Source organism: Nonomuraea sp. WAC 01424, from assembly GCF_003947315.1.
Classification (GTDB): Bacteria; Actinomycetota; Actinomycetes; order Streptosporangiales; family Streptosporangiaceae; genus Nonomuraea; species Nonomuraea spiralis.
This window is the reverse complement of record NZ_QHHZ01000021.1, coordinates 1-57,671: the sequence shown is the minus strand read 5'-3', so window position 1 is coordinate 57,671 and position 57,671 is coordinate 1. Positions and strand designations below refer to the sequence as shown.

The window sequence follows — 57,671 nt, the reverse complement described above, 5'->3', positions numbered from 1 at the left end:
GGGGCCACGCCGGGCTCGGCGGACGGCACGGCCTCGATCAGCGCCTGCGTGTACGGGTGCCGGGCGGCCCTGACGACGTCGCGGGCGGGCCCGACCTCGACGAGCTTGCCCAGGTACATGACGCCGATCCGGTCGGACATGTAGTCCACGACGGACAGGTCGTGGCTGATGAACACGTACGACAGGCCCAGCTCGCGCTGGAGGTCCCGCATCAGGTTGAGCACCTGAGCCTGGATCGAGACGTCGAGCGCGCTGACCGGCTCGTCGCAGACGATCAGCCGCGGCTCCAGGGCCAGCGACCTGGCCAGCCCGATGCGCTGGAGCTGGCCGCCGGAGAACTCGTGCGGGTACCGGTCGAGCACCCGTCGCGGCAGTCCCACCTGGTCCAGCAGGGTGCCGATGCGGGAGCGGCGGGCGGCCCGGTCGCCGGCCTGCTGGATCTCCAGGGGTTCGGCCAGGATGGAGTCGACGCGCATGCGCGGGTTCATCGCCGCGTAGCTGTCCTGGAACATGAGCTGGACCCGCCGGTGCATGCGGCGGCGGGCACGCCGGTCGAGGGTGGCGATGTCGGCGCCGTCCACCACGATCTGCCCGGCGGTCGGCTCCTCCAGTCCGACGATCAGCCGGCCCACCGTCGACTTGCCGCAGCCCGACTCGCCCACGAGCCCGAAGGTCTCGCCGGGGAGCACGTCGAAGCCGACCCCGGCGACGGCGCTCACCTGCGGGGCCTTGCGGCCCAGGGAGCCCGCGCCGTCGTAGTTCTTGACCAGGTCGCGCACGGACAGGATCGGCGTGGCCCCCGCCTGCGGCCCGGACCGGTCCGCGGCCGGCGCGGCGGCCTCGGCCCGCGCCCGGGGCTGGAGCACCGGGTGCAGGCAGGCGTGCTGGTGCTCGCCGGCCGACAGGGTGACGTCGGTCGTACGGCACTCCTCGGTGGCGAAGCGGCAGCGGGGGGCGAACCGGCATCCGATCATCGGCCGGGACAGGTCCGGCGGCAGGCCGGGGATGCTGTAGAGCGCGCCGCCGCCGTGGTCGGCCGCGCCGGGCAGCGACTCCATCAGGGCCTCGGTGTAGCGGTGGCGCGGCTGCCGGAACAGTTCGGCGGTGGTCGTGGCCTCCACGACGCGGCCGGCGTACATGACGGCGACCCGGTCGGCGCGGCTGGCGATCACGCCCAGGTCGTGGGTGACCAGGATGACCGCCATCCGGAACTCCTCGCGCAGGTCGTCGATGAGTTCGAGGATCTGGCGCTGGGTGGTGACGTCGAGCGCGGTGGTCGGCTCGTCGGCGATGAGCAGCCGGGGCGAGCAGACCAGGGCCATGGCGATGACGACCCGCTGGCGCATGCCGCCGGAGAGCTGGTGCGGGTAGGAGTCGGCGATCTTGTCGGGACGCGGCATCCCCACCCGCCGCAGGATCTCGATCGCCCGCTCGCGCGCCTCCGCCTTGCCGACGCCCTGGTGGACCCGGAGCGGCTCGGCGACCTGGGCGCCGATGCGCATCGTGGGGTTGAGCGAGGTGAGCGGGTCCTGGAACACCATGCCCATCTCGACGCCGCGGATCCTGCGCATCTCGGCGGGCGGCAGGGACAGCAGGTCGCGGTCCTCGAACAGGATCTCGCCGCCGACGACGGAGCCGCCGGACGGCAGCAGGCCCATGATCGACAGGGCGGTCATGGTTTTGCCGCTGCCCGACTCGCCCACGATGCCGAGCGTCTCGCCCTGCCGTACCTCCAGGTTGACGTGGTCGAGGGCGTGCACGACGCCATGGCGCAGCGGGATGTCGGTGCTGACGTCGCGCAGGCGCAGCAAAGGGCTCATGTTCCGTTCCTCCTAGCGCCGCCGGAGGCGGACCTCGAAGACGTCCCTCAGCCCGTCGCCGATGAAGTTGAAGGCGAGGACGATGAGGATGATGGCGATCCCGGGCGGGTACAGCAGCCACCAGTAGCCGCTGTAGGTGTTGGCGAGGCCGTCGGAGAGCATCCCGCCCCAGTTCGCCGCGGGTGGCGGCACGCCGAGGCCGAGGAAGGACAGGTACGCGACGTACAGGATGGCGTCGGCGACCTGGAACGTGGCGTTGACGATCACGGTCCCGATGGCGTTCGGGATGATGTGCCGCCGTACGGCCCTGCCGCCGGTGCCGCCCATGGAGCGCATGGCGTGGACGTACTCGCGCGAGCGCAGGGTCAGGGCCTCGCCGCGGACCAGCCGGGCCGGGCCCAGCCAGGCGAACGCGCCGATGATGAGGATGAGCATCGGCACGGTCGGCGTGACGATGGTCGCCATCAGCATGAACAGGAACAGCGACGGGATCGACATCATCGCGTCGACGACGCGCATCATGGCCGCGTCCACCCAGCCGCTGGTGAAGCCGGCGATGGCGCCCCAGATCGTGCCCACGATCGTGGCGAGCACGCCGGCGGCCAGTCCGACCACGATGGACGTCTGCCCGCCGAGCAGCAGGCGGCCGAGCTGGTCGTAGCCGACGCCGTCGGTGCCCAGCGGGTGCCCGGGGCTGCCGGGGGCCAGGTAGACCGAGGCGAGGTCGGTGTGCACCTGGTCGGTCCGGTAGAACAGCGGGCCGAGGAAGCACAGGCCGCCCAGCACCACGAAGATGACCAGGCCGACCAGGGCGAGGCGGTTCTCGGCGAAGACCGTCAGCGCCTGACGCCACTGGCCGCGTACGGGTGCCTCGTCGGCGGGGACCGGCTGGCGGGCCGCCTCGGCGTTGGCGGCGGTCATGAGCGGGCCGCCGTCCTGAGCCGTACGCGGGGGTCCACGGCGGCGTACAGCAGGTCGGCGAGCAGGGCGCCGAGCACGGTCGCGACCGCGATGATCAGAGTGACGCCGAACAGGATCGGGAAGTCCCGCTTCAGCGCCGCCTGCCAGAACAGCTGGCCCATGCCGGGGTAGTTGAACAGGGCCTCGACGACCAGGGCGCCGCTGAACAGCGCGGGCAGGTACATCCCGAGCAGGGTGATGACCGGGAACAGGCCGTTGCGCAGCGTGTGCCGGGCGACGACGCGCGCCTCCGACAGCCCCTTGCTGCGGGCGGTGCGCACGTAGTTCTCGTTGAGGTTGTCGACCATCGAGGAGCGTACGTACCGCGAGTAGACGGCGACGGTCACGATGGCGAGCGTGATGGTGGGCAGGACGAGCCCGGCCGGGTCGGCGAGCACCTCGCCCAGGGTGAACCCCTGCGAGGCCTCGGGCGGCAGGACCGGCCAGACCTGCGAGAAGAGAATGATCATCATGAGACCCATGAAGAAGATCGGCGTGGCGTAGGCCAGCAGCGACAGGGTGGTGATCGTGTAGTCGGGCCACCTGTTGCGCCGCATCGCCTGGACGACGCCGAGCGGGATGGCGACGACGACGGCCAGCATCGTCGAGAACAACGACAACACCATGGTCTTGGGCAGCCGCTGGCCGATGGCCTCGGCGACCGACTGGTTGAGCTGGAAGGAGTAGCCGAGGTCGCCGCGCAGGAGGCGGCCGATGTACATGGCGTACTGCTGGATCCAGGGCCGGTCGTAGCCCATCTCGTGGTCGAACGCCGCGAGCTGCGCCAGCGTCGCGTCCTTGCCGAGGGTGGCCCGCGCCGCGCCGCCCGGCAGGAGATGCAGGATGACGAAGGTGATCATCGTGACCAGCACGACGATGATCAGGGCCTGGCCCAAGCGGGTGATCAGATACCGGGCCACGCGGGGCCCCTCCTTGTTCCGGGGATTCCGGCGGCCCCCGCACGGGCCGCCGGAGTCGGGGACGGTCTCAGCTCTTCCAGGACCAGTCCTGGAAGAACATGTTGTTCATCGGGTCCTGCGTCACGCCTTGGAGCCCGGAGTTGTACGCCGAGATCTGGTAGACGGGGTTCGGCATCCACAACACCGGCAGGTCCTGGGCCAGACGGTCGTTGTACGCCTTCAGCGTCGCCTCGTCGTCGGAGAACTGGGTGGCCTCGATGAGCTTGTCGGACTCGGCGTCGCTGTAGCTGCCCAGGTTGACCGGGGCGCCGGTGGCGAACAGCCGCTCGCCGCTGGGGAAGGCCGGGTAGTACCAGCTGCCCTGGGAGCCGAAGTACGACATGTCCCACGAGCACTCGGAGTCGGATGACTTGCACGCCGGGGTGACCGCGACCGAGTCCGGCACCTCCTTGATGGTGAGCTGGATGCCCAGCTTGGCCATCTGCGACTTGATCTCGGCGAACATCTTGGTCGTCGCGGAGAAACCGGTCTGGCTGGTGACGGTGAAGGCCAGCTTCGCGCCGGACTCGATGCCCTCACCGCACTGGTCGGCGCCGGTGCCCGGCTTCTGGCAGGTCGTCTCGCCGTCGGGGGTCACCTGCCAGCCGTGGCTCTCCAGGAGCTGCTTGGCCTTGGCCGGGTCGAAGGAGTACGCGCAGCCTTCGCTGGATCCGTTCGTGCCGGGCTTGGCCGGGACGGGACCGCAGGTCGGGGCGGCCATGCCGGACCAGATGGCCTTGCTGATGGTCGGCTGGTCGATGAGCGACTGCAGGGCCTGGCGCAGGTAGAGCTGCTTGAACAGGGGGCCCGAGGCGGGGTTGTTGAAGTTCAGCTGGAGGTAGGTGATGGACCAGCCGTACCAGGGGGCGATCTGGTAGCCCTTCGACTCCAGGTACTTCTGCTGCGACAGGTTGGCCGGCGGCACGTAGCCGTAGTCGATCTGGCCCGCGCGCAGCACGTTGAACTCGGCGTCGTCGCTGGTGAAGGGGCGCAGCGTGACCGACTTGAGCTTCGGCTTGTCGGAGCCGGAGTAGTTCGGGCGGGCCGTGAGGACGACCTCGCCGTTCGGCACGTACTTCTCCAGCTTCCACGGGCCGCTGTTGACCTGCCACAGCTCGTTGGTCGCGTACGTCTTGGGGTCCTTCGACGCGGCGGTGAGGAAGTCGAAGACCTTCTTGGCGCCCTCGGGCGTGGTGTCGAGGTCGCTCACCTTGCCCGTGGCCGAGTCCTTGTCCCAGACGTGCTGGGGCAGCGGCACGATGCGGTTGAGCTGGTTGCCGACGAACCACCCGGTGTTGTACGTCTTCGTGGTCGTCAGGGTGAAGGTCTTGTCGTCCTTCACCTTGAACTCGGCGATGTTGTCCGGGAAGCCGCCTTCGCGGTAGGACGCCCACTTGTCCTTGTTCGCGGTGACGAGGTTCCACCAGAACTGGATGTCACGGGTGGTGACGGGCTTGCCGTCGGACCACGTGTTGTCCTTCAGGGTGATCGTCAGCGTCTTGCCGCCGTCGCTCACCTCGGGCGGTCCGGCCATCGAGCGCTCGGGGTCGATGTTGTACTTCGCCGTGCCGTCCAGCAGGTACTCGTACACGTGGCGGTACTGGGCGGAGCCGAAGATGACGTTCTCGCCCTGGGTGAAGCCGGGTGCCGAGATCGGCAGGATCCAGTTCGGGGTCCTGAGGGCGACGGTCACGCCGTCCTTGCTCTGGCCCCCGCTCTGGGCGCCTTTCTGCGCGCCTCCGGCGGACCCGCTGCACGCGGTCAGCGCGAGCCCGAGGGCCAGCACGCCCGCCAGGGCGCCGGTGCCGCGGAGCCCGCGCCGGTGGAATCTGCTCCCCATGGGATCTCCTCGGTTGACGTCGCACGGCGCCCTGCGCTTACCGGGGGGCCTGGTGCGTTCAATGCGGAGAATGTATAGATGGTCCTGCACGAAGTCAACGGAAATAATTCGCTTTGTTCGCTTACTTCTTTCGGTTTAGAGTCGAAGTCGCCGGTGCCTCATGATGGGGCTCTGTTGCGACGACGGGCCTGCCGGGGAACCGGCCTGAAGGAGGAGCGGCATGCCGGAGCCATCGAGTCCCGCCAACCTGCGTGAGCAGGCACTCAGCCTCTTGGCGAGTGGCGCGGCGACCTCGCGCGCCGACCTGGTCGAGACCCTTCAGGTCGCACCCTCGACCGTCTCCAGCGTGGTCCGGCGGCTGCTGGAGGAGGGCACCATCCTGGAGGAGGGCGTGGGCCGCTCCACCGGCGGGCGGCGCCCGCGCATCCTGCGCCTGCGCGACGTCCAGGGCGCGTTCGCGGTGTCGGAGCTGGGTGCCCAGCACGCGCGCGTCGGCCTGTGCACGCCCGACGGCCGGCTGCTGGCCGTACGGGAGATCGCCACCGACATAGCGGACGGGCCCAGCCAGGTCTTCGACGCCATCGGGCAGGCGTACGAGCAGCTCAGCATGACCAAGGCCCCAGGTCAGCCGCTGCTCGGCATCGGCGTCGCGCTGCCCGGCCCGGTCGAGTACCCGCACGGCCGGCTGATCGGCCCGGCCCGGATGCCCGGCTGGAGCGGCTTCGACGCCCAGACCCACCTCAGAGGACGTTTCGGCGTGCCCGCGGTCGTCGACAACGACGCCAAGGCGGCAGCCCTCGGCGAGTACGTCACCCGCGGCCGCGACACCAGCGACATGATCTACGTCAAGGCCGGCACCGGCATCGGCGGCTGCCTGGTCAGCGGCGGCCAGATCTACCGCGGCGGCCGCGGGCTCAGCGGCGACGTCACCCACGTGCGCGTGGCCGACAGCGGCGAGCGCGAGTGCTCCTGCGGCAGCCGCGGCTGCCTGGAGACCGCGGCCAGCGGCGCCGCGCTGGTCCGCCAGCTCAAGGACCGCGGCCTGCGGGTGAGCACCCCGCGCGACGTCATCGCCGCCACCGTCGACGCCGAGCCGTCCGTCGTGACCCTGGTCCGCCACGCCGGCGGCCTGCTCGGGGTCGCCCTGTCCGGCCTGGTCAACTTCCTCAACCCCGACGCCGTCGTCATCGGCGGCGCGCTGTCCAGCCTCGACGTCTACGTGGCCGCCGCCCGGAGCATGCTCTACAAGCGCTGCCTGCCGTCCATGACCCAGTCACTGTCCATCGAGGCCAGCGCCGCCGGCCCGGACGCGGCCCTGATCGGCCTCGGACATCTCGTGCGCGCCTCGGCCGACGTCCGCCCTTCCTAGGCAAGGAGTCCCCCGCCCGTGTCCCGTCCCCTCCGCGTCGCCGTCGGCGGCGTGCACATCGAGTCCAGCACCTTCTCCCCGCACCTGAGCACCGCCGCCGACTTCGAGGTCACCCGCGGTGAGGCCCTGCTGGCGCGGTACGACTGGCTCACCGAGCCGTGGGCGGCCGACGTCGAGTGGATCCCGCTCGTCCACGCCCGCGCCCTGCCCGGCGGGGCCGTGGCCAGGGAGACGTACGACGCCTGGGCCGCGGAGATCGCCGCCGGGCTGGCCACGGCGGGCCCGGTGGACGGCATCCTGCTCGACATCCACGGCGCGATGAGCGTGGTCGGGCTGGATGACGCCGAGGGCGACCTGGTCACCGTCGTCCGCTCGGTGACCGGCGGGGCGCCGTACGTCTCCGCGGCGATGGACCTGCACGGCAACGTCTCCCACCGTTTCTTCGACGGCTGCGACCTGCTCACGTGTTACCGCACCGCGCCGCACGTCGACGTCTGGGAGACCCGCGAGCGCGCGGCCCGCAACCTGGTCGAGGCCCTGCGCCGAGGCCAGCGCCCGCACAAGGCCCTCGTGCACGTGCCGATCCTGCTGCCCGGCGAGATGACCAGCACCCGCGTCGAGCCCGCCAAGAGCCTCTACGCGCGCGTGCCCGAGATCGAGGCCAGGGACGGCGTCATCGACGCGGCCATCTGGATCGGCTTCGCCTGGGCCGACGAGCCCCGCTGCCGGGGCGCGGTCAGCGCCACCGGCACCGACGCCGCCGCCACGGCCGAGGCCGCCCGCGAACTGGGCGAACGCTTCTGGGCGGCCCGCGACTCCTTCACCTTCGTCGCGCCCACCGGCTCGATGGACGAATGCCTCGACGAGGCGCTGACCGCGGTCAAGGACCCGGCCCGGCGCCCGTTCTTCATCAGCGACTCGGGCGACAACCCGGGCGCGGGCGGCGCCGACGACGTCACCTTCGCCCTCGAACGTATGCTGGCCCGCCCCGAGATCGCCGGCGGCTCGGTCCGCGCGGTGTACGCCTCGCTCGTCGATCCCGAGGCCGTGGCCCAGGTCGCCGGCCTGGCGCCCGGTTCGCCGGTCAGCCTGCGCGTCGGCGGCCGGATCGACGCCCGCGAGCCGGGGCCGCTGCCGATCGAGGGTGTGCTGGAGGCGGTCGCCGACGATCCCGACGGCGGCCGGTGCGTCAGCGTGCGGGTGGGCGGTCTGAGCGTGTTCGTCACCTCCCGCCGTATGCAGTACCGCGAGCTGGCCTCCTACGCCCGGCTGGGCGTCACCGTGGACGCGGTCGACCTGGTGACCGTCAAGATCGGCTATCTTGAGCCCGAGCTGTTCGACGCGGCGGGCGACTGGCTGCTCGCGCTGACGCCGGGCGGGGTCGACCAGGACCTGCAACGCCTGCCGTACGAGCGGCTGGCCCGGCCGGTCTTCCCCCTCGACCGCGACTTCGAGGCCGACCTGACCGTGGTCACCTCGCCGTAGGCGCGGCCGTCCCGTACGCCTGCGGCGGGCTTGGAAGAGCACTCCCAGTCGGCTCCAAGCCAGGAACAAGAGGGCTGACTCATCATTTCCGCCTGTGAGCGGATATTTCAGGAAGAGGCTGATGAGGGTCGCCGCGGGTGCGGCGGTCGTCGCGGCGGTCATGCTGCCGGCGTTGCCGGCAGCCGCCGACGACTCCCCCGACGAGCGGCCCGACGTCCCGGTCGGCACCTGGCTGGCGGCACGTACGCAGCCCGCGGTGCAGCTGACCAGCTTCACCTACACGGCGACGGTGTCCGTACCGTCCAACACGATCAACGAGGTGGCCTACAACCAGATCGTCCAGGAGGCCGTCACCGCCGTGCAGTCCGGCAAGATCTCCTCGGACGAGCGCAGCATCGGCAAGTGGGTCTTCCAGCAGATCGCGGCCAACGTGGACACCTACGTGTCCTCGACCACCCCGATGCGTACGGTCGAGGCCGAGGTCGGCGGCATGTGCACCGGCTGGTGGGTCACCCCCGACGGGTACATGGTCACCGGGGCGCACTGCGTCCAGATCGGCGAGACCGAGCTGAGCCAGCTCTTCGCGCAGCAGGCGCTGGCCAAGTTCAACAAGAAGGACGCCAAGGAGATCATCAGCGGCCTGGGCGACCTCAGGAACGACGAGGAGATCGTCAAGCTCGCCCAGCAGATCTACGTCACGTTCAACTCGACCCACATGCAGCTCAGCAATCTCAAGCAGAGCCTGTCGGTCATGCAGAGCCTGCCGGGCGGCGGCGTGGACAAGACGGCGAAGGCGGTCCCGGCCGAGCTGGTGTCGGTGGGCGAGAGCTACCCGGGCAAGGACTTCGCGCTGCTCAAGGTCAACGGCCAGCAGAACCTGCCGACCGTGCCGCTCGGCGACGACGCCGACGTGCGGACCGGTGACACGCTCTACATCAGCGGCTTCCCCGGCCTGGTCACCAACACGCCGTTCTTCAGCCTGGAGTCGAAGCTGGAGCCGGCGCTGACCGAGGGGCCGTACAACGCCAAGCGCACCACGCAGACGGGCGTGCCGTACATCCAGACGCAGGCGCCGTCGTACCACGGCAACTCGGGCGGACCGGTGTTCAGCAAGGACGGCAAGGTCATCGGCATGCTGATCGCGGGCACGGTGAGCGAGGGCGGCGAGGCCTCGGAGAGCGAGAGCTTCGTGCTGCCGGTGGGCATCATCAAGGAGAAGCTCGGCGAGAAGAACGTCAAGCCCGCCCAGGCCGTCACGACGACCCGGTACAACGAGGCGCTCAACGACTACTTCCGGCGTTACTACTCCGCCGCGCTGCCGAAGTTCCGTGAGGTCCAGGCGCTGTTCCCGAACCACCCGTACGTCGCCAAGTACATCAGCGAGTCCCAGCAGGCGATCTCCGCGGGCAAGGACGAGACGCCCAAGCCGATCCTGATGTGGGTGCTGATCGGCGGTGGCGTGCTGCTCCTCCTCGTGCTCGCCGCGGTGCTGGTCAAGGTCCTGCGCGGGCGGCGGACCCGGCCCCCGGCGATCATCTCGCCCCAGCCCGGGTACGGCGCGGTGCAGCCGCCCCCGTGGCAGCAGCTCCCCGCGGGTCAGGCCCAGCTCTCGCCGCCGGTCCAGCCGATGCAGCCGGCCCATGGCGCGTACGGGCACAGCGGCTCCGACGGCTACGGCTCCGACGGGTCCGGGCCCGGCGGGTACGGGGCGGGCGGTTACGCCGCGGGCCCGTACGGATCGGCGCCGGAGGCGCAGTTCCAGCAGCCCCCGCACCCGCAGCAGGGCGGCGACCAGACCCGGGCCGTGCGCTACGGCCAGTTCGCCCCGCCCTCGGACCCCAGATCCGGACAGGTCGCGGACCTGGAACGGCAGATAGCCGACCTCCAGCGCCGGCTCGGCGACCAGCCCCCGAACTCCTGACCGGGCCCGCGTGAGCCCAGGTCCCGCCAGACACGACAGGATGCGCGGCCCCGGAACCCCGACGGCGGGTTCCGGGGCCACGCCATGTACCCGGCCGGTCCGGGCCGCGGCGCCCGTCGCGGCCTACGATGACCTCGTGGACGTGCTGAGCAGCCGCGTGCTCCTGCGGCCGAGCGACCCCGTACGCAGCCGCCGCTTCTACGCCGACACGCTCGGCCTGGCGGTCTACCGCGAGTTCGGCCCGGAGGACGATCCGGGCGTGGTGTACTTCCTCGGCCAGGGTTTCCTCGAGGTCGCCGGGCGCTCCGACGCCCCCGCGACCGGCGGCACGCTGTCGATCTGGTTGCAGGTGCGCGACGTCGGGCGCGAGGAGGAACGCCTGCGGCAGGCGGGCGTCACGGTGTTGCGGGAGCCGCGGCTCGAACCGTGGGGCCTGATCGAGATGTGGATCGCCGATCCCGACGGCCACCGCATCGTCCTGGTCGAGGTGCCGTCCGGCCATCCGCTGCGCCGCGATCCGCGGTGAGGGCCCCGCGTTTGTGTCCGGCGCGAAGCGTGTGCTAATGTTGGCCACGTTGCAGTTGTGGTACCCATAAAAGACTTTGTGCGCACCTGAAAGGGCTGGATCTTCAGGTGCGTTTTTGTTTTCCGGTCATCTCCGGGATGGGCTCATCGCGGCGACACGGGAATCCGCGCGGTGCGGATTCCGTCTCTGCACATCTGAAGGAGATCCGATATGGCAACCGGTACCGTGAAGTGGTTCAACTCCGAAAAGGGCTTCGGCTTCATCGCCCAGGACGGCGGCGGCGCCGACGTCTTCGCCCACTACTCCAACATCGTCTCCAACGGTGGCTACCGTGAGCTGACCGAGGGCCAGAAGGTGGCCTTCGACGTCGTCCAGGGCCAGAAGGGCCCGCAGGCGGAGAACATCGTCCCCGCCTGACGCCACGCAGCCCGCATCTGGGCCCGCACCTCTCCGGGGTGCGGGCCCAGACTGCTTTCCGGGCCCTTTGGTCGGGTATGGACCGATCAGCCCCGCACGGTTATGTTGCGAGGGCGTCAAGCACTTTGTCAGACGGACGCCGAGGAGCACCAAAGACATCGTCTGAGAGGACCCTCGCATGTGCGGCATCGCCGGATGGGTCGACTTCGACCGCGACCTGACCACCGAACGGGCCACCGCCCTCGCCATGACCGAGACCATGAGCTGCCGGGGCCCCGACGACCAGGGCCTCCACCTCGACCGGCACGCCGCGCTCGGCAACCGCAGGCTCGCCGTCATCGACGTCGAGGGCGGTCACATGCCGATGGAGGCCGAGGGCCTGGCCGTCATCACCTACAGCGGCGAGGTCTACAACTTCGGGGAGCTGCGCGCCGAGCTCGCCGCCAAGGGCCACCGCTTCCGTACGAGGGGCGACACCGAGGTCGTGCTGCGCGGCTACCTGGAATGGGGAGAGGGCCTCGCCGACCGGATCAACGGCATGTACGCCTTCGCGATCTGGGACGAGCGCGAGCAGGAGCTGCTGCTCATCCGCGACCGTATGGGCATCAAGCCCCTCTTCTACTACCCACTGCCCAACGGCGTGCTGTTCGGCTCCGAGCCCAAGGCGATCCTGGCCAACCCGCTGGCCCCGCCCGTGGTCGGCCTCGACGGCCTGCGCCGGCTCCTCAGCCTGGGCAGCCTGCGGCAACGCTCGATCTACAAGGGCCTGTTCGAGCTGCCGCCCGGCCACCTGCTGCGGGTGAGCCGGCACGGCACGCGGCTGCGCCGCTACTGGGCGCTGGAGGGCCGCGAGCACACCGACGACCTCGACATGACCGTGGGCACGGTACGCGAGCTGCTCGACGACATCGTCGGCCGGCAACTGGTCTCCGACGTACCGATCTGTACCCTGTTGTCCGGCGGCCTCGACTCCAGCATCGTCACCGCGCTGGCCAGGACGCACGGCCCGATCCGCTCCTTCGCCGTCGACTACGCCGGTTACGCCGAGAACTTCCAGGCCGACGAGACCCGCGGCGACCCGGACCGGCCGTTCGTCCGGATGCTGGCCGACCACGTCGGCTCCGAGCACACCGACATCGTCCTCGGGCCGGAGGAGCTGGCCGACCCGAAGCTGCGGGCCGCCGTCGTCCGCGCGTGGGACGCGCCGGGCTTCGTCGGCGACCTGAACACCTCCCTCTACATGCTGTTCCGCGCCATCCGCGAGCATTCGACCGTGGCGCTGTCGGGCGAGTCCGCCGACGAGGTGTTCGGCGGGTACGCCTGGTTCCACCTGCCGGAGATGGTCAACGCCGGCACCTTCCCGTGGCTGGCCATGGTGATGCGCGAGCAGCAGCCGACCGACATCCTGGACAAATCGCTGGTCCGGCGGCTCGACCTGGACGACTTCACCGCCGACGGCTACCGTACGGCGCTGGCCGAGGTGCCCCACGTGGACGGCCAGGACGCCCGCGAACGGCGCATGCGCGAGATCTGTCACCTGCACCTCACCCGCTTCCTGCCCTACCTGCTCGACCGCAAGGACCGGATGAGCATGGCCGTCGGCCTGGAGGTACGCGTGCCGTTCTGCGACCACCGGCTGGTCGAGTACGTGTTCAACACCCCATGGTCGATGAAGACGTTCGACGGCAGGGAGAAGAGCCTGCTGCGCGCGGCCGGGGCCGACCTGCTGCCCGAGCCGATCGTGCGGCGGGTCAAGGCGCCGTACCCGGTGACCCAGGACGTCGGCTACGAGAAGGCACTACGCGCGGCGCTGCGCGAGGTGGCCGCCGACCGCAACGCCCCGGTCCTGCCGCTGCTCGACCCCGAGGCCGTCCGCGCCGCGACCTCGGGGTCGTCCGACAAGATGACGACCACGATGACCAGGTACGGCCTGGAGCTGGCACTGGATCTGAACGTCTGGCTGACCTCCTACGGCGTGCGCCTGGAGGTGTAGCGGGCAGACTGGGCGGATGACGTCCAGTGATCATCTGCCGGCCACGCCGTTCGAGGAACAGTTGTGGGCGGCCCGCGAGGACGGGCACGACGCCCTGTGCCTGGGCCTGCTCCGCGACGCCGACCTGGCGTTGCCGATCACCGCCGCCGCGGCGGCCGGAACCGAGCCGCCCGCCTGGGCGACGGCCGCCGACTCCGCCCGTACGTGGGTGGTGGCGTTCACCTCGGTCGAGGCGATGCGGTTGGCGACCGGTGGCGCCGCCACCCATTGCCGGATCGTCTCGCCCGCCGAGCTGGCGGCCGGGTGGCCGGACCCGCGTTGGGGGCTGGCGATCAACCCGGGGCTGGGTGCCTCGTTCCTGCTGGAGCCGGGGACGGTGGCCAGGCTGGCGGTGCCCACGCTCGTCCAGGATTTGCTGCTCGTGCCCGGGTCGGGGGTGCCGGTGGTGCAGAAGCTGCTGTCGCCGTCCGACGTCGGCGACCTCCTGGCGACGGCCGAGCCGCGCGTCTCGGGCTACTGCCACCACGCCCTCGACGTCTCGCACATCGCCACGCCCGCCGTGCTCGCCGACGCGCTGGGACAGCCCGGCATGCTGACCGAGAGCGGCGCGCTGAACATCCTGCGCTGGCATCCCGTCGGCCTCGACCTCTACCGCACCCCGTACGGCGGGCGCGATGAGGACGGCCGGGACGCGGTGGCGGGCTGGGTGGTCGAGGAGCCGCCGTTCGTCGGCATGGGCCTGGTGCCCAACGTCGACCAGGTCATCCGCGAGTACAAGGTGTACGGGGTCGGCCTGCCGCACGGCGCGGAGATCTGGGAGCTCACCGCCGACGGCACCGAGCACCGGCGCGCGCTCTACCACGGCGACCTGCGGCGATGGCTGCTGATCGGCCGGAGGGCGGCGGCATGACCTGGCACTTCTACCGCGCCCGCTGGCAGGGCGCCGACTACGTGGCCAGCCCCGAGCCGCACGCCCTGGAGCTGTGGGTACGCCTGCGCCTCACCGAGCCGGCCGACGGCTTCGAGGAGGTCGAGCCCGGCTGCCACGTGCGCACGGTGCCGGTGACCGAGGTCGAGTCCCTCCAGTTCGTGACCACGGAGTGCACGTGGCGGGGGGAGTCGTTCCAGGTGCACGACGAGCGCGACGCCCTTCTCCTGCTCGAATACCTGGGCGGTTCCGCGCCCGCGGCGCTCGCGCTGGGGCTGGAACGCGTCGAGCGGGGTGTGTACCGGGCGTGGGTCCCGCGGGCGGAGGTGGCCGACCTACGCGAGCAAGTTGTGCCAATAAATCCGACACATAGCCATTTTTGATGATTGGCTCTTGTCTCCTGTTGTTCATGTGACAGAAACTGACCTGATAGGTGCACGTGACGTAAGAGACATGCGGCGTGGGTGGCGGGGGTGTCATGGATTCTCCTGACGTGGCGGGGATGCGGGCGTATGCCGATGAGCTGCGGGACATGTTCCGCCACATCGAGGACGCGGGTGTGGAGTTGCACGCGCTGGCCAAGGCCGTCCAGGTCACCGAGACCTCGCGGGACGGCCTGGTGTCGGTGACGGTCGGCTCGCGCGGCGAGCTGATCCGGCTCGACATCGACCCGCGCATCTACCGGCGCCCCGACGCCCGCCACCTGGCCGACAGCATCGCCGAGACCGCCCAGCGGGCCACCGAGCGCGCGCAGGAGCGCGTCGCCGAGATCTTCGAGCCGATCATCCCGCGCGAGGACTTCCAGGCGCACCTGGACGGCGACCTCGAAACCATCATGGCCCGGCTCGCCGAGCGCATGGGAGGCAGCCGATGAAGCCCTGGGACGGCACCCAGATCATCAAGCCCGTCGTGGACTCGGGCATCTCCCAGTGGACCACCATGGCCGAGGACTGGGAGGGGCAGTCGGAGCGGCTGGTCGCCGCGGTCCTGGCGGCGCTGGCCGCCGCTCCCTGGGGCGGCGGCGCCGAGGGCGAGGCGTTCAGGACCAGCCACTTCCAGGGAGACGGCCCGAACCGCATGCTCAACCAGTGCGTCGACCTCTCCAGGCAGATCACCGACGCGTGCGGCAGGCTGCGCGCGAGCATCGACAACACCCTGGGCACGGACGCCGACATCGAGAGCGATCTCAAGGCGCGGGAGGCCAAAGCGCGGGAGGCCAGGGCGTGACGCACAGCGGCACCGGGCCTCAGGGGCCCACCGCACGGGGATCGTCGGTGCAACCGCCGGCGGAGCCCGCGGCCCGCATCGACCGGGACGTCCAGCCGGTCTGGGAGACCGAGGTGCTGCCCGACTGGGTGTCCCACTGGCTGCTCCCGATGTTGTCGGCCGGGCAGAAATGGCCTGGCTCGAGCGAGAGCGGGATGTCCACGCTGGCCCTGGCGTACGGGGACCTCGCCGTCGGGGTGGTCGGCACCGCGCCGCGCGCCGGCGGGGCCGTACGCGCGGTGGCGACCGGCTGGTCCTCCCCCGCCAGCGCCGACTTCGTCTCCCGCGCCAAGTTCCTGTACGGCCACGAGGCCGGCATGGCGGGCGTGGCCGGGAACTCGGAGTCGTTCAAGAGCCAGGCGCACAACTTCGCGGTCGAGACCCAGTACTCCAAGCTCTCCGTCAACGTGGCCTTCTGGGTCACGGTCGTCGCCATCGCCATCGCGCTCTTCGTCGCCTTCTTCACCGCCGGGTCCTCCACGGCGCTCATCGGCCCGTACGCGGCCGCGGCCCGCGCGGCGATCAGCCGGATCCTGGTCAGGCTCGCCATGGTCGGCGCCCGGCAGCTCGGGGTCAGCCGGCTGGCCAGGGTGACCACGCTCAGCGGCGCCACCGGACGCGGCCTCATCACCAGGCTGCTCGGCTCGTCGATCGGCCGCGAGCTGATCGAGGAGATCGGCGAAGAGTTCTTCATCGACGCCGCCGCCCAGTACCAGCAGATCCAGATGGGCACCAGGAAGGACTGGGACTGGAAGAAGTCCCGGGCGGCGGTCATCGGCGCCGGCAGCGGCGCGCTCGCCGGCACCGTGCTGGCCGGGCCCATGTCCAACATCACCCGGCACATGCCGGGCTTCCCCGGCCGCGCGATGACCACCGGCCTGACCAACACGATCGCCTCCCCGTTCGGCAGCGTCATCGCCAACCGCGCGGTGTACGGGCAGTGGGAGAACCCGTTCACGGTCGACTCCATCATGGGCGGCTTCATGGGCGGTGCCGGGCGTACCGGGTCGATCAGCCCGTTCAACCCCGAGGTGTACACGACGCTGGCCAACCCGGTCACCGCCCTGGCCTCGGCGTACGACACCGCGGCCCGTACCGACGCCGCCCGCGCGGGAGGCGGTGACCCCGGCGCCGGCGGCCCGGCCCCTTCGGGCGGTCCCGTCCCCGGCGGTACGGTGCACGCCGGCGCGCCGGCCCCCAACCAGAACGACGACGTCAGGCGCGGCGCCCCCTCCTCGTCCGCCACCGACCCGGACACGACCCCGCGCCGCGGCTCCACCTCGCGCGACAACCGGCAGGACGACACCAGCCGCGAGCCCCGGGCCGACAACACGGACGACACCGCGGACGACACCGACACCACGCCGCAGACCCCCGACCAGCAGTCGAGGGGGAACCGCACCCCGCAGAACGCCCCCGACCCGGCCCAGGACGACTCCCAGGCCCCCGACCCGGCCCAGAACGACTCCCAGCAGGACGACTCCCAGCAGGACACGGGGGACACGCAGCCGTCCGGCAACCGCACCGCGGCCCCCGATGCCCAGACCACCGCGGACGACTCCAACCGGCCCGCCACCCCGGACACGACGGACGACACCGCCGGCCCCGACACCTCCCAGTCCCAGGACAACCAGCAGAACCCCCAGCAGGACGACCAGCAGGACACGCAACAAACCCCCCAGCAGGACACACAGCAGGACACGCAACAGAACCCGCAGCAGAACGCGCAGCAGGACACGCAGCAGGACAACCGTCCCGCGCCGGCCGCGGCGCAGCAGGCGGACGGTCCCGCCACCCAGTCGGCCGCCGCCCCCGACGACGCGCCGCCCACGCCCGTCCCCGTGATCGTGCGGGCGCGTACCGCGCTGATGGACTCGCTCACCGTCGACTTCCCCGGCGCGGTCGTCGGCCCGAACGGCGACCTCCTCATCCCCACCGCCGACGGCGGCGTACGAGTGATCCGCGCCGCCACCATGAGGCGCGTACGCTCCGCCCTGGACGCCCGCGCCGAGCAGGTCACCGACGCCGACGAACTGCAGGCCGAGGCCACCGCGCTGGTGATGCTGGCCGCGCAGATGGAGGAGACCCGGCAGCCCGCCACGAGCAGGCCGGGCACGGTCACGTCGAGGCCGGTCCCGGGCACCAGGTACGTCGCCGACGCCCGTCCGGGCACCCAGTTGCAGCCCGAGGAGGTCCGCACCGGGGCCGACGCGGTGCGCCCGCACCACTTCCAGGGCCAGGGCGTCATCTCGATCACCTGGTCGGCCGACGGCACCACGCTCATCGTCCGCACCCAGAACAACGGCACCCACTACTTCCGCCCGGTCGTCGGCAACATGACCGAAGGTCTCATGGGCGAGACCGAGCTTTCGAGGAACAACAGCGAGCGCCGCCCCCACGTCGTGCACTTCGCGCCCGGCATGGACCCGAGCCAGGTGTCCCGGGTCTGGCTGCACGAGATCACCGACACCCTGCAGAAGACGCAGGAGACCGGTACGGGCAGGCGGCGCGGCTTCCTGCGCCGCAGGCAGACGACCAGCGAGCCCACCCAGGACATGTGCGCGCAGGCCCAGCTCAACGAGCTGGCGTTCATGGCCGAGCAGTGGCGTCAGGCGAGGACGCCGCAGGAGCAGCGCCTCCTCGCGCTCGACATCGACGGCGTGTCCCGCCAGCTCGCCGAGCGCGGCCACACCCCGCCGCTGCCGCCCTGGGCCCCGGCGCAGGCGTCCCGGCCGACCCAGGCGGCGCCGTTGCCGAACGCGCTCCCGACGCAGGAGGAGCTGCCGGGCGTCATCGACGCGCTCAAGCGGGCCGAGCAGACGCTCAAGGATCAGGTCGCGGCGAAGCGCAAGACCGCCGAGGAAGCCGGCGAAGCGGCGGCCAAGTCCCGGATCGAGGCGCGCAAGGCGGACCGCCAGCTCGACCAGGGCCACGAGGAGCGGGCCCGCAAGGCGCGGCAGGAGACCCGCAACCACCGCGCCACCCAGCAACGGCACACCAGGATCGCCGACGCGTACGAGGCCGCGCTGCAGGAGGCGACGCGGGCGCGGCAGGAGTACGAGCAGTTGCTCATGGCGAGGAGGCAGATCGGCCGCCCCCAGGCGCGCGGCGAGGTCAGCATCGAATTCACCGTCGCCCGGCTGGCCGCCCAGGCCACGCAGCACCACGCCGCCTACCTCCAGGCGCTGGCCGAGGCGCTGCCGCAGGAGATCAGCCTGGCCGGGGCCCAGCCGACGGGCCGGCTGGCCCACCTGTCCGCCCTCACCACCGCCGTCAACACCATGCTGAAGAACAACGGCGTCCAGCAGTCGTTCACCGCCAACGAGCTGGAGCAGGCCATCCGGGCCGACTTCCACAAGGCCGTCTCCCCCGACGGCCTCGTCCTCCAGGTGGGGCAGCACGGCAAGGCGGCCGAGGTACGGATCAAGCTGTCGCTCGCCGACCTGGTCGAGGTGATCGATCCGGCCATCAAGGGGTCGGAGATGATGGTGGGCCTGTTCTTCCAGGCCGCCCGTACCGCCTCGGCCGGCCAGGCGGGCAGCCTCGGCCTGTCGATGGGCTTCGACACCACCGTCCTGGCGAAGTTGTTGCCGGAGGACAACGCGCTCAGGACGGTCGGCGAGCTGTTCGGCGTCGGCCTCGGCATCGGCCTCGGGCGCAACTGGTCGACGGGCGGCGGGGCCGGCATGTACGCCCAGGGCGGCTCGGTCTCCGACAACCGGAGCGAGTCGCTGCTGTTCGACGCCGCCGCCACCTGGACGGTCGACATCCGTACCGGCCAGGACAAGAACTGGCGCGGCACCACCGTCGTCGACACCGGAGCGCAGGGCGACCCGGCCGGCCAGCGGTTGTGGTTCTCACACTCCGTCACCGACCAGCCGGCGCGCAAGCTGGCCAAGATCCCCGCGCGTATGCGGGGCGCCGAGATGCCGAACGTCATCGTCCAGAGCATGAGCAACCTGGAGGACGCGCTCGACCAACTCGCCACGGCGCTCGGCGGCGACTACGCCGAGGTCGGCACCGCGCCCCGGGACGCGCTGCGCTCGTACGTCACGCAGGAACTGCCCCACCGCCTGCGGACCGCCGTGAACGGCGGTCTGGAGCGTGTCTTCACCAGGGACGGCAAGCCGCACGCCCGGGTGCGCGCCGAGAGCCGGGTCGACCTGGTGGCCTCCACGCCGGTGGGCGGCGCGACCTCCGAGGAGTGGGAGGAGGAGGTGCTCGTCGACTTCGTCGGAACGCCGGGGGGCGCCTCGACGGGCGGCTCACTGGAGGGCAATGCCTCTGCCGGGTTCAAGCATCCCGCGCTCGACGGCGTGGACCTCGGCGAATACGCACCCTCGATCGGCCCCAAGGTGAGGGGGGCGAGGCCGTCGTCACGGTCGTACTCGGCCACCGCCAACAAGCAGGCGATCCATCCGAGCGTGCACCGCAAGACCAGCCCCAAGCAGAGCTACCGGCTCATGGTGGTGACGACCTTCACGGTCGAGGTGATCGGCAAGCCCCCCGTCACCCTGAAGCCCGTGCTCAGCGAGGTGTTCGCGGACATGCGGGAGTCGGCCGCCTACCGGTTCGGGCTGCCCGTGGACAGCGAGGCGCTGGTCTACAAGAACGGCCAGCCGGTCACCGACGCCCAAGGCAACCACGTCCTGCGCGGCGACCCGAGCACCGACCCGCCTCCCGGCCGCAAGCCGGAGCTGCCCGAATGGCTCGGCGACGGGCCGGGGCAGATGCGCGGCGCGGGCCCGGCGCTGGTGCAGGAGATCGAGGGGCTGGACAAGATCCGGCAGGACGTGCTGAAGGAGCTCGCCGAGCGCGGGATCATCCCGAAGACCGTGAACGGCGTGCCGCAGTACTCCTCCAACGCCCTCACCCGCGCCAGCCAGATCCTCAACGAGCAGGAGGTCATGGAGCAACTGTCCGAGCACCGGATCCGCTCCGCCTACGACACCCTGGCCCAGGACGGCATCGTGCTCGACCTGACGTTGCAGGGCCTCAACTCCGCCCCCGAGCACTACATGCTGCGCCTGTCGCTGAAGCAGGACTTCAACCAGTGGAGCTACGTCGGCCACACCGACGCGCAGACGGTGGTCAACCTCGACATCGGCTCCGACACCTCCGCCCGCGCCATCGGCACGTCCAGGACGTACAGCGGCGGCGCGTCGGTCAGCGAGAGCGACGGCCCGAACAAGGGCCAGGACGGCCTCAGCCACGAGGCCGGCGTGAACGGCGGCGGCAACCGGACCCGTTCGGTGGGCTCCAGCGCGGGCGGCACGGTCAACGTCGTGACGCTGCAGGAGAGCAACGGCCCGGTCGCGATCTTCTCGCTGTCCCACAACATGACCGTCGACCTGCTGCACAACGGCACGACGACGGAGATCTCCAGCCACAGGGGCTCGGCCCAGCTCGTGTTCGCCGCCGACCTGCTCCCCTCGACGAAGCCGACGCCGCCCGCGCGGCTCGGCCGGATGTCCCCGAAGCTCCGGGCCAAGGCTCGGCTGCTGCACATGGACGTGGGCCAGGCACTGGACGCGGCCCGCCGGGTGTTGCCGCGCGGCATGACCGCCGACTCGGTGGCCTTCCAGCACCTCATGTCGTTCCTGAGCGTGCGCAACCTGGTCGCCCATCCCAAGCTGCTGAACAGGCCGCTGACCACGGACGTCGCGGTCCGGCCCGAGCACGGTACGACACGCTCGTCGTTGTCGGTGTCCGGCGAGGTCGGCGAGACCGAGGTGCTGGGGGTCGTCGACCAGGTCACGGGCGAGATCCTGTTCGGGCTCGGCAGCGCCGGGATCTCGTGGGGCGGCTCGTCCGGACTGTCGACCGGCGCGTCGGTGAGCGGCTCCGACCTCGACGGCGGCGGCACGTCCAGCGACGGCGTCTCGGTCACACCGTTCTCCCGGTCCGGCGGCACGTCCGAGTCCAGCTCGATCCTCGACATCTGGGGCAGCGAAGAGCTGACGATCGAGTTCGGCCGCCAGTACATCCTGCGCAGCACTGTCGATCTCACTCTCACCGGATCCGAGAGCTCCGAGAACGGGTTGCCGACCGGCGAGCGGATCCCGGTCACCGGTCCCTCGACGACGTCCACGACCGGCACCGCGCTGTTCACGATCTCCGAGTTCGACGCGCTGTTGATGTACGCGGAAGGCGACCTCGACCTGCCCTCCCACCTGGTCGCGGACGCGGTCGAACGGTTCCTCAACGGCAGCCTGACCCTCGACAGGAGCCTCGCGGTCCCGCTGCTCCAGCGCTACGTCCTGGACATGGCCCAGTCGGGGACCACCAACGAGTACACCGACCGCCACACCCCGCAGGCCCTGCTGCCCAAGATCAAGGAGGTGACCGGGCTCTACACCCCCGCCGCCGGGAGCCCGCAGGAACAGCTCGACCTGGCCCTGGGCCACGCCGCCGACCAGCTCGAACGCTCCAGGGACGTGGTGCTCGCGCCCCCGTACGACCGGACGGTCGGCGCCAGCTCGTCCGAGTCGCTGAACCTGACGGACGAGAACGGCAACCCGGTCGACATCATCGACGCGGTCAGGAGCGCGGTGCAGGACGCCGTGCCGGGCGCGCTGGACGGGAGCCCGACCCTCGGCGAAGAGCTGAACGTCGACTTCTCCAGCGACGCCGCGCTGATCCACGTCGTCGACATGTGGTCCAGCCGCGGCTTCGAGCGGAGCTACCACGTCCAGCAGGGCCCGGAGATGACGCAGGCCGAGGAGGTGACGGTCAGGGTACGCCTCGAACCCGTCGGCGATTCGCGCCGGGCCAGGTTCCTCAGCAGGACCTCGCAGTCCGGGGTCATCGGCCAGCACTACCGGTACACCGATCTGTCGCATTCGGAGTCGTACAGCGGGTCCTACTCCGTGGGCCTCGACCAGAGCGCGAACGACCAGGGCGACGGCCAGGGCAGCGGCCTGTCCACCGACCGTGGACGCGGCTACTCCGGCTCCACCAACCACCAGGGCACCCGGCTCCAGCGGATCGGCCTGTTCCTCGGGCTGACCCGGGTGGAGCAGCAGATGAAGCTGGTCATCGAGGTCGAGCGCAGGCCGGTACGCGCGGGCAAGGTCCCGGACGACGGCAAGGTGATGGCCGGTGTCAGGGCGGCGGCCAACGCGCTCCGGGGCAGGCCGCGCACCGCGCCGCCGGTCACCTACGACGCCACGCTGGTGCGGCGCATCCCGACCGGCATGACCAGGCCCGCGGCCGAGGACCCGGGGCCGGTCGTCATGGCCGCCGACCCCCGGCAGGCCGAGCTGCTGCCCGGCTACTACACGCAGGCGTTGTGGGAGGACCCGAACAGGCCCAGCCTGAGCGAGGTCATCACCAACCAGCTCACCAAGATGCTGGGCGCCGCGGCGGTCCAGGAACGCCGTCCCGAGCTGGTCAGGCGGCTCTCGGTGTCGGGCCTGCTCACCGCCTTCGAGCGGATGACGGGCCCCTTGGGCGAGCCGGTCGTCAGGGTGTCCAGGCAGAAGTTCAAGGACCAGGGCGTGACGGTCACGGTGCACGCCCGCACGTCCGACCTGACCATCGTGGCCGGCCCGTACGAGGGTGAGAAGGGCCAGGTGGACCGTAAGGCCGACGCCCAGAACGTGACGGTCTCCCGCGGGCGGACGACCCCGGTGGGCTGGGGCGGCAACATGTCGGACGGGGTGTCCGGGCTCAACGGCGGCGTCCGGGGCGGGGAGCAGACGTCCGACAGCGTCAGCGACCACCACGGCGCCCGCCGCGAACGCAGCATGTTCGAGAAGGGCAAGCTGTACACGGTCCGCCTCCGGGTGGACTACGACGTCGACTACCAGTACGTCGCCCGGCTGCGCGACGGCAACGAGCATCCGGTCGGCGACCCCGTCCACATGCCGAACGCGTCGAGCGGCGAGGTGGACGTGGTCATGTTCGGCGAGGAGATCGAGGAACTGCGCGCCCGCATGGAGTCGAACGTGCGCCTCGCGCCGCCGAGTCCCGGTGGGCCGGCGCCTGCGACGTACACGTTCGTGCCCGACTCCTCGCATCAGGGGCCGATCCAGACCCTCCAGGAGGCCCGTCTGGCCGCCCGCGAGCGCGGTGAGGTGACCCAGGTGGCGGTGTGGGAGCCGGACGGCGTCCACCGCTTCCGCGTGATGCCCGACGGCACGCTGTACAGCGAGACGCCCGACGGCGGCTTCGCCGACGCGTTCGCGAGCCTGGCCCCCGAACTCCTGGACGCGGCCCAGGACGTCGGCCTCGACCTGCGCGACCTGTTCATGAACTCCGGCACGCCCGGCACCTTCACCGACCAGGTCCAGGCCGCGCTGAAGGCCCTCGACGCCCTTCCCGCGCCCGCCGCACCGGCCTGGCCGGCCCCCGCGACCGATACCGGCGGGCAGTCGGCTCCGGTGGGCGGGAGCGTGGCCCAGGGGGTGACGCCGGCCGCCGGGATGCCGTCGCCCGCGATCGAGAACACGCCGTTCAGCAGGTCGGCCCGTCCCGAGGGCGTGCCCGACCTGACCATGGACGAGCTGCACGAGCAGCCCGTCTCCGCCGTCGATCTCGGCGGCACCGCCGCCCACGTCGGCTGGACCGGCGAGAACGAGCTGACCCTCCAGTTGCCGGGCGTGCCCGACCAGCACGTACGCGTGCTGATCGAGGACCCGGGCCAGGGCCTGAACGCGCTCACCGAGCCGCGCGCGGGCACCCCCGAGGACCCGCACCTGCTGCGGATCTCGGGTCGCGTGCACCCCGACCTGGTCTCGTCGATCCTGGTCCACGACCTCTCGCACGTCGCCCAGACAGCGACCGCGACGGCGGCCGGCATGCCGCAGGGCGTGATCAGGACGTCCCCGAACGGCGAGCACACCGAGGGCACCGACCTCTGCCTGCTCCCCCGCCTGGACGAGCACACCCACCTGTCCGGCAAGTGGCACGCCGCCACGGACCCGGCCACGCGGGAGCACCTGGCGGCGGCGATCGACGCCCTCGCCGAGGACATCCGGCAGCGCGGCCACACCCCGCCGCCCCCACCCTGGGGCACCGGCCCCCGGGCACCGGCCGCGCAGGAGCCGCAGAGCCGGATCGCCCGCCTGCTCAACGGCGGCTCGGCCACCGGCCTGGACACCTCGCCCCACGGCCTCGGCAAGCTGGCCGGGATCGCCGGCGTCTCCGCCGTGACCCCGGCGGCCGGCGCCGCGACGAACCCGGCGGCCTCGCCCGTCGGTCCGGCCGACACGTTCACGGTGACGACCCCCGAGGGTTCCTTCACGCTGACCCTGGCCGAGGCCGCCCCCGGCGCCACCGAGGTGACCGCCGAACCGGCCGCCCCGGGCAACCTGACGCTGCGGGTGCCCGCGGCCGACGGCCCGCGCGCCATGACCGCCGTCGCCGAGCACGTGGCGGCCCACGCCGCCGCCCTTCCCGGCCGCCCGGGAGCGGCCCAGTCCTCCGACACCGGTCAGAACCGGCCCGCGCCGGCCGAGGCGGCGGCGCTGGCGCGGCTGCGCGGCCTGGCGCTGGCGGTCGACGACGCCGGCCCCTTGAGGTCGCGGGCCGAACGGGCGGCGCTGCAGGCGGAGGCCCGCCGCCTGGGCCTGACCGGCGACCAGCAGGGCGCGCCCTCCAAGCTGGTGGAGCTGGCCCGCACGGGCGACCTCACCCCCGAACAGGTGACGGCCATCCGCGGCCACGCCACGCTCCCCGAGATGGCCGCCGCCGGAGCCATCGGGCGGGCCGCCGCCCTCATGGGCGCCCGCGTCCACCCGCACGGCCCCGGTCTCCTGGACATCGTGCTGCCCGGCCGCGCGCCCATCGCCGTCGAGGTACGGCGGCCCGGCTCCGGTCCGGGCGACCCGGCCGTGCTGACCTACGAGGTGGACCCCGCCCGTACGGTCGGCGCGAACGAGCGGGCCGCCGCCGCGACGGCCGCCGCCGCCGTGGCCCGCGCGCTGGGCCTGTCGCCCGCCGACGGCCAGGAGCTGGCCGAGCTGCAGGAGGCGGTGCGCCAGGCCCGTACGGCCACCGACAGGCAGCGCCCCGGCCGGCTGGGCGTGCTGTACGACCTGGTCACCGAGGCCCGTCCGGAGGTGTTGCGGATGCTGCCCGACCAGGTGGCCGCCCAGCTCGCCACGCTGGCCGAGGGCCGACGCCCCCGCGACCTGCCGGCGACGCTCGACCGCCTGCGCACGTTGGCGAACGCGACCGGCTGGGACCTTCCCGAAGCCGAGTGCGTGTGCCCGCCCGACAGCCCGTGCACGTGCGGCCTGCGCCGGGACGGGGCCGAGCCGGTGACGCCGCCGACCGGCCCTGAGGCGGTGGCGGTGTGACGTGCCCGGCCGTACGGTCGGGCATCATGGGACTCCCGAGGAGAGGACGGCAATGGCTTTCGCGGTGGCCCGTACGAGGGACGAGGCCCATCTCTACTTCGACCTGCATCCCTGCGACTGCGGGTCGGCCGACACGACCTGGCGCAACGGGCTGGTCGACGTCGAGGGTGAGCTGGTCAACCGCTATTTCGGCGAGTGCGAGGAGTGCGGCACGCCGCGGGAGTTCCTGTTCGGGCTGCCTGAGCGTCCCGTGCCGCCCGACGGGTTCCCGACGTTCGGCGGCGCGGAGCCGTCGGAGCTGCTCGACGCGGGCGAGTGGTTGTGGGTGGCCGACCTGACCGCGGGCGACGTGCCGGTGCACGACCGGGCCGAGGCCCTGCGCGCGCTCAGGATCGCCGCGGCGGCGGTGGAGGAGGTCGTCAAGTTCGTGCCCGCGGGCGCGGACGCGGTGCCCGGCGACGGGTTCTGGTCCGAACGCGGGCAGGGGATGCACTCCGCCGAGGCGGGCAGGTTCCAGCTCGACCGGCTGCTGGTCGTCCGTGACACCTACCAGCGACTGGCGGCCGACTATGCCTGAACACGGTCTGGGCCGCTCGCTCGTCGAGGCGTACGTCTACATCGACCTGGTGGCGTACGACGGCATGCCGGGCGCCTCCGGCGGCGCCACGGTCGCGCAGGACGACGAGGGCCTGCGGGTGCGCCTCGGCGACGTGGAGGTCCTGGTCCCCTACGAGGACGAGAGCGCGGCCAGGGAGACCGGCGTGACGTTCGGCACCGGCCTGTCCGAGCTGCTCGACCCCGGCCAATGGGTGCTGATCGCCACCACGTACGCCAGCCGCGCCCTGGAGGAGGGACTGTTCTACGCGGTGGGCCCGGCCGACCCCGCGCGCTTCGACAGTGTCGCGACCGGCTGGCGCTTCGCCGCCGCCGCGCTGGCCGAGGCGCTGAAGTTCTTCCCGCCGGGAGCCGCCGAGCTGCCGCCGGACGTGTTCTGGAGCGGCCTCGGCAGGGCGGTGCGCGAGGACGAGCCCGAGCGTCTGACCAGGGCGAAACTGGAGAACGACCTGGCCTTCTACCGCCAAAGCCTGGACGACTTCCAGCGTCTGCACGCCAGACCCTGACGGCCAGAGTGCGCCTTCCGGAGGGTAAGGCTCTCATTACTGATTGGCTACTCTACTTTTAGTAGCGCAATAACTACTTTCGGTAATGTCCTCCTGCTCTCCTTCAGGGAAGAGGCGCGCCATGCCCGAGTACGCCGCGGCCCTGCGGCTTCCGACAGGTCCCACCGGCCTGGGAACCTCCGCGCTCCACCTGCCGGTCCCCGGGCCGCCCCCGGGGCCGCCGCCCGCGCCCCGGCAGCTCCTCGCCCCCATCCCCTACGCCGAGCGCGAGTGGGGCGACGGTTCCTACCCGCCCCTCTACTGCCCCGAGACGGTCCGCGACGATCCGGCGCTCGGCGCCGTGGTCGACCGGCGGCTCGTGGCGTGGGCCGAGAAGGTGGGCCTGCACGCCGGGCGGATGGACGAGTTCGCCGCCACCGGGTTCGGCCGGCTGGCGATGCTCTCCCACCCCGACAGCGACGACCCCGACCTGCTGCTGGTCGCCGCGCAGATGAACACCGCCTGGTGGGCGGCCGACGACTACTACGCCGACGAGACCGACCTCGGCGCGACCCCCACCGAGCTGCCGCCGCGCCTCGCGCTCGTCATGTCGGCGATGGACCCGCCCCCGCCCGCCGGCGTCTACACCGAGCGGCTCGAAGAGGCGATCGAGGCCGATCCCGTGCTCGTCTCCCTGCGCTCGGCCACCGACCACCTGTCCCGCCACGCCACCCCGTCCCAGGTCATGCGGGCCTGCAACACCACCTTCCAGATGTACGTGAGCTGGACCGCCTACGCCGCCTGGCGCTACCTGGAGACGCCGCCGCCCGTCTGGCGTTACCTCGCGGCCCGGCAACACGACAGCTTCTACACCTCCATGACCCTCATCGACGTCGTCGCGGCGTACGAGCTGACCGCCAACCTGTTCTACGAGCGGCGTTTCCACACCGCGCTCATGCAGGCCGGCACCGCCAGCGTCATCGTCAACGACATCCACTCCGCCGAGAAGGAGGCGGCCGACGAGCTGCCCGACTCCAACGTGGTCCTGCTCATCGCGGACGAGGAGAAGTGCTCCATCCGCGAGGCCACCGAGCGCGCCGTCGTGTTGCACAACGACTTCGTCAAAGGCTTCGAGACCAGCCAGCGCGAGCTCGCCGCAGTCCCGTCCGCGGAGCTGCAGCGATTCCTGCGCGGGGCCCAGGGCTGGATGGCCGGCTGCCTCGAATGGCACGGCACCAGCAGCCGCTACCACTCATGACGACCGGCCGCCCCCGGCCGGAAAGGAGCTCTACCGCGTGACCGTCAACACCCAGTCCCCCGTCCTCACCAGCCACTACCAGCACTCCGTCGCCAGCTACTGGAACACCGAGAAGAACCCGGTCAACCTGCGGCTCGGCGACGTCGACGGCCTGTATCACCACCACTACGGCATCGGCGAGGTGAACTGGACGGTACTCGACGGCCCCGAGGAGACCCGCGAGGAACGCGTCGTCAAGGAGCTCCACCGCCTGGAGACCGCCCAGGCCGACCTGCTGATCAGCCACCTCGGCCCGCTCGAACCCCACCAGCGGGCCCTCGACGCCGGCTCGGGCCGCGGCGGCACCAGCCTCCTGGTCAACATGCGCCACGGCTGCGAGGTCGACGGCGTGTCCATCTCCGAGTCGCAGGTCGCCTTCGCCAACGAGCAGGCCAAGAAGCGCGGCGTCGACGACAAGGTGCGCTTCCACTTCCGCAACATGCTGGAGACCGGCTTCGAGACCGGATCGTTCCAGGCGAGCTGGAACAACGAGAGCACCATGTACGTCGAGCTGTCCCTGCTGTTCGCCGAGCACTCCCGGCTCCTGCGCCGCGGCGGCCGGTACGTGTGCGTCACGGGCTGCTACAACGACGCCTACGGCCTGCCGTCCCGGGCGGTCAGCCAGATCAACGCCCACTACATCTGCGACATCCACCCCCGCAGCACGTACTTCGAGCAGATGGCGGCCAACCGTCTCGTCCCGGTCAGCGTCGTCGATCTCACGCCGGCCACGATCCCCTACTGGGAGCTGCGGGCGCGTACCCACCTCGCCACGGGCATCGAGCAGTCCTTCCTCGACGCGTACAAGAACGGCAGCTTCCAGTACCTGCTCATCGCGGCCGACCGCGTCTGATTCACTTCGCCGTCGCGGCGGCCAGTTCCCACGGGTCGTGGGCCGAGAAGACGCTCACCTGGTCGCCGTGGTCGCGTACCAGCTCCCGTAGCCGGGCCTGGGTGCCGAGCCGCAGGTCGTGATGGACCTCCGAGCGGGTCTGCACGACGTCCATCAGCGGGTGGGGATGCGGGTCCGGCTGGAGCTCCCGGTGGTAGTAGTAGGCGTCGCCGCAGTGCAGGAGCCAGTGTTCTCCTTCCCTGACGGCGACGCCGGTGTGTCCGGCGGTGTGCCCGCCGAGCGGCACCAGCCTGATGTCCTCGGGCAGGCCGTCGAGCTCGATCGAGGTGAAGCCGAACCAGTCGTCGTTCGGCTGCTGCGGCGTGTAGGTGACCCAGTCGGGGCCGTGCGCCCAGTGGGCCGGGCGGTAGCGGGAGCTCGGCGGCCCGGCCAGCGCTGCCTCAAGCTCGGCGGCCAGCAGATGCACCCGCGCGCCGGGGAAGTCCGGCAGGCCGCCGCTGTGGTCGACGTCGAGGTGGGTGACGATGACGTGCCGCACGTCCGCCGGCCGGTATCCCAGCCGGGCGATCTGGCGCACCGCCGTCTCCTCCTCGGCGAGCGCGGGTTCGACGAATCGCACCCAGTCGGCGTCGAGCGTGCCGGCCGGGTCGCGTACGTCGCCGAGCCCGAGCCCGGTCTCGATCAGCACCAGGCCGTCGGCCGGGGTCTCCACCAGCAGGCAGTGGTTCACCGCGGGGGCGGCCGACGGGCCGTCGTAGGTGGCTTCGATCGTCCGTACGGAACCGCAGTTCAGGTGGTGAATTCTCATGACCACGATGGTGCGACTTGAACTGCGGTTCAAGTCAACTCTCAGCCGCCCGCCATCAGGTCGCCGAAGGCGCGGGCGGCCGGGCCCGAGGTGAACAGCCGGTCGAACCGCGCCCTGGCCAGCCGCCGGCGGAACGGCCCGGCCAGCGTCTCGTCACCGGCCTCGTGGGTCATCTCGGTCATCCAGCGGGAGAACTCCTGGTGGTTCCACACCCGTTCGAGGCAGGTGGCGGAGTAGGCGGCCAGCGGCTCCTCGTCCCCGTCGCGTACGGCGGCCCGCAGCGCGTGGGCCAGCACGTCGGCGTCGGCGACCGCCAGGTTCATGCCCTTGCCGCCCATGGGGGTGATGATGTGGGCGGCGTCGCCGACGAGGAAGAGCCGGCCGTAGTGCATGGGATCGACGACGTGGCTGCGCATCTCGACGAACACCTTCTCGCCGATCGGGCCGCCGGGCAGGTCGCCGTCGGCCAGGCGCAGCCGCAACTGGGTCCAGATCCGCTCGTCGGGCCAGTCGGCGGCGGTGTCGGCGGGGGCGCACTGGAGGTAGAAGCGGCTGGCCCGGGGGCCGCGCGGGAAGTGGGCGGCGAACCCGTGGGTGGTGATCGCCATGAGCGGGTAGCGCGGCGGCGGGGCGTCGGCGAGGATCGTCAGCCAGCCGATGCCGTGGTCGTAGGAGTAGGTGGTCAGGGCGTGCTCGGGCACGCTGACGCGGCTGACGCCGTGGTGGCCGTCGCAGCCGGCGACGTAGGAGCAGGCGATCTCGTGGGTGATCCCGTCGGCGTCGCGGTAGGTGACCGTCGGCGACGGCCCCCCGACGCCGCGCGGGGTCACCTCGGCCGCCTCGAACCGCAGGTCGCCGCCGGTTTCCAGGTAGTGCGCGAGCAGCCTGCCGACGAGCACCTGCTGCGGCACGAGACGGCCGAGCCTGCCCTCGGTGAGCGTGGGGACGTCGAGGAATCGCTGCTCGCCGTCGACGCGGAACTCGACCTTGGTCTCCTGTGGCATGCCCGCCAGGACGACGTCGGCCAGGCCCCACGACTCGAAGACGCCGGCGCCGCGGTGGTCGAGGATCCCGGCGCGCTGGCGCTGCTCGACGTACGGGCGGCTCTGCCGTTCCAGCACCACGCATCCGACGCCGGCCTGCCGGAGCAGGTTGGCCAGGGTGAGGCCGGCCGGACCGGCTCCGATGACGACGACCTCGGTGCTCTCTCGCCTGCTGGTCTCCACGGACATGGCGGCCCTTTCGGCTCGGTGACGCGCGGTGGTACCCGGCCAGGATGATCACGATGATAACCCGAGCCCCCACCGCCGGGCGGGTGGGCGTGAGAGCCTCGGCGTCATGGAAATCTGGATCAACCCCGACTGCTCCAAGTGCCGCTCGGCCCTGTCGATCCTCGACGCCGAGGCGGCCGACTACACGGTCCGCCGCTACCTGGACGACCCACCGTCGGCGGACGAGCTGCGGGCCGTCCTCGCCCGGCTCGGGCTGGAGCCGTGGGACATCACGCGTACGGGCGAGCCGATCGCGGCCGAGCTGGGCCTCGGCTCCTGGCCGCGCGACCCGCAGGCCCGCGAGCGCTGGATCGACGCGCTGGCCGCGCACCCGATCCTGATCCAGCGGCCGATCATCACCGCCGACGACGGTCACGCCGTGATCGGGCGCACCGAGCAGGCCGTACGGGACACGCTGCCCGGGTGAGCGCGGCCCGCCTGTCGTTCACCTTCCCGACTCCTGCCGCTCCGCGGGTGCTCACCGGGGCGATCTATCGTCCGGGGGCCCCAGCAGGCGTATGAGGAGCAGGCGATGTTCAGGCGCAGACCCGTCACCGCACTCACCACGGCCGTCCTCGTCTTCGCGGCCATGACGTTCCCCGAGGTGGCCGCGCAGGCCGCCACCTCCACGTTCCAGCCCGTCGCCGACACGTACGTGGACGGCAGCGTGACCGGCACCAACTACGGCACCTCAGGGCAGCTCGGCGTGGACAACTCCCCGGCCAAGCGCATGTTCCTGAGGTTCACCGTGTCCGGGGTCTCCGGGCCGGTCGGCTCGGCCAGGCTCCGCGTCCACACCGACGACGTGAGCGGCGCCGAGAGCGACAACGGCGGCCTGTTCCGCGCCGTGAGCAGCACCACGTGGTCCGAGACCGGCACGACCTGGAACAACCAGCCCGCGATCGACGGCGCCACCCTGGGCTCGCTCGGCGCCGTCTCGGCCGGCGCCTGGTACGAGATCGACGTGACCTCGTACGTCACCGGCAACGGCACGTACAGCATCGCGGTCACCTCGGCCAGCGCCGACGGCGCGGACTACGACGCCCGCGAGAGCGGGACGGCCACCGCGCCGCAGCTCGTCGTGACCTCCGGCAGCACGCCGCCGCCCACCGGCGACGTGCTGGTCGGCGCGGGCGACATCGCCGACTCGGGGGCCGGCGACACCGCCACCGCCGCGCTGCTGGACGGCATCCCCGGCACGGTCTTCACGCTCGGCGACAATGTCTACGACAACGGCACCGCGGCCGAGTTCTCCACCTACTACGGGCCGACCTGGGGCCGCCACAAGGCCCGGACCCGTCCGGTGCCCGGCAACCACGACTACAACACCTCGGGCGCGAGCGGCTACTACGGCTACTTCGGCTCGTCGGCGGGCGACCCGAGCAAGGGCTACTACTCCTACGACCTCGAATCGAGCTGGCACGTGATCGTGCTCAACTCCAACTGCTCGGCCGTGAGCTGCTCCTCGACCTCGGCCCAGGTCACCTGGCTGAAGGCCGACCTGGCCGCCGGCGGCAGGCCGTGCACGGTCGCCATGTGGCACCACCCGCGTTACACCTCCGGCGCCAACCACGCCCCGAACAGCTCGGTCGCGCCGTTCGTCCAGGCCCTGTACGACGCCGGCGCCGACCTGATCCTGACCGGCCACAACCACCAGTACGAGCGTTTCGCCCCGATCAACCCGGTCAACCAGCTCGACACGGCCAGGGGCATCCGGCACTTCGTGGTCGGCACCGGCGGCGCGAGCCACTACGGCTTCGGCACGATCCTGGCCAACAGCGAGGTGCGCAACAGCGACACCTACGGCGTGCTCAAGCTGACGCTGAGCGCGAGCAGCTACACCTGGCAGTTCGTGCCCGAAGCGGGCAGGACGTTCGCCGACAGCGGCACCACGAACTGCCACTGACATGTACCTGGCCTCTCTCGACAGGGGAAGGGTCGCCGGGGGCCGGGTCGGCGCGACGGTGCTCGCGCTCGGCTCGGTCAGCCTGATCACCGACGTGTCGTCCGAGATGGTGACCGCGATCCTGCCGCTGTACCTCGTCGCCGGGCTGCAGTTCAGCCCGGCGGCGTACGGCGTGATCGACGGCGTCTACACCGGCGCGACCGTGCTGCTGCGGCTGGCCGGCGGTTACGTCGCCGACCGGGTCGCCCGGCTCAAGGCCGTGGCCGGGCTGGGTTACCTGATCTCGGCGCTGGCCAAGCTCGGGCTGCTCGCGGCCGGGGCGTCCGGGCCGCTGATCGGGCTGGCGATCACGGTGGACCGGGCGGGCAAGGGCCTGCGTCGGGCTGCGGGCCACCGGGATCGCGCTGGTGCAGAGCGGGCAGGCGGTGGCGTACCTGGGGTCGTCGGTGCTGTTCGGGCTCGCCTGGCAGCAGTGGGGCACCGGTACGGCGTGCCTGGCCGCGGCGGCGGCGGCCCTGCTCGCCCTGCCCCTGATCTGAAGGGCATTGAGATGAGGACGCTCGGACTGCGCGGACGGCTGCTCGTCACGGCGCGCGCGGCGGTGTTGCTCGCGGCGTCCGCGACCGGGTACGCGCTGCTCGGCGAGGACCCGCCCGCGCCCGTCAGGTCGGCCCCGGTCGCCGGCCCCGCGCTGATGGTGCTCACCAACGGCCGCCTGTCCACGGTGTCGGCCGCCGATCCGGGAGGGCCGCGCCAGGTGACGGACACGGCCTGCGACCGGGTGTACGCGGCGGCCGGGACAGTGGCGTGCCTGCGACCGGTCGGCGCGCTCAGCGCCACCGGCCTGGTCGTCATGGACGACCGCCTGCGCACCCGCAGGACGGTCCCGCTCACCGGCTTCCCCAACCGGCTGCGGGTGTCGGCGGGCGGCCGCATGGTCGCCTGGACGATGTTCGTCGACGGCCACTCCTACGCGACGACCGGCTTCTCGACCAGGGCCGGGATGCTCGACACGCGGACGGGCGAGGTCGTGGACACGCTGGAGGACTTCGCGGTCGTCCGGGACGGGCGGCCGTACCGGGGGGCGGACGTGAACTTCTGGGGGATCACCTTCGCCGCCGACGAACGCCGTTTCTACGCCACCATGTCCACCGGCGGTCACCGGTACCTGGTCGAGGGCGACGCCGGGGCGCGGACCGTACGGACCGTGCGCGACAACGTGGAGTGCCCCTCGCTGTCCCCGGACGGCACCAGGATCGCCTACAAGTCGGCGGTGGACGGCGACCCGGCCAAGGGCTGGCGGCTGTCGGTGCTCGACCTGGCCTCCGGCCGCGTCACGCCGCTGGCCGAGCGGCGCAGCGTGGACGACCAGGCCGTCTGGCTCGACGAGCTTACGGTCGCGTACGCGCTGCAGACGCCCGACGGCACCAACGACACCTGGTCGGTCCCGGCGGACGGCGGCGGCGCGCCACGCCTGCTGGTCCCGGGCGCGAACTCCCCCGCGCCGTTTCCGGGGATCCCTCAGGCCGTCCGGAGCGCCGCGGCTCTTGAACTGGAGTGAACTCCAGGTCCTAGAGTCGCTGAATGACCATGCGCTACCGCATACTCGGCGGCACCGGCATCGAGGTGAGCGTCCACTGCCTCGGCGCGATGATGTTCGGTTACGTCGGCAACCCCGACCACGACGACTGCGCACGCATCATCCACGCGGCCCTCGACCAGGGCGTCAACTTCGTGGACACGGCGGACATGTACTCCGCCGGCGAGTCCGAGGAGATCGTCGGCAAGGCGTTGAAGGGGCGCCGCGACGACGTCGTACTGGCCACGAAGGTGCACTTCAAGATGGGTGAGGGGCCGAACAGGAGCGGCAACTCACGACTGTGGATCATGAAGGAGGTCGAGCAGAGCCTGCGGCGGCTCGGCACCGACTGGATCGACCTCTATCAGATCCACCGCCCCGACCACACGACCGACATCGAGGAGACGTTGTCGGCGCTGACCGACCTCGTGCGCCAGGGCAAGATCCGGGCGTTCGGCTGCTCGTCGTTCCCGACGGCGGAGATCGCGCAGGCTCAGCACGTCTCCGAGCGGCGGGCGCTGCACCGCTTCAGGACCGAGCAGCCGCCGTACTCGCTGCTCGCCCGCGGTGTCGAGAAGGACCTGCTGCCCCTGTGCCGTCAGTACGGCATGGGCGTCCTGACCTGGGGCCCGCTCGCCTCGGGCTTCCTGACCGGCCGCTACCGCAAGGGCGGCGCCATCGACCTGACCACCGGCCGGGCCGCGATCACGCCCCACCGCTTCGACCCGTCGATCCCGGAGAACGCCGCCAAGCTCGACGTCGTCGAGAAGCTGGTCGAGCTCGCCGGCGATCTCGGCTGCACCCTCCCCCAGCTCGCCGTGGCCTTCGTCGCGGCGCACCCGGCGGTCACCTCGGTGATCACCGGGCCGCGCACGATGGAACAGCTCGACGACCTGCTCAAGGGCGCCTCACTCACGCTCGACGACACCGCGCTCGACCGGATCGACGAGATCGTGCCGCCGGGGACCGACCTGTACCAGCCGAACGTGTGGCAGCCGCAGGCACTGGTCGATCCGGCCCTGCGCCGCCGTCCGCTCGCCGAGCGCGCCGCGGCCGGCTAGGTCCACAGGCTGTGGACGACGGCGGCCACGCGCCGGCCCTGGTCGCGGCCGGCGTGGGCCGTCGGTGACCGTACGGAGGGGTCGAGCGGGTTGGGGCCCATGGCCGCGACGGCTCCTTCGTCCGGGCTGACGATCTCGACCGCGGAGCCCTGCCCGCGCAGCTGGGCCACCTCCTGTTCGAGCGACGGCCAGGGGGAGGCCGGCGCGCCCGGCGGTTGCGGCGACACCACCAGGACCCGCTCGAAGCCCGCGGCCAGGTCCGCGTTGTCGCTGGAACGCACGCCGCCATCGACGTAGCGGCGGCCCTCGATGGTGACCGGCGGCCAGATCCCGGGCACGGCGCAACTGGCGGCGACCGCGTCCACGATGTCCACGCCGGACGCGCCGTCGAACAGGCGCGGCTCGCCGGTCTCCGCGTCCACCGCGATCAGCACGAGGGGGCGTACCGGCCAGCCGGTCTCCGGCAGGCGCGAGGCCACGGCCGCCCGCCGCTCCGCGTCGGCGACCGTGGGGGCCTTCAGCGCCCAGGCGCCGATGCGGCGGCGCAGCTCGGCATGCTCTCGAGCGCCCTCCAGGATCTCCTGGAGGGCGCCCGCGAAGGAGGCCACGTCGAACACCGCGGGGATCTCCCTGGCCTGCAACGCGGGATCGACCTGCCGCTGGAACAGCTCCTCGGTGGTCAGGCCGCTGCGCGCCTGGGCGCCGACCGCCGATCCGGCCGAGGTGCCCACGATCAGGTCGGCGTCCCGTACGTCGACGCCCTCGTCGGCCAGCCCGGCCAGCACGCCGGTCGCCCAGGCGATGCCGGCCACGCCGCCGCCGCCGATCACCAGGGCCCGCCCGCGGTCAGAAGCTTCAATTCTGTCCATGAGGCTCATTTTCTCCCCATCAGCAACAAAACGTGCATCCCGGCCGGCGTGCGCCGCCCTCAGCCGGCGAGGAAGTCGGCCGCGTGGTCGCGCGCCCACGAGCGGAACGTGCGCGCGGGCCGTCCCAGCAACTCCTCGACGGTGCCGGTCACCCGTTCCGGGGTGTGCGTGAACGACTCCCACGCCCTGAGCCTGGCCTCGACGAACGCCGGGTTTCCCCAGGCCGCCGTCAACTGCTTGCGGGCGATCTCCGGCGGCAGGTCCTCCCAGCGCACCTCGCGGCCGATCGCCTCGCCGATCGTCCGCGCCAGCTCCTCCTGGGGGATCGACTCGGGGCCGGTGATCACGTATTTGGCGCCGTCGTGGCCGGGGGTGGTCAGCACGTGGGCGGCCACGTCCGCGATGTCCCGCTCGTGGATCACCGACCGGGCGCCCTTGCCGTACGGCAGGCGTACCACTCCGGTCCGGATCTGCGGGGCCCAGGCCAGGGTGTTGGTCGCGAAGTCGATGGCCCGGACGAACGTCCACGACGTCCCGGACTTCCTGATCAGCCGTTCGATCTCCTGGTGGTAGATCGTGGCCGGCTCGTCGTCTGCCAGGTCGGTCACGTCCGCCGACAGGTACGCCACCCGTTCGGCCCGCTCGGCCACCGTCGTCACCACGCGGGGATCGACGGGGATGCCGGGCCACATCAGGTACACCCGGTCCACACCACGCAAAGCCTGCTCGACGGTGTCGAAAGAGGCCAGGTCCCCGCGTACGGGCTCGACTCCTTCCGGGAGCACCGCCCTGGCCGGGTCGCGGACCAGCGCCCGTACCTCGTGTCCCGCCTCCGCCAGGGAAGAAATGACATGCCTGCCCACGTTGCCGGTCGCGCCGGTCACCAGAATTCCACTCATGGTGGGAGCTTAGACCTCAATCGCAGTGTAGGTCTATTCATTGAACCTTCGCCTTCGGGTGATTGTCCCTTCGATCCGGGTAGCGGGGGTCACGGTGATCGCGCTTCAAGGGATGCGAAGGGCCCGGCTCCCAGCCGGGCCCTTCCGCTGTTCCAGCGGCTCCAGCTGATCCCTGACCGCTGTTCGACCGGCCTCACATCCGATTCACAAGCGGTCCTCAGACAAACCTCATGCACGCCCGGCATCGTCACGGGTATGCCTCTGACCAGTCCGACCGCCGCCCCGGCCGTCACGTCCCGACCCGCGCGCGGCTCGTACGCCGTCCTCGTCGTGGACGAGCCCCCGCTCGGCGAGCACCTCTCCCGTGCGGCGGGCCGCTGGGACGTGCGCTGCCTGCGCGGCGGCGAGGCGGTCAAGGCGGTACGGGGGTTCCGTCCCGACGCGATCGTCCTGGACGCCGCGCGCGGCGGCCGGCTCCTGCCCCGGCTGCGGGCCGCGCTGCCCGGCGTGCCGATCCTCTTCCTGACCGCGCTGGACTCCCTGCGCGACCGGCCGGCCGGGCTGCGCGCGGGCGCCGACGACTACGTGACCAGGCCGTTCAGCGTGGACGAGGTCGTGATCAGGCTGCGCGGCCTGCTGCGCGACGCGGGTGCCGCGCTCGCCGTCGGCGACCTCACCCTGGACCAGGAGACCCACGAGGTACGGCGGGCCGGCCAGGAGATCAGGCTGACCCCGACCGAGTTCGAGCTGCTGCGGGTCCTCATGCGCCATCCCGGGCGGGCGCTCAGCAAGGCGCAGATCCTCGACCGCGTGTGGGCCTACGACTTCGCCGGCCAGGGCAACATCGTCGAGCTGTACATCTCCTACCTGCGCCGGAAGATCGACGCGGACCGCCGTCCGATGATCCACACCCTGCGCGGCGTCGGCTACGTGCTCAGACCGGCCGCGTGACGCCCGGCCCGCTAGATCTCATCTAGCGGGCCGTCTAGCGCCTCCTGGGTGAGCGCCCGCAACGGGCGGCTGCGAGGGAGGCGGACGATGACCAGCAGCGACGACACCGTCGGTGGACACTCCGTGCCGCTCCGCCTCGCGGTGATCATCGGAAGCACCCGCGTCGGGCGGGTGGGCGAGAAGGTGGCGAGCTGGTTCGCCGGCCGGGCGCGCGCCCGGCCCGATCTCGCGGTCGACGTCCTCGACCTGGCCGACTACGCCTTCCCCGGCTGCTACCCCGAGCAGAGCACCCCCGCGATGCGCAGCTTCACGGCGGCGATCGGCGAGGCCGACGCCTTCGCCGTCGTCACCCCCGAGTACAACCGCAGCTTCCCGGCCTCCCTCAAGCAGGCGATCGACTACGCCTACGACGAGTGGCAGGCCAAACCGGTCGGCTTCGTGGCCTACGGCTCGGGGTCCTCCGGCCTCTACGCGGTCGAGCAACTCCGCACGGTCTTCTCCGCCCTGCACGTCGTGACGATGCGCGACTGCGTCGGCCTCGACCTGCTCGGCGCGGACGTCGGCGGCGGCGAGCCGTACGACACCGACGACCGCGTACGCGCGGTCGCGGCGCTGCTCGACCAGCTCACCTGGTGGGGCCGGGCGTTGCGCGACGCCCGGCGTGCCCAGCCCTACTGCTCATGAGAGGAACACCCATGCCCGACCTGGCGATTCAGACCTCCGGCCTGGTCAAGGTCTTCGGCGACAACCGCGCCGTGGACGGCCTCGACCTGGAGGTGCCCGCCGGCACCGTCTACGGCGTGCTCGGCCCCAACGGCGCCGGCAAGACCACCGCCGTGCGCATGCTGGCCACCCTGCTCAGACCTGACGGCGGCGAGGCCACCGTCTTCGGGCACGACGTGGTGCGCGAGGCCGACGCCGTGCGCGGCCGCGTCAGCCTGACCGGCCAGTACGCCTCCGTGGACGAGGAGATGACCGGCGCCGAGAACCTGATCCTGCTCGGCCGCCTCCTCGGCCACCGCAAGCCGGCCGCAAGAGAGCGGGCGGCGCAGCTCCTGGAGGCGTTCGGGCTGAGCGAGGCCGCGGGGCGGCAGGTCAAGACGTACTCGGGGGGCATGCGGCGGCGCATCGACATCGCCGCCAGCATCCTCAACACCCCTGACCTGCTCTTCCTCGACGAGCCGACGACCGGCCTCGACCCGCGCAGCCGCAACCAGGTCTGGGACATCGTGCGCATCGTCGTCGCCCACGGCACCACCGTGCTGCTCACCACCCAATACCTGGAGGAGGCCGACCGCCTGGCCGGCCGCATCGCGGTCATCGACCACGGCAAGGTCATCGCCGAGGGCACACCGGGCGAGCTGAAGTCGTCGGTCGGCTCGGGCTCGGTCCACGTACGGCTGCGCGACCCCGGCACCCGCCCCGAGGCCGAACGGCTGCTGGCCGCGACCCTCGACGCGCCCGTCTACCTGGACGCCGACCCGGTGTCGCTCACCGCCCGCATCACCGGCCACGGCCGCGAGGCCGCCGCCGCCGAGCAGGCCTCGCGCGCGCTCGCCCGCCTGGCCGAGGCCGGGATCGTCGTCGACGACTTCTCCCTCGGCCAGCCCAGCCTGGACGAGGTCTTCCTCGCCCTCACCGACCACCCCGCCACCGAGCCCGCGACCGACCAGGAGGCCGCAGCATGAGCACCACGACCGAGACCGCGACGACCTACTCCCCCGCCGCCGACGTGCTCGGCACCGTCCTGGCCCCCGGGGCGAAGCCGCCTCGTCCGAGCGCGTGGTCGGCGTCGGTCACGTTCGGCTGGCGGGCCATCCTGAAGATCAAGCACGTGCCCGAGCAGCTCTTCGACGTGACCGCGTTCCCGCTCATGATGACGTTGATGTTCACGTACCTGTTCGGTGGCGCGCTGGCCGGCTCCCCGACCGACTACCTGCAGTTCCTGCTTCCCGGCATCATGGTCAGCAGCGTCGTGATGATCACCATGTACACCGGGGTCGAGGTCAACAAGGACATCGAGAAGGGCGTCTTCGACCGGTTCCGCACCCTGCCGATCTGGCGTCCCTCGACCATGGTGGGCTACCTGCTCGGCGACATCCTCCGCTACACCCTGGCCTCGACGGTCATCCTCGCCGTGGGCCTGGTCCTGGGCTTCCGCCCGCAGGGCGGGGTCACGGGCGTACTGGCCGGGATCGTGTTGCTGCTCGGGTTCTCCTTCGCCTTCTCCTGGGTGTGGACGATGTTCGGCCTGCTCATGCGGAGCGAGAAGTCGGTGATGGGGGTCAGCATGCTGGTCCTGTTCCCCCTGACCTTCCTGAGCAACGTCTACGTCGACCCGGCGACGATGCCCGGCTGGCTGCAGGTCTTCGTCAACGTCAACCCGATCACCCGCCTGGTGGCGGCCGTCCGCTCCCTGATGGCGGGCACCCCGGACGTGGGCGAGCTGACCTGGGTCCTGATCTCCTCGGTCGTCCTGATCGCCGTCTTCGGCACCCTGACCATGCGCCTCTACAACCGCAAGTGACCCCGACCTGCGACCCACCCCCGCGGAGCGGACGCGAAGAAGGCCCCGGCCCTTCGCGTCCGCTCCGCTCGTGTGCGGGCCTTCGCCGGGTCAGCAGAAGTGCTGGGCGCGGGTGGCGGGGTGGTCGGGAACGCCAGGCATCCGGTCGCGGCGGCGGCACGGTACGGCCATCAGGGTGCCGTCCGCCCGGTCCACGTGCATCACCCGTCCCGCGCCCAGGCAGATGCGGCAGCCGAGCACGTCGGCGATCCAGTTGTCCTGCCGCACCTGGTGCTTCCAGGCCGGAGGCGGGCTGTCCGGCGGCTCGCCGTGCGCGGAGGCCTCGTTCCGGCTGCTGACGTGGCCCAGGCCGGCGCAGAACCGGCAGGCGAAGAACAGGTCGCCGAATCGCAGGCCGCGACGGCCCTGGCAGTCGGGGCAGGTGATGCGGTCGGTCACTTTCGCCCCGTCCCGCCGCGCGACTCGTACGACGTCCACGCGGCCCGCCGCTCGCGGTCGCCGTTCCGGTGGATGCGTTCGCCGTCGGCGCCCGTGCGGATTGCGCAGAGGGGGGCCTCGTTCTGGTCGTCGTCCTTGGCCATGCCCGGGACGGTCCGCCGATCACGGACGGTATGTCTCCAGCCTGCGCAGAGTGATGAATGTCTCCTGTGTCGCCAGACGCAGGAGCCGGGTCACAGGCGCCAGGTGATGGCCTCGGTGGGCTGATAACGGCAGGCGGCGCCGGTCGAGACAGTGGCGCGGAGGTGGGCGGCCAGCTCGGGGTGGGTCTGGGTGAGTTTGCGGAGGGTGTCGCGGATTCTGGCCGTCACCGTCTTGCGGGCGCGTTCGGCTTCGTCGCCCAGGCGTCGGGAGCGGCCTCCCAGGCCGGCGGCGGTGCGCAGTTCTTCCAGCAGGGCGGCTCGTTCGCGGTCGTGCTCGGCCGCGCGGTCGTCGTCGCCGCGTTCGGTCGCACGGTCGATCTCCTCGTCGAGGAGGGACAGGCGGTGGCGGTAACGTGCCTTGGCCTCCTCGTCCAGCACGGCGTCGCCGCCCATCTGGCGGGCGGCCAGCACCACGTCGCCGCCCTCGGGGGCGAGCAGGTGTACGGCGGGGATGTCGGCGCCGGGGTGGCTGAGGAGGTTGTGGAGGTCGCGCAGGCCCTTGGCGTCGGGCATGTGGGCCACCCGGCCGGCGAACCCGAGGGTCCAGACCTCGCCGTCCTTCCGGAAATCGCCTGACATCGGACCGCCGTCATGCGCTGTGGCGCCTCCCGCGTCGCCCTGCCCGGATGGTGTTCCGGGGCCGCGGGCCGGGGGCGAGAGGCGTACAGAGGGCGGCCCGAGACGGCCGGCCACGGCGGCGTCGCGGCCCCCGGCAGCGGCACCGCCGTCAGCGTGGGCACCGCCGTCAGGGCGGGCAGCGTCGTCGGCCTCAGGACCGTCACCAGGTGCGGCGGAGGAGGTTTGGCGGTCGGTGGACGGCTGCGGGAGGGAGTCGAGGACGTGGAGCATGCCCAGTTCGGTCGCCTCGCGGCGGACCTCCGCCAGCAGGGAGGCGGCCCGGCCGTGATCGCCGGGGGCGGCGCGGCCCAGGAGGGCCTCGGCCAGGCGGGCGCGGGCCAGGACCGACCACGGGCGGGCACGCATGCGGTCGGCCGACCGGTACGCCTGCGTGAACCCCTCGACCGCCTCCTCCCACCGCCCCTCGGCCAGGTCGAGCAGCGCGATCCACAGGTCGTAGGGCCCGCTGATGTCCCACCCGTAGTAGGACACCACCCACAGCCCCCGGTACGGCAGCAGCGCGGCCCGCGCCCGCCCGGCCAGCTCCGGATCGCGGGTGGCGGCGGCCAGCTCGGCCTGGAAGCGCAACCACAGCGGCTCGGTCATGCGCTCGGCCGGCTCGCCGGACTCGTGGTGGCGCAGCGCGGTGCCGACGTCGCCCGCCTGGAGGGCGGTCAGCGCCTCCAGCAGGCCCCTGTCGGGGTGGCTGCTGGACCTGAGCCTGCGCAGGACGTCTTCCTGCTCCTCCACCTTGCCCTGGAGCCAGAAGATCGCCCAGCGGTGGTGTTCGAGCATCACGTCGAAGTCCTGGTGCGTGCGGTCGAGCGACAGCCCGGCCATCAGCTCCTCGGCCTCGGCGAAGCGGCCGCCGAGCGCGGCGACGATGCTGGCGTCGACGGACGTGGTCAGGTTGAGGTGGGCGTCGTCGGTGTCGCGGCCCCTGGCGGCGTAGTCGTGGAACTGGGCGAGGTAGCGCGGGTCGCCCTCCTCGATCATGGCCACCCAGCGCAGGGCGGACGCGTAGTGTTCGAGGTCGTGGTCGGAGGTGCGCCGGGCGACGTCGAGCAGCTCGCCGGTCAGGGCCACGCGCTCGCCCGCGGTGCCGGGGCCCCAGATGATGTCGTGGTGGACCCACAGGCTGAAGGTCAGGGCGTCGTCGTCGCCGCCCTTGCGGGCCTGGGCGGCGAGGTGGAAGACCAGGTCGCTGGCCAGGCGGTCGTCGGGGACCGGATGGCCGACGAGCTCGTGGTGGGCCCGGCGCAGCCGGTCGAGTGACTTCTCCTGGCCGTATTGGGAGCGGAAGACCAGCGCGACGCGGGCGCTCAGCTCGGGGTCGTCGAGGCCGGCGGCGAGCGAGCCGGCCTGCTCGAAGAGGCCTCGCGCCTCGTCGGGCGCGCCGCGGTGGCGCCGCTCCTGGCCGAGCTCCAGGCAGATCAGCGCGCGGCGGCGGGGGCCGGCCGCGGCGCTCACCTCGTAGGCGCGGCGCAGGTGGCCGAGCTCCTCCTCGCTGGCCAGGCGGCCGCGGGCGGCGCGGGCGGCGGCGTGGAGGAGGTCGATCGCGCGCTCGGGGGTGACGCGGTCGCCGGCGAGGTAGGCGTGTCTGGCCAGGTCGCTCGGCAACACCCGGCGGGCCAGGTCGGGGGTGCCGTCGAGGGCGCGCACCACGGCGGCGTGCAGGTCGCGTACGTCGGCGACGGCGTCGTAGAGGGTCTCGCGGACGAGGTCGTGGGCGAAGGCGAACCGGCCGCCGCCCTTGGTCACCACCAGTTTGGCGATCACGGCGAGCTCAAGGAGGCGGTCGACGTGCGCGACGGGGGCGGCGACGGCGGCGGCCAGCACCTGGCGGTGGAACTCGCGCCCGAGCACGGCCGCGGCGGGCAGCAGCTCCGACACCGGACGCGGCAGGAGGGACAGGCGGCGCAGCAGCGCGTCGCGGACGCCGGGCGCGACGGCCGTGGCCGAGCCGCCGCTGCGCCACAACCGGGCCGTCTGCTCGACGAAGAACGGGTTTCCGCCCGTACGCACGTGGACCTCGGCCACCAGGTCGGCGGGCGGGTCGTGGCCGGCGGTGCGGGCCATGAGGGCGCCGACACCGGCCTCGTCGAGACCGGTGAGCGTGATGGAGGTGGCCTTGGCGACCAGCGGGGACAGCAGGTCGCGCAGCGGGTGGTCGACCGGCTCGACCTCGGCGTCGCGATAGGTGCCGATGAGCAGCAGGCGCTCGAACCAGGTCTGCCGGGCCGCGAACTCCAGCAGCCTGAGCGAGGCGGGGTCGGCCGCGTGGAGGTCGTCGACGACGATCACGAGCGGGTGGTGCTGCGTGAGGGCGACCAGGGCGGTGGTGACCGCGTCGTAGATCTGGAACGCGGACACGGACTCGGCGTCGGCGGCGGTGACCTCAAGGTGGGGCTGGGTGGCCGCCGTCTCGCCGAGCCGGGTGGCCAGGCTGCCTCCGGCCGCCCGCTCGGCCTCGGCCCACGCCTCGGGGGCGGCCGAGCGGCGCAGGGCGCGCAGGACCTGGACCCACGGCCAGTAGCCGGGGGCGCTGCCGGAGTCCCAGCAGGCGCCGCCGACCACGAGCGCGCCCCTGCGCCTGGCCTCGGCGGCGGCGCTGGTGACGAGCGTGGTCTTGCCGATGCCGGCCTCGCCGGTGACGAGGACGAGCCCGCCGTGGCTCTCGATCACCCTCGAGATCTCGGCACGGAGCAGCGCGGCGGGGTGATCCCTGCCGATCAGCTCGTGTGGCGTCGCTTCGCTGGGCATGACACTCGCACGTTATCCGCCGCCACCGACAAACTGTGTGACGCGCCGCTACCAGGCGACCTCCATGGCGGTCAGGCCGTAGACGACGTTGTAGGAGCGGAACTCCGGGGTGGCGTCGGTCACGCGCAGGCCGGGGAAACGTGCGAAGAGCGCGGGGAAGGCGATCTTCATCTCCATCCGGGCGAGCGGCGCGCCGAGACAGTGGTGGACGCCGTGGCCGAAGGCGACGTGGCCGGGGGCGCCGCGGGTGATGTCGAGGGTGTCGGGGTCGTCGATGAAGCCGGGGTCGCGGTTGGCGGCGGGCAGCGAGCACAACACCATCTCGCCCGCGCCAATGGTCTGGCCGCCCAGCTCGACCTCGGTGGTGGTGTACTTGATGGTGCCCGAGTGGACGATGCTGAGCCAGCGCAGCAGCTCCTCCACCGTCGCGTCGATGCGCTCGGGCTCCTTGCGCAGGAGTTCGAGCTGCTCGGTGCGGCGGAGCAGGGCGAGCGTGCCGAGCGAGAGCATGTTGGAGGTCGTCTCGTGCCCGGCGAGCAGCAGCAGGTTGCCGATGCCGACGAGCTCGCTGGTGGTCAGGTCGTCGCCGTGCTCGCGGATGAGCATGCCGAGCAGGTCCTCGCCCGGGTCGGTGCGCATGCGGGTGACCAGCTCGCGCATGTACGCCCGCGACTCGAAGTTGGCCGCGATCCGCTCCTCGACCGGCAGCGCCAGGTTCAGCATGCGCCCCGTACGGCTCTGGAAGTCGGCCCGGTCCTCGTACGGGACGCCGAGCAGTTCGCAGATCACCAGCGACGGGATCGGCAGCGCGAACGACGACACCAGGTCGGCCGGGGAGCCCGCGGCCTCCATGGCGTCGAGGTGCTCGTCGACGATGTCCCTGATGCGGGGTTCCAGCCGCCTCATACGCCGGATCGTGAACTCGGGCGTCAGCATCCTGCGCAGCCGCGTGTGCTCGGGCGGGTCCTGGCCGAGGAGGTTGCCCGCGCGCAGCTCGGCGAGCTGCTCCTCGGTCAGCTCGGGTGCTCCCGGCATGCGCGCGGCGCCCTGCCTGGCGAGCTTGAACCGTTCGGCGTCGCCCAGGACCTCGCGGACGTCGGCGTACCGGGTCACCATCCAGGCCTCCAGGCCGAGGAGGACGTCGATGCGCTTGACGCGTTCCTGGTCGCGCACCTCGCCCAGCTCGGGGGCCGGGTTGAACTCCACCCGCCGCATGTGCAGCGGCACCGCCGAGGACTCAGTCATGAAACGACGGTAACAAGTCCGGGGGCCGTCCTCTAGATCGTTCCCGATCGGTGATCAAGCCGATGGTTTCGGGCAGCTTGACGTGGGAGGCGCGGCGCTTGGAGTATGCCCATGATCAACGTGAGAAATGGGAGCAAACGTGCGCCAGACCGACATACCGGTGTTGATCTCCGGAGGCGGGCCCGTGGGGCTGGCGACGGCTGTGGAGCTGGCCCATCACGGGGTGCGCAGCATGGTGGTCGAGCCGCGCGAGAGCGTGTCGTGGCTGCGTCCGCGCGCCAAGACCACCTCGGCCCGGTCGATGGAGCTGCTGCGCAGGTGGGGGCTGGCCGAGACGCTGCGTGCCCGTTCGCCGCTCGCGGTCTCCTGGTCGGACGCGGCGGTGTTCACGACCGGCCTGCTCGGCCGCGAGATCACCAGGATCGGCGGCTGCTTCGGCCTCGACCTGACCGGCTCCGACCTGGCCGCCGAGCCGGGCCAGCAGGTGCCGCAGCCGATCGTCGAGGAGGTGCTGCGGGAGGCCGCCGCTGACGCGCTGCTCACCGGCTGGCGGGTGGCCGGCCTGCGCGAGGACGCCGACGGCGTCACCGTGGACCTGACCTCCGCCGCGGGCGACACCCGCGAGGTACGCGCCGCCTACGTCGTGGGCTGCGACGGCGCCCGCAGCGTGACGCGCGAGGCCATCGGCGCCCGCTACGAGGGCAGGCAGGACGCCAGGCCCAACTTCAACGTCGTCTTCCGCGCGCCCGGCCTGGCCGACCGCGTCCCGCACGGCCCGGCCGTGCACTACTGGGTGCTGAACCCGGCCCAGCCCGGCATGCTCGGCCGCCTCGACCTGGAGGACCTGTGGTGGTGCATCGCCCAGGGCGTCCCGGCGACGGGCACCGACCCCGTACGCCTGGTGCGCAACCTGGTCGGGGCCGACGTCGAGGTCGAGATCCTGGCCACCGACCCGTGGACGGCGCGCATGTTGCTGGCCGACCGGTACGCGGGCGGCCGGGTGTTCCTGGCGGGCGACGCCGCGCACCAGAACCCGCCCTACGGCGGCCACGGCTTCAACACCGGCATCGGGGACGCGGTCAACATCGGCTGGAAGCTGGCCGCCGTACTGAACGGGTGGGCGCCGGCGTCTCTGCTGACCAGCTACGAGGCCGAACGCCGGCCGGTCGCGGCGGCCACGATCGAGGCGGCCGCGGCCAACATGGCCACGCTCGCCCCCGAGCTGGCCGATCCCGCGCTGATGGGGTCGGAGCCGGAGTTCGAGCGGGTGCGCCCGGCGGTGGCCGAGGCGGTGCGGCGGACCAAGGACAGCGAGTTCCACAGCCTGGACCTGGTGCTCGGGTACACCTACGACGGGTCGCCGGTGGTGGCCGGCGGGTGCGGTGAGCGGCTGCCGCATCGGTGGCTGGCTCCCGGCGAGTCGCTCTACGACCGGCTCGGGCCCGCGTTCAGCCTGGTGGGCGACCTGTCGTCACCGCAGGCGAAGGTGCTGGTGGAGCGGGCGGCCGAGCTCGGCGTGCCGCTGCGCGAGGTGGACCTGCCGGACGCGCCGGGGACGCTGGCGCTGGTACGGCCCGACCAGCACGTCGCCTGGCGCTCGTCGGCGCCCGGGGACGCGGCCCACGCCCTGGACCTGGCGGTCGGCCGCCCGTCCTGAACCCGGGCTCCGGGGCGGTCTAGGCTGGGCGCATGCGTGCAGTGGTGATCGGGGCGAGCGGGCACATCGGCACCTACCTGGTCCCGCGCCTGGTGGACGCGGGACACGACGTGGTCGCGGTCAGCCGGGGCAAGCGGGAGCCGTACACGCCGCACGGCGCGTGGGAGCGGGTCACCACCGTGGTCGCCGACCGGGAGGCCGAGGAGGCCGAGGGCACGTTCGGACGGCGTATCGCCGAGCTGGAGGCCGACGTCGTCGTCGACCTCATCTGCTTCACCGAGGCGAGCGCCCGCCACCTGGCCGGCGCGCTGGCCGGGCGGGTCCGGCAGTTCCTCCACTGCGGCACGATCTGGGTGCACGGCCCGAGCACCCGCGTCCCGACGACCGAGGACCGCCCGAAACGTCCCATCGGCGAGTACGGCCGCCAGAAGGCCGCGATCGAGGCGTACCTGCTCGATCTTGCCGCGCGTACGGGATTTCCCGCCACGGTGGTCCATCCCGGGCACATCACCGGCCCCGGCTGGATCCCGGTCAATCCGGCGGGCAACCTCGACCCGGCCGTCTTCCAGGCGCTGGCCGACGGCGAGGAGGTCCGCCTGCCCAACCTGGGCATGGAGACCGTCCAGCACGTCCACGCCGACGACGTCGCCCGGCTGTTCATGGACGCGCTGAACAACCCGGCCGCGGCCAAGGGCGAGAGTTTCCACTCGGTGGCCGTCACCGCTCTGACGCTGCGCGGTTACGCCGAGGCGGTGGCGGGCTGGTTCGGCAGGGAGGCGCGGTTGTCGTACCTGCCGTGGGAGCAGTGGCGGGAGACGGTGTCGGAGCGGGACGCCCGCGTCACCCACGACCACATCGCGCACAGCCCCCACTGCAGCATGGAGAAGGCCGGACGCCTGCTCGGCCACCACCCCCGGCACACCTCGCTGGAGGCGATCTCGGAGGCGGTCGACTGGCTGTTCAGGGCGGGCACGCTCAGCGGGCCTCGTTGACGCGGCGGCCCCGCGCTCTGACCTGGGGTTACGATGAGCGGGAGCGCGGCGGGCCGTCCACGGGCAGCATCGGCGGGCTCTCGCAACCGTCTCAAATGACGAAACGTTTCATCTTATAAGATAAGACTGTTCTAGAGTCACCCGCCATGACACCTTGGGAGACGGCCGCGGTCCTCGCGGCCGGCATCGCCGCCGGGGGCATCAACGCCGTCGTCGGATCCGGATCGCTGATCACGTTCCCGACGCTGCTGGCCGTCGGGCTGCCGCCGGTCACGGCCAACGTCTCGAACAACATCGGCCTCGTGCCCGGCGGCGTGACCGGCGTCATCGGCTACCGCGCCGAGCTCAGGGGTCAGCGCGGCCGGCTGCTCCGCCTGGCCTCGGCCTCCGCGCTGGGCTCGCTGATCGGCGGGCTGCTGCTGCTCAACCTGCCCGAGCGTACGTTCACCGGGGTCGTCACGGTGCTGATCGGATTGTCCTGCGTACTGGTCGTGGCCCAGCCCAGGATCAGCCGGCTGCTGGCCAGCCGCCCGCGCACGGCGCACGGCGGCCCCTGGTTGTGGCTGGGCGTGCTGGCCGCCGGCGCGTACGGCGGTTACTTCGGCGCGGCGCAGGGCGTGCTGCTCATCGGCCTGCTCGGCATCTTCCTCGACGAGGAACTGCAGCGCGTCAACGCCGCCAAGAACGTGCTCTCGCTCGTGGTCAACTTCACCGCCGCCGTCCTGTATACGCTGGTCGCCGACGTCGACTGGTGGGCCGTGCTGCTGGTGGCGCTCGGCTCGACGATCGGCGGGTTCCTCGGCGCCCGGGTGGGCCGCAAGCTGCCCGCGCCGGTGTTGCGCGGGGCGGTCGTCTGCATCGGCGTCGCGGCGATCGTCAAGCTCCTGGCCGCCTAGCGGTCACGGGTGCCGCCTGGCCGGATCTAACCGGCCATCCCCACGAAGAACGCGACCGGGACCAGCGCGAACGTGAGGGCGAGCGCCCACCAGCGGGGCGCGGGTCCCGTACGGAGCGCGGCGACGCCCATGGGCACGAAGGCGACGGCGAGTCCGGCCAGTGCGACCAGCGCGATCGGGTCGCTGCTGCCCTTGAGCACGCCGAGCGGCAGCCCGGCGGCCAGGGCCAGCGCGACGCACCTGGCCACGCCGAGCGGTCCGGCCCCGAACGCCCTGGCCCGGAAGGCCCCGACGGCGAGCACGATCCAGCCGCCCATGATGCACACGTTGACCGCCTTGAACACGTGGAACGCCCCGTACGTCGCGGTGACCACCCGCTGGGCCTCCTCCGGCCCGAGCGCGTCCACGAGTTGGAAGGCCAGATGGCTCACCCCGGCGTGGAACACCCTGCCGAACAGTCCCAGCATCGCCAGCACCACACCCCACCTGGCCAGGGCCGGATGCACGTCGCCGATCACGCGGCCGAGCGCGGTCACGGCGGGCCACAACAACACGACGCCGGCGGCGTACAGGCTGTAGGAGAGCACCATGCGGCCGGGGTCGGCGGCGTAGGCGGCGAGCTGGCCGGGGAAGAAGTCGTCCGCGCCGGAGCGGACGAGAACCCCGGCGAGCAGCAGCGCCGGGCCGAGCACCAGCCCGGCGCCCTCCGTCCAGCGCCCGGGGACGGTGATGTGCGTGATCGTCATGCCTGCCATTCAAGTGACGGGCGCGTCCGGGCACATTGGCGCAGGCGCGAGAGCCCGTACTACACCTGGCACTACCGCCCTTCCCCGGGCATGAAAGTTTCAGGCGTTCCCGCAGGTCAGGACGGGTGAGCGAGGCCCTCTCATTGACGTGCCCGACGCGGCGTCCGAGCATGACGCTCCTGACCCCTCACCGGCGCCCGCCACCACACCCGGCGGCGGGCGACGCCGGGACGTGTCAGGCGAAGGGGTGGGAGATCTCGTCGAGCATTTCGGTCATGACGGCCTGGAGTGAGCGGGACTGGCGTTCCTCCACCCACAGGTGTGAGCCGAGGCGCAGCGCCGTGAGGAAGGCGGCCGCCATCACCTGGGAACGCACCGGGCTCTCGCGCTCGGAGATCGCCTGGGCCAGGTCGCGTTCCAGCGCCGCGTGGTTGGCGAGTTGCCGGGCGAGCAGCGACGGGTGCCGCTTGGCCAGGCGGGCGCGTACGGCCCACTCCCGCGCCGGCTCGCCCACCTCCGCGAACACGTCGTCGATCGCCCCGCACAACGCCTGCCAGGCCGTACGGCCGGCCGGCTGGGCGCGCACCTTCTCGACCAGGTCGCGGATGCGCTGCTCCTCGCCGTAGAGGACGGCGTCCTCCTTGCCGGCGAAGTAGTTGGAGAACGTGCGGCGCGAGATGTTGGCCGCGTCGGCGATGGTCTCGACCGTGACGGCGTCGAGCCCGTGCTCGCCGACCAGCCGCATCGCCGCCTCGTGCACGGCCTGCCGCGTCTCGGCCTTCTTGCGCTCGCGCAGCCCGCCGGTGCTGTCCATGATGCGCTCAGCCTACAGTCCGGGAATATATGCTCAATGCGCAAACTTTCCCATTGGGCATTGTTTCTAGACGCAGAGGAGACCGCGCGTGAGCGCACCGACGGCACCGGCCGCACCACCAGGCCAGATGAGCCACCGGCAGATCATGGAGGCCCTGAGCGGGCTGCTGCTCGTCCTGTTCGTGGCGATGATCAGCGGCACGATCGTCTCGGTCGCGCTGCCGCAGATCATCGGCGCGCTGAACGGCACGCAGTCGCAGTACACGTGGGTGATCACCGCTTCGTTGCTGGCGTCCACGGCCTCCACCCCGATCTGGGGCAAGCTGGCCGACCTGTTCAGCAAGAAGCTCCTGTTGCAGATCTCTATCGTGATCTTCATGGTCAGCTCGGTGGCCTGCGGCTTCGCCCAGGACACCGCCCAGCTCATCGCCTTCCGCGCCCTCCAGGGCCTCGGCATGGGCGCGTTGCAGGTGCTGGTCCAGGTGATCATCGCGGCGATGATCAGTCCGAAGGACCGGGGCAAGTACAACGGCTACCTCGGCGGCGTCATGGCCGTCGCGACCGTGGCCGGGCCGCTGCTCGGCGGCCTGATCGCCGACACCTCCTGGCTCGGCTGGCGCTGGTGCTTCTTCGTGGCGGCGCCGTTCACCGTGATCGCCTTCTTCCTGCTGCAGAAGACCCTGCGGGTGACCCACGTACGGCGCGAGGGCGTCAAGGTCGACTACGTCGGCGCCACGCTGATCGCGCTCGGCGTGAGCGTGCTGCTCATCTGGGTGACCTTCGTGGGCAACTCCTTCGACTGGCTGTCCTGGCAGACCGCCGTGATGGTGCTCGGCGGCGTCGCCGTCCTGGCGATCGCGACCTGGGTGGAGACCGTGGTCAGGGAGCCGGTCGTGCCGCTGCACGTCATCCGCCGCCGCACCCCGGCGCTGGCCATCCTGGCGAGCCTCGCGGTGGGCATGGCGATGTTCGGCGGCTCGGTCTTCCTCGGCCAGTACTTCCAGATCGGCCGCGGCTACAGCCCGACCGAGGCGGGGCTGCTGACGATCCCGATGATGCTCGGCGTGCTGCTGTCCTCGGCGATCTCCGGGCGCATGGTGTCGCGGAGCGGGAACGTCAAGCCGTACATCGTGACCGGGGCGATCGTGCTGACCGTCGGGTTCCTGGTGTTGTCCACGATGGACCACGAGACCTCGCTCGTGCTCATCGCCGCCGCGATGGTCCTGGTCGGCGCGGGGGTCGGCATGTCGATGCAGAACCTCGTCCTCGCGATCCAGAACACCGTGCCGCTGCGCGAGCTGGGCGCGGCCAGCGGGGCCGTCACGTTCTTCCGCTCGCTGGGCGGCACGGTGGGCGTGTCGGTGCTCGGCGCGGTGCTGGCCAACCGGGTCGCGACCGGCATCACCGAAGGGCTGGCCAAGGCGGGCATCGACCCGGCCAAGGCGGCGGCCGGCGGCAAGAGCACGCTCAACATCGCGGCGCTGCCCGAGCCGTTCAAGGGCATCGTCCGGGCCGCGTACGGCGACGCCACCGGGCACATCTTCCTCATCTCCGCGGGCATCGCGGTGGTCGGCGTGATCGCCACCCTGTTCCTCAAGCCGACCAAGCTGCGTGACAGCGTGGACCTGGCCGAACCCGCTCCGGCAAACGACGACAAGGCGCCCGTGGCCCCCTGACGGGCCCGGCCGTGCAGGGCATGGCGGCCGGAGGCGCCGGGGCCCATACTGTGGTCATCGGCGCCACCGGGAGCCGGGTCCGGCCGGAAACCAGAGGGTTGACCCGCGCTGACCCGTGGTGGATAACAGTATTCCGACAGGGGGAGTAAACCTGCACTGTTACGGAGACCCCGATGACAAGCCTGGCTTCTCCTGGGTTGGTCGGGCGTGACGCACAGTTACGCTCGCTCACCGACGCCATCACCGGACCACCGGCCGTCATCCTCGTGCAGGGCGAGGCGGGCATCGGGAAGACCCGGCTGGTCAGAGCCGCGCTCGACCTCCTGCCCGACGGCGACCGCACGGTCCTGATCGGCCACTGCCACCAGATCCGCGAGCCGTTCCCGTACGGCCCGGTGTTCGACGCGCTGCGCCACATCGGCGGCGCGCTGCCGGAGACCGGCGCGCTCAACCCGGTCACCGGCGCCCTGCGCGGCTACCTGCCGGAGCTGGCCGGGCATCTGCCGCCCGCGCCGTCGCCGCCGCCCCTGGACGACCCGCGCGCCGAGCGCCACCGCCTGTTCCGCGGGGTGCACGCGCTGCTGGACGCGGCGGGGCCCGCGGTGCTGGTGATCGAAGACCTCCATTGGGCCGACGACGGCACCCGCGACCTGCTGCGCTTTCTCACCGACCAGCCGCCGGCCGGACTGGCGCTGGTGGTGACGTTCCGCAGGGAGGGGCTGCCGGTGCCGGGGCTGCCGTTCGGGCACGCGTACCGGCGGCCGCCGGGGGTGCGCAGCGAGGTGATCTCGCTGACGCCGCTCGACGTCGAAGGGGTGCGCAGCCTGACCGGGGCCCTGCTCGGACGTTCGGCGCTGACCTCCGACTTCGTCACGAAGCTGCGCGACCGCACGGCGGGGGTGCCGTTCGTGATCGAGGAGGTGGTGCGCTCGTTGCTCGACGACGAGGGCCAGTTACTCGGCGGCGAGGAGGAGCCGGAGGTCCTGGAGCGCATGGCGGTGCCGCTGCTGCTGCGCGAGGCGATGGCCGAGCAGCTCACCGGCCTCTCGCCGGCCGCGCTGCACGCGGTGCACGCCGCCGCCGTGCTGGGGCTGCCCGCCGACGAACAGCTCATCGCCGCCGTCTCCGGCCACCCCCTGGGCGACGGGCTGAGCCAGGCGCTGAAGGCCGGCGTACTGCTCGAACACCAGGACAGCCAGTACGGCTTCCGCCACGCCCTCGCCCAGCAGGCCGTCTACGACGCGATCCCCGGCCCCGACCGGCGGCTCACCCACCAGCGGGCGGTGACCGCGCTGTCCGCGCTCGACCCGCCGCCGCTCGTCCAGCTCGCCCACCACGCCAGGCGGGCCGGCGACTTCGACTCCTGGCAGCGCCACGGCTCGGCGGCGGCCGACCACGCCGCCGCCATCGGCGACATCCCGCTCGCGGTCGAGGTGCTGGCCGGGATGCTGGCCGACCCGAAGCTCCCGCAGGACGCGCGCGGCCCGCTCGCGCTGCGGCTCAGCCGGGTCGCCGCGATCGGGTTGTCCTACCGGCGGGTCGTACGGTCGCTGCGCCACCTGCTGGCCGAGGACTTCCTGTCCCGCCAGGTACGCGGCGAGGCCCGGCTCAACCTGGGCGTCTTGCTGTCCAACCAGGCGGGCGTGGTCGCCGCGGGCCGCCAGGAGATCCTGCTCGCCCTCCCCGACCTCCAGGACCGGCCGAGCCTGGCCGCCCGCGGTCTGGCGCTGCTGGCGATGCCGGCGTGGGGCGGCGAGCCGCTGGCCACGCACGAGGAGTGGATGAACCGGGCGGAGAAGCTGCTGGCCACGGTCGAGGACCAGGACCCCGAGCTGACCGCCGCCGTGCACGCCAACAAGATCAGCCTGGCCATGATGCTGGGCTCGCCGGACGCGTTCGAACTGGCCGCGACGCTGCCCGCGAACGACCCGTCGGCGGCCGTGCGCAGGCAGGTGGCGCGCGGCTACTCCAACCTGTTCGACGCGGCCATCGCGCTCGGGCACTACGCGGCGGCCGAACGCTTCGCCGATCAGAGCAGGCGCATCGCCGAGGAGACGGGCGCGCTCTATCCGGTGTTCCTGGTGGAGATGTCGTCGATCAGGCTCGCCCTGCTGACCGGCCGCTGGGAGGGGCTGCGGGAACGGGCCGTCGCGGCGGTCGAGATGACGCCCGAGGCGCCGCTGCTGGCCGTGGACGCCCGGCTCGCGCTCGGCATGCTGGCCCTGGCCAGGGGTGAGTGGGAGGAGGCCGCCGAGCACCTGGTGGCGGCGGGGGTCAACGACGTGGAGTCGGGGTTCCTGCCGGTCACCGCCGTGGCCTCGGGCGGCCTGATCGAGCTGCACCTGACCCGCGACTCGCCGCACGAGGCGCTGGCCGAGGCCGAGCGGGGAGTGGCCAGGCTGCGGCGCAAGGGCATGTGGGTGTGGGGCGACCAGCTCGTGCCGCCGGCCGTGGCGGCCCTGCTCAAGGCCGGGCGGGCGGAGGACGCCGCCGAGCTGGTGGCCGAGTTCGCGGCGGGCATCGAGGGCAGGGACGCGCCGTCCGCGCACGCGGGGCTCGACGCGGCGACGGGCGCGCTGGCCCAGGACCGGGGCGCGTACGAGGAGGCGGCCAGGTGTTTCGCCAGGGCGCGGGCGGCGTACGAGGCGATGCCCCGGCCGTACAGCGTGGCGCGGACGGCCGAGTCCGAGGCGGCGGCGCGGTTGTCGATGGGCGACCGGGCGCGGGCCGCCGACCTGATCGCGGACGCCTGCGAACGGTACGCCGGTCTGGGCGCGACCCACGACGCCGCCCGCTGCCGCCACCTGCTGCGCGAGATCGGGCCGGGCAGCGCTCCGCGCAGGGGCAGGAAGGGCCGCAGCGGGGTGTTGTCGCCACGGGAGGCCGAGGTGGCCAGGCTGGTCGCGCTGGGCCGGACGAACCGGGAGATCGCCGAGGTGCTGTTCCTGTCGCGGCGGACGGTGGACACGCACGTCGCGCGGGTGCTGCAGAAACTCGGTGTACGCACCCGCAACGACGTGAAGGAGCCCCGGCCGGATGACCGGCCGGGGCCCCCTGCTTCGGAGTCCGACGGTTAGACCGTGATGCTCCAGGAGTCCAGGAAGCCGGTGTCACCGAGGTAGACGTCCTCGATGTCGAGCGTCCAGGTTCCGGCGGCCTGCTGGCTGACCGGGACCGAGAAGGTCCTGGTGCCGTACTGCGTGCAGGTGGTGCCGCCGTAGGCGTCGACCACGTACCAGGTGCCGTTCGGGCCGCGGAGCCAGATGTCCAGGTCCTCGGCGCAGGTGTGGCTGATCGTGATGGAGACCTTGACCGGGGAGGCCGCGGTGCCCGTCGCGGTGGAGGTGATCGAGCTCTGGGTGTTGGAGTAGTCCCTGATCTGGTAGTCGGTGTCGTTGGTGAACGTCCGGCCACCCGAGGTGCCCTGGACGGTCAGCGCGTACGACGTGGTGTGCGTCGCCGTCTCACCCGTGCCGGTCACGGTGACCGTGTAGGCGCCCGCCGGGGTGGTGGGCGAGGTCGCGATCGACAGGGTGGACGAGCCGCCCGACGTGATGCTGGCCGGGCTGAACGACGCCGTGGCGCCGGTCGGCAGGCCGCTCGCGGACAGGTTCACCGTCTGGGCGGTCCCGTTCGTGGTGGTCGAGCCGATGGTCGTCGTGGCGGTGGAGCCGGCCTGCACCGTGCCGGAGCCGGGGTTGGCCGAGAGCGAGAAGTCACGCGGCTGCGTGGTCCCGCCGACCGCCTGCTTCCAGATGGCGTACGCCGCGGCGTCGGCCGCCCGGTCGAGGACGGTGTCGTTGATGTTGGAGGTGGTGTCGCAGGAGGAGTGGTAGCAGGAGTCGTACGCCCGGTTGGCCGTGCCGCCCCACTTGGTCGCCTGCGCCGAGGTCTTGATGGCGCTCGCGCCCGCCGCCACGCCCGAGCTGGCGATGCCCGCGTTGCGGAAGGAGGCGTCGTCGGAGCGGTTGGCGCCCTCGGTGTTCTCCTCCGGCTGCAGGTTCAGCTTGTCGTAGAACTCCTTCAGGAAGGACGCGCCCGTGGTGGTGATGTTGTTGATGAAGTAGCCACCGTTGGTCGAGCCGACCATGTCGTAGTTGTAGTAGACCTTGATCTTCGTCCGGTCGGCCGAGCTGAGGGAGGCGACGTAGGCCTCGGAGCCGTTCAGGCCCTGCTCCTCGTCGGTCCACCAGCCGAACCGCACGTGCTTGGTGAGCGTGGGGTTCTGCTGGGCCAGGGTCAGCGCGACCTCGAGAAGGGTGGCCGAGCCGGAGCCGTTGTCGTTGATGCCCGGTCCCGCGGACACGCTGTCCAGGTGAGCGCCGGACATGATGACCTGGTTGGCGTCGCCGCCGGGCCAGTCGGCGATCAGGTTGGGGCCGGCGCCGCTGGTGCAGTAGGAGACGCTGCAGGTCTGGCGGGTCACGGTGTACCCGGCCGCCTGGAGCTTCTGCTCGACGTAGGAGACCGACTGCAGGTAGCCGTTGCCGGTGGACCTGCGGTTGCCGCCGTTCGCGGTGGCGATGCTCTGGAACTGCGACAGGTGCGTCTTGACGTTCGCGACGCTGACGTCAGGCGGGTCCTGGCCGCCGGGGCCGCCGGGGCCTACCGTCAGGGTGTACGTCGCGGTGTGCGTGGTCGAGCCGGTGCCCGTGACGGTGATCGAGTACGTGCCCTGTGCCGTGGAGGCGCCGACCGACAGGGTCAACGCCGAG

General features: G+C 71.9%; 43 protein-coding genes (1 of these 43 running past the window's edge). 28 read left to right on the top strand and 15 right to left on the bottom strand.

Annotated features, from left to right (window positions below; translation table 11 throughout):
- The 4 genes from DMB42_RS55590 to DMB42_RS43520 form a co-directional block, all read right to left on the bottom strand.
- Positions 1–1,820: the 5' portion of an ABC transporter ATP-binding protein gene (locus DMB42_RS55590; protein WP_125645456.1), read on the bottom strand. 172 nt of this gene lie to the left of the window's left edge; the window shows 1,820 of its 1,992 coding nt (coding positions 1–1,820); the start codon lies at positions 1,818–1,820; its stop codon lies off the left edge, out of view.
- A gap of 12 nt (positions 1,821–1,832) precedes the next feature.
- Entirely contained in the window at positions 1,833–2,741 is a 909-nt protein-coding gene (locus DMB42_RS43530; RefSeq protein ID WP_125645455.1) for an ABC transporter permease, read from the bottom strand.
- On the bottom strand, positions 2,738–3,700 hold the full coding sequence (locus tag DMB42_RS43525; protein WP_125645453.1) for an ABC transporter permease: 963 nt from the start codon (positions 3,698–3,700) through the stop codon (positions 2,738–2,740). The genes DMB42_RS43530 and DMB42_RS43525 overlap by 4 nt, the downstream gene beginning before the upstream one ends.
- A gap of 67 nt (positions 3,701–3,767) precedes the next feature.
- Complete coding sequence (locus DMB42_RS43520; RefSeq protein WP_125645451.1) at positions 3,768–5,579, bottom strand: peptide ABC transporter substrate-binding protein; 1,812 nt, start codon at positions 5,577–5,579, stop codon at positions 3,768–3,770.
- A gap of 220 nt (positions 5,580–5,799) precedes the next feature.
- On the opposite strand from DMB42_RS43520, the gene DMB42_RS43515 reads away from it, so the two are divergent.
- From DMB42_RS43515 to DMB42_RS43445, 15 genes are all read left to right on the top strand, one after another.
- Positions 5,800–6,948, top strand: a complete 1,149-nt coding sequence (locus DMB42_RS43515) for an ROK family transcriptional regulator (protein WP_125645449.1) — start codon at positions 5,800–5,802, stop codon at positions 6,946–6,948.
- 18 nt (positions 6,949–6,966) lie between these two features.
- Complete coding sequence (locus DMB42_RS43510) at positions 6,967–8,433, top strand: M81 family metallopeptidase (RefSeq protein ID WP_125645447.1); 1,467 nt, start codon at positions 6,967–6,969, stop codon at positions 8,431–8,433.
- 121 nt (positions 8,434–8,554) lie between these two features.
- Positions 8,555–10,354, top strand: coding sequence for a serine protease (locus DMB42_RS43505; RefSeq protein WP_125645445.1), 1,800 nt, complete (start codon positions 8,555–8,557; stop codon positions 10,352–10,354).
- A gap of 136 nt (positions 10,355–10,490) precedes the next feature.
- Positions 10,491–10,880, top strand: a complete 390-nt coding sequence (locus tag DMB42_RS43500) for a VOC family protein (RefSeq protein ID WP_125645443.1) — start codon at positions 10,491–10,493, stop codon at positions 10,878–10,880.
- 210 nt (positions 10,881–11,090) lie between these two features.
- Positions 11,091–11,297, top strand: a complete 207-nt coding sequence (locus tag DMB42_RS43495; protein WP_055509312.1) for a cold-shock protein — start codon at positions 11,091–11,093, stop codon at positions 11,295–11,297.
- A gap of 178 nt (positions 11,298–11,475) precedes the next feature.
- Positions 11,476–13,290, top strand: coding sequence for an asparagine synthase (glutamine-hydrolyzing) (gene asnB / locus DMB42_RS43490; protein WP_125645441.1), 1,815 nt, complete (start codon positions 11,476–11,478; stop codon positions 13,288–13,290).
- A gap of 16 nt (positions 13,291–13,306) precedes the next feature.
- Positions 13,307–14,200, top strand: a complete 894-nt coding sequence (locus tag DMB42_RS43485) for an SseB family protein (protein WP_125645439.1) — start codon at positions 13,307–13,309, stop codon at positions 14,198–14,200.
- Entirely contained in the window at positions 14,167–14,601 is a 435-nt protein-coding gene (locus DMB42_RS43480; protein ID WP_260478295.1) for a hypothetical protein, read from the top strand. The genes DMB42_RS43485 and DMB42_RS43480 overlap by 34 nt, the downstream gene beginning before the upstream one ends.
- Before the next feature lie 95 nt (positions 14,602–14,696).
- Positions 14,697–15,092, top strand: coding sequence for a YbaB/EbfC family nucleoid-associated protein (locus tag DMB42_RS43475; RefSeq protein ID WP_125645437.1), 396 nt, complete (start codon positions 14,697–14,699; stop codon positions 15,090–15,092).
- Positions 15,089–15,445 carry a hypothetical protein gene (locus DMB42_RS43470; protein WP_125645435.1) on the top strand — a complete coding sequence of 119 codons (357 nt, stop codon included), beginning with the start codon at positions 15,089–15,091 and terminating at the stop codon, positions 15,443–15,445. The genes DMB42_RS43475 and DMB42_RS43470 overlap by 4 nt, the downstream gene beginning before the upstream one ends.
- 47 nt (positions 15,446–15,492) lie before the next feature.
- Positions 15,493–25,788 (top strand): hypothetical protein, encoded by a 10,296-nt coding sequence (locus DMB42_RS43465; RefSeq protein WP_125645433.1) that lies wholly within the window; start codon positions 15,493–15,495, stop codon positions 25,786–25,788.
- 52 nt (positions 25,789–25,840) lie between these two features.
- Positions 25,841–26,365 (top strand): hypothetical protein, encoded by a 525-nt coding sequence (locus tag DMB42_RS43460; protein ID WP_125645431.1) that lies wholly within the window; start codon positions 25,841–25,843, stop codon positions 26,363–26,365.
- Positions 26,358–26,909 carry a hypothetical protein gene (locus tag DMB42_RS43455; RefSeq protein ID WP_125645429.1) on the top strand — a complete coding sequence of 184 codons (552 nt, stop codon included), beginning with the start codon at positions 26,358–26,360 and terminating at the stop codon, positions 26,907–26,909. The genes DMB42_RS43460 and DMB42_RS43455 overlap by 8 nt, the downstream gene beginning before the upstream one ends.
- A gap of 121 nt (positions 26,910–27,030) precedes the next feature.
- On the top strand, positions 27,031–28,146 hold the full coding sequence (locus tag DMB42_RS43450; protein WP_125645427.1) for a family 2 encapsulin nanocompartment cargo protein terpene cyclase: 1,116 nt from the start codon (positions 27,031–27,033) through the stop codon (positions 28,144–28,146).
- Between the two features lie 37 nt (positions 28,147–28,183).
- On the top strand, positions 28,184–29,038 hold the full coding sequence (locus DMB42_RS43445; RefSeq protein WP_125645425.1) for a geranyl diphosphate 2-C-methyltransferase: 855 nt from the start codon (positions 28,184–28,186) through the stop codon (positions 29,036–29,038).
- A 1-nt stretch (position 29,039) separates the two neighbouring features.
- Here DMB42_RS43445 and DMB42_RS43440 read toward each other — a convergent pair whose 3' ends face one another.
- Both DMB42_RS43440 and DMB42_RS43435 read right to left on the bottom strand, forming a co-directional pair.
- A complete protein-coding gene (locus DMB42_RS43440; RefSeq protein ID WP_125645423.1) occupies positions 29,040–29,846 on the bottom strand; it encodes an MBL fold metallo-hydrolase in 807 nt (268 codons plus the stop codon).
- Between the two features lie 41 nt (positions 29,847–29,887).
- Positions 29,888–31,078 carry a 4-hydroxybenzoate 3-monooxygenase gene (locus tag DMB42_RS43435; protein ID WP_125645421.1) on the bottom strand — a complete coding sequence of 397 codons (1,191 nt, stop codon included), beginning with the start codon at positions 31,076–31,078 and terminating at the stop codon, positions 29,888–29,890.
- Between the two features lie 106 nt (positions 31,079–31,184).
- Between DMB42_RS43435 and DMB42_RS43430 the strand changes: the two genes are divergently transcribed.
- From DMB42_RS43430 to DMB42_RS43410, 4 genes are all read left to right on the top strand, one after another.
- On the top strand, positions 31,185–31,544 hold the full coding sequence (locus DMB42_RS43430) for an arsenate reductase family protein (RefSeq protein ID WP_125645419.1): 360 nt from the start codon (positions 31,185–31,187) through the stop codon (positions 31,542–31,544).
- 105 nt (positions 31,545–31,649) lie between these two features.
- Positions 31,650–33,023, top strand: a complete 1,374-nt coding sequence (locus DMB42_RS43425; RefSeq protein ID WP_221762628.1) for a DNRLRE domain-containing protein — start codon at positions 31,650–31,652, stop codon at positions 33,021–33,023.
- A 1-nt stretch (position 33,024) separates the two neighbouring features.
- Positions 33,025–34,584: a hypothetical protein gene (locus tag DMB42_RS55585; RefSeq protein ID WP_260478294.1), complete on the top strand. Its 1,560-nt coding sequence runs from the start codon at positions 33,025–33,027 to the stop codon at positions 34,582–34,584.
- A gap of 23 nt (positions 34,585–34,607) precedes the next feature.
- On the top strand, positions 34,608–35,663 hold the full coding sequence (locus tag DMB42_RS43410; RefSeq protein WP_312024803.1) for an aldo/keto reductase: 1,056 nt from the start codon (positions 34,608–34,610) through the stop codon (positions 35,661–35,663).
- On the opposite strand, the gene DMB42_RS43405 is transcribed toward DMB42_RS43410, so the two are convergent.
- Positions 35,660–36,532 (bottom strand): patatin-like phospholipase family protein, encoded by an 873-nt coding sequence (locus DMB42_RS43405; RefSeq protein ID WP_125645417.1) that lies wholly within the window; start codon positions 36,530–36,532, stop codon positions 35,660–35,662. The two genes, DMB42_RS43410 and DMB42_RS43405, sit on opposite strands and share 4 nt — an antisense overlap.
- 59 nt (positions 36,533–36,591) lie before the next feature.
- Entirely contained in the window at positions 36,592–37,431 is an 840-nt protein-coding gene (locus tag DMB42_RS43400; protein ID WP_125645415.1) for an NAD(P)H-binding protein, read from the bottom strand.
- A 255-nt stretch (positions 37,432–37,686) separates the two neighbouring features.
- On the opposite strand from DMB42_RS43400, the gene DMB42_RS43395 reads away from it, so the two are divergent.
- The 4 genes from DMB42_RS43395 (at position 37,687) to DMB42_RS43380 (ending at position 40,909) form a co-directional block, all read left to right on the top strand.
- A complete protein-coding gene (locus DMB42_RS43395) occupies positions 37,687–38,382 on the top strand; it encodes a response regulator transcription factor (RefSeq protein ID WP_125645413.1) in 696 nt (231 codons plus the stop codon).
- Between the two features lie 87 nt (positions 38,383–38,469).
- Positions 38,470–39,066: an NADPH-dependent FMN reductase gene (locus DMB42_RS43390; protein WP_125645411.1), complete on the top strand. Its 597-nt coding sequence runs from the start codon at positions 38,470–38,472 to the stop codon at positions 39,064–39,066.
- An 11-nt stretch (positions 39,067–39,077) separates the two neighbouring features.
- Complete coding sequence (locus DMB42_RS43385) at positions 39,078–40,070, top strand: ATP-binding cassette domain-containing protein (protein WP_125645409.1); 993 nt, start codon at positions 39,078–39,080, stop codon at positions 40,068–40,070.
- Positions 40,067–40,909 carry an ABC transporter permease gene (locus DMB42_RS43380; protein WP_125645407.1) on the top strand — a complete coding sequence of 281 codons (843 nt, stop codon included), beginning with the start codon at positions 40,067–40,069 and terminating at the stop codon, positions 40,907–40,909. The genes DMB42_RS43385 and DMB42_RS43380 overlap by 4 nt, the downstream gene beginning before the upstream one ends.
- Positions 40,910–40,999: 90 nt before the next feature.
- On the opposite strand, the gene DMB42_RS43375 is transcribed toward DMB42_RS43380, so the two are convergent.
- The 4 genes from DMB42_RS43375 to DMB42_RS43365 all read right to left on the bottom strand — a co-directional run bounded on the left by DMB42_RS43375 (position 41,000) and on the right by DMB42_RS43365 (position 46,176).
- A complete protein-coding gene (locus DMB42_RS43375) occupies positions 41,000–41,347 on the bottom strand; it encodes a hypothetical protein (RefSeq protein ID WP_125645405.1) in 348 nt (115 codons plus the stop codon).
- Positions 41,344–41,490, bottom strand: a complete 147-nt coding sequence (locus DMB42_RS53775; RefSeq protein WP_185845171.1) for a hypothetical protein — start codon at positions 41,488–41,490, stop codon at positions 41,344–41,346. Before DMB42_RS53775 ends, DMB42_RS43375 begins: the two co-directional genes overlap by 4 nt.
- A 90-nt stretch (positions 41,491–41,580) precedes the next feature.
- Positions 41,581–44,931 carry an AAA family ATPase gene (locus tag DMB42_RS43370; protein ID WP_125645403.1) on the bottom strand — a complete coding sequence of 1,117 codons (3,351 nt, stop codon included), beginning with the start codon at positions 44,929–44,931 and terminating at the stop codon, positions 41,581–41,583.
- Between the two features lie 48 nt (positions 44,932–44,979).
- Positions 44,980–46,176: a cytochrome P450 gene (locus DMB42_RS43365; protein WP_125645401.1), complete on the bottom strand. Its 1,197-nt coding sequence runs from the start codon at positions 46,174–46,176 to the stop codon at positions 44,980–44,982.
- Positions 46,177–46,315: 139 nt separating this feature from the next.
- On the opposite strand from DMB42_RS43365, the gene DMB42_RS43360 reads away from it, so the two are divergent.
- From DMB42_RS43360 to DMB42_RS43350, 3 genes are all read left to right on the top strand, one after another.
- Positions 46,316–47,833 carry an FAD-dependent monooxygenase gene (locus tag DMB42_RS43360; RefSeq protein WP_260478293.1) on the top strand — a complete coding sequence of 506 codons (1,518 nt, stop codon included), beginning with the start codon at positions 46,316–46,318 and terminating at the stop codon, positions 47,831–47,833.
- A 32-nt stretch (positions 47,834–47,865) separates the two neighbouring features.
- Positions 47,866–48,825, top strand: a complete 960-nt coding sequence (locus DMB42_RS43355; RefSeq protein WP_125645396.1) for an NAD(P)-dependent oxidoreductase — start codon at positions 47,866–47,868, stop codon at positions 48,823–48,825.
- A 146-nt stretch (positions 48,826–48,971) separates the two neighbouring features.
- Entirely contained in the window at positions 48,972–49,721 is a 750-nt protein-coding gene (locus tag DMB42_RS43350; protein WP_125645395.1) for a sulfite exporter TauE/SafE family protein, read from the top strand.
- A 26-nt stretch (positions 49,722–49,747) separates the two neighbouring features.
- Here the strand turns inward: DMB42_RS43350 and DMB42_RS43345 are convergent, their stop codons facing one another.
- Positions 49,748–50,467 (bottom strand): hypothetical protein, encoded by a 720-nt coding sequence (locus DMB42_RS43345; RefSeq protein ID WP_125645393.1) that lies wholly within the window; start codon positions 50,465–50,467, stop codon positions 49,748–49,750.
- 235 nt (positions 50,468–50,702) lie between these two features.
- The gene (locus DMB42_RS43340; RefSeq protein ID WP_125645391.1) at positions 50,703–51,281 is read right to left on the bottom strand and encodes a TetR/AcrR family transcriptional regulator; all 579 of its coding nucleotides are present in this window, start codon (positions 51,279–51,281) and stop codon (positions 50,703–50,705) included.
- A gap of 145 nt (positions 51,282–51,426) precedes the next feature.
- On the opposite strand from DMB42_RS43340, the gene DMB42_RS43335 reads away from it, so the two are divergent.
- Both DMB42_RS43335 and DMB42_RS56170 read left to right on the top strand, forming a co-directional pair.
- Complete coding sequence (locus DMB42_RS43335) at positions 51,427–52,956, top strand: MDR family MFS transporter (protein WP_221762635.1); 1,530 nt, start codon at positions 51,427–51,429, stop codon at positions 52,954–52,956.
- A 173-nt stretch (positions 52,957–53,129) separates the two neighbouring features.
- Positions 53,130–56,033, top strand: coding sequence for an AAA family ATPase (locus tag DMB42_RS56170; protein ID WP_125645389.1), 2,904 nt, complete (start codon positions 53,130–53,132; stop codon positions 56,031–56,033).
- Here DMB42_RS56170 and DMB42_RS43325 read toward each other — a convergent pair.
- Positions 56,030–57,671: M28 family peptidase (locus tag DMB42_RS43325; protein WP_221762626.1), on the bottom strand; the 1,642-nt coding region annotated here is incomplete at its 5' end. The genes DMB42_RS56170 and DMB42_RS43325 overlap by 4 nt on opposite strands.

Coding starts and splice junctions, on each gene's coding strand:
- DMB42_RS43335 (WP_221762635.1), top strand. CDS start 51,427: ATGGAGGCCCTGAGCGGGCTGCTGCTCGTCCTGTTCGTGGCGATGATC.
- DMB42_RS43370 (WP_125645403.1), bottom strand. CDS start 44,931: ATGCCCAGCGAAGCGACGCCACACGAGCTGATCGGCAGGGATCACCCC.
- asnB (WP_125645441.1), top strand. CDS start 11,476: ATGTGCGGCATCGCCGGATGGGTCGACTTCGACCGCGACCTGACCACC.
- DMB42_RS43405 (WP_125645417.1), bottom strand. CDS start 36,532: ATGGACAGAATTGAAGCTTCTGACCGCGGGCGGGCCCTGGTGATCGGC.
- DMB42_RS43390 (WP_125645411.1), top strand. CDS start 38,470: ATGACCAGCAGCGACGACACCGTCGGTGGACACTCCGTGCCGCTCCGC.
- DMB42_RS43475 (WP_125645437.1), top strand. CDS start 14,697: ATGGATTCTCCTGACGTGGCGGGGATGCGGGCGTATGCCGATGAGCTG.
- DMB42_RS43355 (WP_125645396.1), top strand. CDS start 47,866: ATGCGTGCAGTGGTGATCGGGGCGAGCGGGCACATCGGCACCTACCTG.
- DMB42_RS43515 (WP_125645449.1), top strand. CDS start 5,800: ATGCCGGAGCCATCGAGTCCCGCCAACCTGCGTGAGCAGGCACTCAGC.
- DMB42_RS43495 (WP_055509312.1), top strand. CDS start 11,091: ATGGCAACCGGTACCGTGAAGTGGTTCAACTCCGAAAAGGGCTTCGGC.
- DMB42_RS43455 (WP_125645429.1), top strand. CDS start 26,358: ATGCCTGAACACGGTCTGGGCCGCTCGCTCGTCGAGGCGTACGTCTAC.
- DMB42_RS43340 (WP_125645391.1), bottom strand. CDS start 51,281: ATGGACAGCACCGGCGGGCTGCGCGAGCGCAAGAAGGCCGAGACGCGG.
- DMB42_RS43485 (WP_125645439.1), top strand. CDS start 13,307: ATGACGTCCAGTGATCATCTGCCGGCCACGCCGTTCGAGGAACAGTTG.
- DMB42_RS56170 (WP_125645389.1), top strand. CDS start 53,130: ATGACAAGCCTGGCTTCTCCTGGGTTGGTCGGGCGTGACGCACAGTTA.
- DMB42_RS43350 (WP_125645395.1), top strand. CDS start 48,972: ATGACACCTTGGGAGACGGCCGCGGTCCTCGCGGCCGGCATCGCCGCC.
- DMB42_RS43365 (WP_125645401.1), bottom strand. CDS start 46,176: ATGACTGAGTCCTCGGCGGTGCCGCTGCACATGCGGCGGGTGGAGTTC.
- DMB42_RS43450 (WP_125645427.1), top strand. CDS start 27,031: ATGCCCGAGTACGCCGCGGCCCTGCGGCTTCCGACAGGTCCCACCGGC.
- DMB42_RS43435 (WP_125645421.1), bottom strand. CDS start 31,078: ATGTCCGTGGAGACCAGCAGGCGAGAGAGCACCGAGGTCGTCGTCATC.
- DMB42_RS43430 (WP_125645419.1), top strand. CDS start 31,185: ATGGAAATCTGGATCAACCCCGACTGCTCCAAGTGCCGCTCGGCCCTG.
- DMB42_RS43460 (WP_125645431.1), top strand. CDS start 25,841: ATGGCTTTCGCGGTGGCCCGTACGAGGGACGAGGCCCATCTCTACTTC.
- DMB42_RS53775 (WP_185845171.1), bottom strand. CDS start 41,490: ATGGCCAAGGACGACGACCAGAACGAGGCCCCCCTCTGCGCAATCCGC.
- DMB42_RS43385 (WP_125645409.1), top strand. CDS start 39,078: ATGCCCGACCTGGCGATTCAGACCTCCGGCCTGGTCAAGGTCTTCGGC.
- DMB42_RS43470 (WP_125645435.1), top strand. CDS start 15,089: ATGAAGCCCTGGGACGGCACCCAGATCATCAAGCCCGTCGTGGACTCG.
- DMB42_RS43380 (WP_125645407.1), top strand. CDS start 40,067: ATGAGCACCACGACCGAGACCGCGACGACCTACTCCCCCGCCGCCGAC.
- DMB42_RS43345 (WP_125645393.1), bottom strand. CDS start 50,467: ATGACGATCACGCACATCACCGTCCCCGGGCGCTGGACGGAGGGCGCC.
- DMB42_RS43395 (WP_125645413.1), top strand. CDS start 37,687: ATGCCTCTGACCAGTCCGACCGCCGCCCCGGCCGTCACGTCCCGACCC.
- DMB42_RS43425 (WP_221762628.1), top strand. CDS start 31,650: ATGTTCAGGCGCAGACCCGTCACCGCACTCACCACGGCCGTCCTCGTC.
- DMB42_RS43520 (WP_125645451.1), bottom strand. CDS start 5,579: ATGGGGAGCAGATTCCACCGGCGCGGGCTCCGCGGCACCGGCGCCCTG.
- DMB42_RS43410 (WP_312024803.1), top strand. CDS start 34,608: ATGACCATGCGCTACCGCATACTCGGCGGCACCGGCATCGAGGTGAGC.
- DMB42_RS43480 (WP_260478295.1), top strand. CDS start 14,167: ATGGCTGCTGATCGGCCGGAGGGCGGCGGCATGACCTGGCACTTCTAC.
- DMB42_RS43530 (WP_125645455.1), bottom strand. CDS start 2,741: ATGACCGCCGCCAACGCCGAGGCGGCCCGCCAGCCGGTCCCCGCCGAC.
- DMB42_RS55585 (WP_260478294.1), top strand. CDS start 33,025: ATGTACCTGGCCTCTCTCGACAGGGGAAGGGTCGCCGGGGGCCGGGTC.
- DMB42_RS43440 (WP_125645423.1), bottom strand. CDS start 29,846: ATGAGAATTCACCACCTGAACTGCGGTTCCGTACGGACGATCGAAGCC.
- DMB42_RS43400 (WP_125645415.1), bottom strand. CDS start 37,431: ATGAGTGGAATTCTGGTGACCGGCGCGACCGGCAACGTGGGCAGGCAT.
- DMB42_RS43505 (WP_125645445.1), top strand. CDS start 8,555: ATGAGGGTCGCCGCGGGTGCGGCGGTCGTCGCGGCGGTCATGCTGCCG.